Below are 57,671 nucleotides of genomic sequence, written 5' to 3' on the forward strand. Positions count from 1 at the left end.
CGGTGGTATTGCGTGACAGCACATCCACTTCGCCGGACTGCAGCGCCATAAAGCGTTGTGCGGTAGAGAGCGGGGTAAAACGCACTTTCGACGCGTCGCCCAGCACCGCAGTTGCCAGCGCACGGCAGAAATCCACATCAAGACCTTCCCACTGGCCTTTGCTGTTTATCGCGGCAAAACCGTGACGGGCAGGATGAACGCCACACACCAGTTCGCCACGCGCTTTGATTTTTTTCACGGTATCGCCATTAACCGCAGGCGCATTTTCCGCCTGGGCAGGCGCCAGGAAGCTGCCGAGCGCCAGCAGCAAGGCTGAGGCCGCAAGGTGAGATTTTTTGAGCATGACCGATCCTTTTTAAAAGTTGCTATCCGATTAATTAACTGTATTTATTACCGATTTCACTAACAGTTCCGTTTGTATACATATGTTCCTCATCCATGACCTCTTTAGCAAAGAACGAATTCAGTAAAGCATATCCAGAAACCGACGAAGGAATTATTGCAGCCATCCCCGCACACCCTGCCACAGCAACTGCGCGCTGAGCAGGATCATGGTAATGCGAAACAGTATACGGAACAGCCGCTCCGGTACATTATCCAGCACCCGCGTTCCCAGCCAGGTGCCCAGCGCGCCGCTGATAATCATGGCCGCCAGCACCGGTAACCAGCTGGCCCAGGCAAAGCCCATCAGCCCGAAGGCGAGGATCTTTAACCCGTGTTGCAACACCATACAGGTTGCATGCGTGGCAATCAGCGGCTGACGTTTTAGCCCCTGCGAACTGATAAGCCCGGCGACCATCGGCCCGGTTGCGCCAACAATCATCGTCCCAAGACTACTCACGGCGCCACCAATAATAAACAACGGTCGGCTCAGTGGCTTCTGTTCCCCGCGTTTACGCAGCACCGACCAGAGAATAAACAACCCCAGCGCGATGCGGGCGATGCTGTCCGGGATCACCGCCGCAACCGGTGCGCCAACGGCGATACCGACGGTGCTGCCCAGTAAAAACCACAGCACCAGCGGCCACACAACATGGACACGCTGAATCAGCGTCCGGCTGAAGTTGGAGCCAAGCTGCACCATGCCGTGTACCGGCATCAGGCTGCTCACCGGCATCCCTAGCCCCATGATCGCCAGCAGCGCCGTGCCGCCGCCGAGGCCCATGGCGGCCGTCAGCGCCGAGGTCAGAAAACTGCAAAACACCATCACCCCGGCAAATAACGGGGAGATCTCCGGCGGAATCAACGTCAGTGTCATACTCACATCCGTTTAACGAAAATCATCCTGCAGCAGGCGATGATACAGCGCCTGAGCCTCTGCCGCTGGCAGTACGCGGCGGGCGCAATCGAGAAATTTCTGTTCGATCAAATTGTCCGGCAGCGGGATTGCCGGGCTGGAACCCCGCGCCCCGGCGACCCGCAGGGTAAACTGCCGCCCGTCCACAGTGGTCAGCGTGACGAAGGCGCTGTGTGTAATCTCTTCGTCATGACGTTCCAGCGTCACTTTCCGCATTAACGTCTGTGTCGCCGGATCCTGAAAACGCGCGTCGTCGATAAAATCATCCAGCGTCAGTGTGCCGGTGACAAACGCACGCGCCACGCAATAATGCAGGCTGAATTTACCCGCCAGCGGATTTTCCGGCTGCGGAATGTTGATATGCGGGAAGCGGATCGGGTGAACTTTCACCTCAATATGTTCAATCTCATGCGGCTGCAACCCGGTTTCCTCACGCAGCGCCAGCACACCATCCAGCGGCGACAAAATAGCGTAACAGCATGGGAAGTATTTGTAATTGTTACTCTTCACGGTATCGAGAATAAACGGCGTCGCATCCCAGTTTTCGGTTAACGGTAGCGGGTCGACATTCGCCTGACCGTTATAGACGTGGAAATAACCCTGATGATGCTCAAACGCGGTGGGGCCTGCGCTGAAATCCGCTTTTGCCAGTTTGCAGGCCATCACTGCGCTACGCGCCGCCTGGCCGACCGCCAGTGCTTTGGTTTCTGTGCCGAAATTCGATTTAATACCGCTGGCGAGTGAAGCGGTCATCGCCAGCGCCGTGGCGGTTTGTTCTTCATTAAGATTGAGTGCTACCGCGCAGGCCGCCACACCGGCGAACACGCCGACCGTGGTGGTCGGATGCCAGCCATGGCGATACTGAAACGGGCTTACTGCTTTACCCATGCGCACGGCGGTTTCATAGCCGGTAATGTAAGCGCGCAGCACCGCGTCACCATTGATGTCCAGCTCATCCGCCAGCGCCAGCAGCGCGGGCAACACGGCGACAGAAATATGGCCGTGCAGCCAGGAGTTGGAATCATCAAAATCAAGCAGGTGCGAAGAGACGCCATTTAACAGGGCGGCATCCAGCGCGTTCAGCTTCAGGTCGGTGCCGAATACGCGGCTGTTGCCGGTCGCGGCAGAAGGGACAATCACCGCACGCAGTTTGTGCGCGCCATCCTGCACACCGCCGGCCAGCGTCACGCCTAACGTATCAATTATCGCGGTACGCGCCTGGGCGTATGCGGCCTGCGGGAAAGCCTGCCGGGAGAACGCCAGTAAATTACCGGCAAGTTGTCGGGCAATGGTCATGAACAGATTTCCTGTACAAAAAAAGAATTAGTGGTCGCCGGCAAGTAATCCGGTGATGCGCGCCAGTGAACCCGGGCGCTCAAAGTGCAGGGCGGCGTCATATAATTGTGCGCTTCGCGCCGCGCCGAGGACGGGAACGGTGAGGGCGTCAAATTTCGCGCGTAACTCGTCATCGCTCAGTGGATTTTGCGCGTGGCCGCGATAGACATCCGTATGCGCATGCAACACGCTGCCATCATCCAGCCAGACATCAATAAAGGCGGAACTGGCGGACTGCCCGTCAACCGCTTCCACATCCAGCAGCGGCAGCAGCGCGCGTGGGCGCGGATCGTCAACCGTCGCCTGCGTGAAATCGGTATCTGTCAGAGCGTAGCCGCTTAATGCAAGGGTGATACAGTGAGGAATGCTGAATTTACTCTCCAGCGGCGTACGCGGATGCATAATTCCGGCATTCACCATGCCCATCGGATGCACTTTTGCCGAAATTCGGGTGATAGTGCGCCCCTGCAATTGTGGATAAAGTTTACGTGCGGTTTCAATGGAAGCGTGCGTACCGCGGCAACTGGCATACAGCTTGTAACCGTTGGTGAGCAGTTCCCAGCTCTCGCCGAAATCAAGCGGGGGAATTTCCGCACTGCCGTCCTGGATAAAGATTTTTACCCAGCCGTCAGCTTCATAAAAATGGTGGGCACCGACAAAATTTTCTGCTGCCAGCTCGGCGGCCAGAATACCGTCCATTGCCGCTTTCCCGGCGTGGAACGGTTTGCCGTGGGTGCCGGAAGATTTCTGCAAACCGCCCATCATGGTTGCCGCCGCGCCTAACGCGTTGCGAACCTGTTCTTCGGAAAGCTGCAAAATCGCCGACGCAACGGCCGCCGCGCCGGCGCGACCGACAACAGAAGTAGGGTGAAAACCACGACGTTGCAGGTTACGTCCAACGCCCGGCACCCAGCCGCCGCCCAGTTTCGCCATCACTTCGAAACCGGTGATGAAGGCCCGCAGGATCTGTTCCTCATCAACCGGATGCGCCTGCGCCATTGCCAGCGCCGTTGACCAGCACGGGCCGCCGGGGTGGCCTGCGCCTGCGGGATGGGTATCGTCGTAATCAGCCGCGTGCGCCATGGTGGCGTTGACTAATGCGGCAAGTGCAGGGGTGGTGGTCGTAGAAAGGAAAATTTGCGCATCACCGGCGGCGTTCCATTTTTTCGCCACCTGACGAACCGCGTTAACGGCATCGTCATTTACGGCACCGAGCGCCACGCCGAGAAAATCAATTAATGCGCGTTTGGCCTCGTGCCGCACGGCAGGCGGCACAACGAGTTGATTAGCATGGCTGATGAAATGGCTTAGCTGTTCTCCACGGATTAATGCAGTTTCTGCTTTCGTTGTCATGGTAAAACACAGTTTCCCTGGTGTTGACTTGCAAATACGGTGTTGGCTTACAAAATAAAAAGCAAATATTCGTTTTGTGTATAGTTGAATTCATTTGTATACAATGAATTTAAAATAAACATAGCAGCGATTTCGTAAACGTCAAAAGATGTTTTTTAAATAAGCAAAGAATAAAAAATGCAAAAGCGTCCCCGTTACTGTGGCAAGATGAGCGACGGCAGGGTGCAGACTTTGCAAAGCCATCATCAGTACATACGAAAGGAGCTAAAACGTGAAATCGACGGGTCGCGATGCGGGCTTAACGCCTTTTGAAATTCTTATTTCCGCCATTGAAGCGGGAGAGTTGCAGCCGGGAGAGCGTTTACAGGAGACGCGGCTGGCAGAGCAGTTTGGCCTTAGCCGAACGCCGATACGTGAAGCGCTTCACCGCCTGGAAACGCTCGGGCTTGCCGAACCGGGGCCGCAACGCGGGCTGATCATCGCCCATATCAGTTACGAGCGTCTGCGTCAGTTGTTCGATGTGCGCGAGGGGCTTGAGCGACTGGCGATGGCACTGGCAGTGAATGCCGCTTCTGACGCCGAGATCGCCCTGCTACAGGAGATGGTTCACGCCGAAGCCTCACTTACCGACAGTAAAGCACTTCACGACCACAACCGCATGTTCCACCGCCAAATCTATCGCGCCACACATAACCCCTATCTCAATGAAATGCTGGATAATTTACGCATCCATTTGTCGTTATTGCGCAGCACCACCTATGAACTGAAAGAGCGTACCGAAGAGTCCAAACGCGAACACCAGGCCATTGTTGACGCGCTGGCGCGACGTGACAGTGCCGCAGCGCAGGAGATCGCCTGTGAGCATATTCGCCACGGCTATCGCGCACGTTTGACAATTTTAAGCCAACGAGAACGCTAACAGATTGCCCCTTATTTGACGGACGGAAATGCTCAACCGCTGATAGACTCCGGAATGGCGTAATTTTATTCGGGCTTTCTGTGGGCATTCTGAGGGTAGCATTTCGTGTTAGCGACTTTGATTTACCGTAGCCGACTGAATCGAACATTAGATCCCTCACAACTGGCAGGCCTTGTCGAGCGAGCAAGCCTGCGCAACGCGCAATTGCATGTAACGGGAATTTTACTGTTCGACGGCGATCATTTTTTACAGGTCCTTGAGGGACCGCAGGCATCGGTTAACGCGGTGTATGAGCGGATCGGCAAAGATCCCCGTCACGGTAATGTGGTTGAGTTGCTGCGTGATTTCGCGCCGCGCCGCCGATTTGTTGACAGAGGAATGGTGTTGTTCGACTTGCGGGTGATGAAACCCCACGTCGTGCTACGCGCGATCCTCCGCTTTGGTACGCTGAAATATAAGCTGGCCAGCAATGATCGGGTCTACAAATTTATCCGTACTTTTATCGCCTCGCCCAGCACCAACGGCGGGGTGGTGCGTAACACCTCGCCCGAACAGTGGCGTTTCGCCATAAAAACATCGCCTTTCGCCAGCGATGCCCCGTTATTTCACGAGCAGCCATGCCAGTTTGCCTTCCAGCCCATTATCGAACCGTTACGCGGCAATATTTCATCACTGGAAGCCCTGATCCGTGGGCCGAACGGCGGCAGCCCGCAGGAGTATTTCTCAACGATTGCGCCAAACAAGCTGCACGAAGCGGATCTGGCATCGAAAGGCTGGGCGCTGGCAATGGCGCGCCGCCTCGGCATTGGTAACCACAAAGTCGCCATTAATTTGCTGCCAATGTCGCTGGTCAAAATCCCCGGCGCGGTGGACATTCTGCTTAATCACATCACCCGTAACCAGCTTAACCCGGGGCAGATCATCGTCGAAGTGACAGAAGATGAAGTGATTTCCGGTTACGAAGAGTTTACCTGGGCCATCCGCCAGTTGCGTGCCGCCGGTATTGGTCTGGCGATTGACGATTTTGGTTCCGGTTTTGCCGGGCTGTCTCTGCTAGCGAAATTCCAGCCCGACAAGCTCAAAATCGACCGCACCATCGTCACCGATATTCATCTGCATGGCCCGAAACAGGCGATTGTGAAAGCGATTATCGATTGCTGCGCCGAACTGCAAATTACCGTCGTCGCCGAAGGGGTGGAGAAAGTGGAAGAGTGGTGCTGGCTGGAAGCCGTTGGTATTCAGCGTTTCCAGGGGTTCTTGTTTGCCCGCCCGGTGCTTAATGGTGTCTCGGCAATTAACTGGCCACAGCGGATCCTTCACAAAATCTAATCTTTTTCGGCTAATTTCCCTGATAAGGAGGATCCACACGGTATTCTCCTTTTTCATATCTGCGCCATGCGCATTACGCGGGAAATAGCGCAAACTCCTGCGTTATTTGGCTTATAAATCATCGTTCTTCTATGCTTAACTGAATAACAGTGGATGTAGTTGCGGGGGAATGATGAAATTCAAAAGACGTGTTGCGCGGGCGCTGGCGCTCCATTCCTCCCTCGGGCGCAGTATCACTTTTTTTATGGTTGGTCTGTTACTGGCGGGCAGCGCGACCAGCGCATGGACGTTATCGCGGGCATGGGAACGTGTCGTCGAAGACAGCGAACGGGATGCGATTAACCTTTCCGTTTCGCAGGCGCGCCAGGCGGAAGATACCTTTTTGCAAACGGAACTGGTGCTGCGGGACATTCGCCGCAGCCTGCCAGCAGACAGCATCGAAGGCCTTGATGTTCACCAGTTCGGCCTCTATCTCGCCGAGCTGGCAGAGCGGTTGCCGCAGTTGCATGGGCTGATGGTTTACGACACCCAGGGCAATATGAAAGCCACCTCGTTTGGCAAAATTCCGGTGATGTCGAACAACAGCGATCGCGAATATTTTAATTACCACCGTCGTAACGGCCACGGCAGTATTCACATCGGGCATGTTATTCGCAGCCGTTCTACCGGCGATCTGGTGATCCCGGTGTCGCTGCGCATCAGCGACAGTTCCGGCGGTTTTGCCGGTGTGCTGCTGGCGACGGTAAAAATCGACTATTTCCGCCATTTCTACGGCTATTTCGAGCTGCAAAGCCGCGACATGCTGGCGCTGGTAAACACCGACGGCACTGCCGTCTATGTGCGCCCCTATGGCGATGAAATTATCAACCGCAATCTCTCTGCCAGCCCGTTATTTACCCGCGAGCTGGCGAAAAAAGACCGGGGGAATGGCACCTGGGTCTCCGCGCTGGATCACATTGAGCGTATTTATGGGTTTGCCCGGCTGGAACGCTATCCGCTGGTGGTGGCTGCGGGGTATGACAAACCCGCGTTGTGGAAAAGCTGGCTTAAAGATAGCCTGCCGGATCTGGTGCTTAACGGCTTGCTGCTGCTGGGTACGTTGCTGATGGGGGCGATTATTTTCCGCCAGGTCAGGCTTAATGTGCGCAACCAGACGGAACTTGCCGTTCTGCGGGATGAATTAACCAGTATCAATCACACCCTGCAACTGATGGCGCTGGCCGACGGATTGACCGGGCTTGCCAACCGTCGCCAGTTCGATCTGTTTCTGGCAAAAAGCCTGAAAGCCTCTGCGGTGACGCAAAAACCCGTCTCGCTTATCATGCTCGATATCGACTTTTTCAAGCGTTATAACGATTTTTACGGTCACGTTGCCGGTGATAACTGCCTGCGAATGGTCGGCGAAATTCTGGCGAAACTGAAAGTACGCAGTCACGATTTGATTGCCCGTTACGGCGGGGAAGAGTTTGCCATTATCCTGCCCGATACCGGCCAGGAAGGCGCGCTGTTTGTCGCACGCCAGGCGGTCGCGATGGTGCGCAGCGCCAAAATTCCGCACACCAAAACCAGTGGACAAAACAATGTTGTCACCATCAGCGCCGGGTGTTACAGCCTGATCGCCGATGCGAATTTTGATGATGCCATCCGGCTGAAAGAGGGCGCGGATAAAGCGCTTTACCAGGCCAAAGTAGAAGGGCGCGATCGCGCGGTTGCCGCAACAGAAGCGTTGTTACGGCAAGCGGATTGAATGTCAGAACAAGGATTTCGTTAGATAGTGGCGCTGCATCCCGGTGTGCGGATAATCCGGCAGCGACATGCGCACTGCATAACCGAGTTTTTGATAGAACGGCAGCGCCTGGAAACTGAAGGTATCCACCAGCGCATGGCGGCAACCCAGCATCCCTGCTTCCTGCTCTGCACGCTGCATCAGCTCTTTGCCCAGCCCGCTACCACGCCGATCCTCATGCACCCATAAATAGTGGATATTCAGCCATCCCCCTTCCTGGCGGGCAATCAAACCGCCCTGCATGACACCCTGCTCGTCACGAAAATAGACGCCCAGATGCGCCCATTCGCTCAGATTAACAAACTGCTGATTGTAGCGGCGCAAACCGGTAAAGAGTTCCTGCTGATCCTGTTCGGTCACCTCGTGTTTCACTATCAGCGCCATTTTTCTCTTCTCCTCGTTGTATTTATCAGAATGATAACAGGTCGGTCAGCGGCGAGCGTCGTCTACCCTTAAAGACTGTTACCAATTCGCAAGGAGAAAGTACAGTGAGCATGAAAACCAGTGATTTCTTTGTTCAGCGTCTGAAAGAATGGGGCGTGACTCGCATTTACGGTTATCCAGGCGATGGCATCAACGGTGTGCTGGGCGCCATCCAGCGCGCGAATAAAGCGGGCGACGGGATTGAATTTATCCAGGTTCGCCATGAAGAGATGGCCGCTTTTATGGCGGTCGGCCATGCGAAGTTCACCGGTGAACTGGGGGTCTGCTTATCGACAGGCGGCCCTGGCGCCACGCATCTCCTCACCGGCTTGTATGACGCCAAAATGGATCACGCGCCGGTACTGGCGATCGCCGGGCAAGCGGAAACCACCGCGCGCGGTGCCAGCTATCAGCAGGAGATGAACCTGGATCGCGTTTTCGCCGATGTCGCCAACTTCGTACAGGAAGCGGCTTCGCCCGCGCAAGTCCGGCATCTGGTCGATCGCGGCGTTCGTGTGGCCATGGCGCAAAACGGTGTCGGCGTGGTGATCATCCCCAAAGATGTGCAGGATGAAGCCTGGCAACCGCCCCAGCATGCGCACGGATTTACCCATTCGGGATCGGGGTATCAGCGGCCGCGCGTCATCCCGCATGACGCCGATCTGCAACGGGCGGCAGCGGTGCTCAACGCCGGGAAAAAAGTGGCGATATTGATTGGCGCGGGTGCCCGCAATGCGGCGGTGGAAGTTGTACAAACGGCAAATTTACTCGGCGCAGGCGTGGCGAAAGCCCTGCTCGGCAAAGATGTGCTGCCTGATGATGCGCCATTCGTCACCGGCTCCATTGGCCTGCTGGGCACGGAACCGTCGTGGAAGCTGATGCAGGAGTGCGACACGTTATTGATGATCGGGAGCGGTTTTCCGTGGACGGAATTCCTGCCGCCGGAGGGTAAAGCGCGCGCGGTACAAATCGATATCGACCCGGCGATGCTTGGTCTGCGCTACCCCTGCGACGTCAATTTACACGGTGACGCAGCCGAAACCCTGCGCGCGCTGCTGCCGTTGCTGACGCATAAAAGCGACCGTAGCTGGCAGGAGGAGATTGCCCGCCAGGTGCGTGACTGGTGGCAACTGATGGAGCAGCGCGCGATGGCACCCGCCAAACCGGTCAATCCACAGCGCGTGGTGTGGGAGATGTCTCCGCTGCTGCCGGACAACGCGATTGTCACCTCTGATTCCGGTTCCTGCGCGAACTGGTTCGCGCGCGACTATCGCGTAAAACAGGGGCAGCGCGCCTCGCTTTCCGGCGGGCTGGCCTGTATGGGCGCGGCGGTGCCGTACGCCATTGCCGCGAAATTTGCCGCGCCGGAAAAACCGGTGGTGGCGCTGGTGGGCGACGGCGCGATGCAGATGAACAACATGGCCGAACTGATCACCATTCAGAAATACTGGCAACAGTGGCAGGATCCCCGCTTAATCATCTGCGTGTTCAATAACCAGGATTTAAATCAGGTCACCTGGGAGCAGCGGGTGATGGAGGGCGATCCGCGCTTTGACGCGACGCAGCAACTGCCGGACGTGAGGTATGCTGAGTTTGCCAAATCGCTGGGGTTACAGGGCATTTTTGTTGATACGCCAGAAGCGCTATCTGGTGCATGGCAGCAAGCCCTGCAGGCCGATCGTCCGGTCGTGCTGGAGGTGAAAACCGACCCGGAAGTCGCGCCGCTGCCGCCGCATATTACGTTTAAACAGGCGAAAGCGTTTATGGCGTCAATGGTGAAGGGAGATCGCGGCGCGGTTCAGGTGCTGAGCGATACCGCCAGCCAGTTGTTCCATAAGAAGTGATAAAAAAGCCCGGTGCGCATGGCGTACCGGGCTTTTGCAAAGCAGGGCGGATTACAGTTTGTTCAGGAACGCCAGCAGATCGTCATTTAACTGATCCTGATGGGTAACCGCAAAGCCATGTGGGCCGTTTTCGTACACTTTCAGCTCCGCGCCTTTAATCAGTTCAGCCGATAATTTACCGGTCGCTTCAAATGGCACGACCTGGTCGTTACTGCCGTGAATCACAAGCGTGGGCACATCTACTTTCGCCACATCCGGGCGGAAATCTGTTTCCGCAAACGCGGTAACGCAATCAAGCGTACCTTTCAGCGACGCCAGCAGGGCGATATTCAGCGTTTGCGTCAGCACGCCGTCAGAGACTTTCTGCCCGGCGTTCAGGCCATAAAACGGCGTGGCGAAATCGCTGATAAACTGCGCGCGATCTTTCAGCAGACCCGCTTTAATGCCGTCGAACACGCTTTTATCAACACCCTGCGGATGATCGTCGGTTTTGCCAAAAATCGGCGTCACCGCGCCGAGCAGCACCAGACCGGCGACGCGCGCGCTGCCGTAACGGCCGATATAACGGGTGACGTCGCCGCCGCCCATCGAGAAGCCAACCAGCGTCACATCATGCAGATCCAGCGCGGTGATGAGATCGTTAATATCGGACGCAAAGGTATCGTAGTTGTAGCCATTCCACGGTTGATCGGAGCGACCAAAACCGCGGCGGTCAAACGCAATTACACGGTAGCCGCGCTCAGCAAGAAAATTCAGTTGGCTGTCCCACATATCGCCATCTAACGGCCAGCCATGGCTGAAGAGAACCGGCTTACCCGCGCCCCAGTCTTTGTAATAGATCTGCGTACCATCCTGTGTCTTGATTGTGCTCATCAGTCTTACCTCATTGTTGTGTTGTGGTTTTTAACTGCATAACGCTTATCGTTGCGCGGGCGCGACCAGATGCCGGACAACCGGCGGTTCATCACCCTGATGAAAGGCCAGCACGCGCTCCCGAATCAGTTTGTCATTAACCGTGTGGCGTTCATGCTGGCGCAAATGCTCGATCCACGATCCCATCACCCAGGTTTCAACAAACACGCCCGGATGATGTGCGTCTTCATACACCGCCCAGCCCATCGCGCCTGTACGCCTGCGCACGCGGCGCATCTCCTGCATCGCACAGACAAAATCATGCGCATCTTGCGGTGACACCCGATATTCGCAGCTGACCATTACCGGCCCGCGCTCATGGGGAATAGCGATTTCGGTAGCGAAACCCGCCGGGTCAATCATGTCGAGATCCAGCGCGGCGTCTTTTTCCAGCCGCCAACGTAAAACTGTAGCAGTTCCCAGCACCATCCCCAGCGTGGCGGCACAAAGTGCCCAGGTCACGCCAAATTCCGACGCCAGCTTGCCCCAGATGGCGCTACCGACCGTCATTGAGCCGAAAAACACCGTCAGGTAGACCGCCAGCGCGCGCGCTTTCACCCAGCGGGCCGCACTGCGCTGCGCGCCGACGTTAAGCGTCGAAAGCACGGCAATCCACGCGAAGCCGGTAAAAAACTCAAACGCGTTGAGCAGCCAGACATGGCGAATAAACGCCAGCGCCACCATGGTGACGGCAAACAGCAAGCTGGCGGCGACCATCATCTGGTCGGCATTCAGCCGCTTACGCAATTTAGGCAGCAGCATCGCGCCACAAATCGCGCCGAAGCCGATACAAGCCAGCATGATGCCGTAACCGCCGGGGCCGAGACCCAGTTCGCGTCGCGCCACCAGCGGCAACATCGCCCATCCGGCGCTGCCAAACAGGAAAAACGCCACCGTACGCGCCAGCACGTTGCGCAGCACTGGCGCGGCGTGAACATAGCGCAGACCACCGCGAATGGCGGTAAAGAAATGCTCCGGCGGCAGACGCTGAATGGTCACCTGCGGCTGCCAGCGATAGAGCACCAACGCCACGCCCAGCACCGACAGGGCGTTCAGCAAGAACACCATCCACGGCCCGGCGAAAGAGAGCAGTAGCCCGCCCAGCGCCGGACCAATCGCGCGACTGATATTGATGCCCAGCGAATTGAGGGCAATTGCCGGGCTCAGTTCGCGCTTTTCAACCAGATCCGGCACCACCGCCTGGAAGGCAGGGGAGCTAAGTGCCGCGCCGGTGCTGAGTAAAAACGTCGCCGCCAGCAGCACTTCCGGCGTGACATTCCCGGTAAACGATAACAGCGCCAGACCGGCTGCCGCGCAGAACGTCCAGGCTTGCGAAAAGAGCAGGATTTTGCGCCGTTCAACGATATCCGCCAGTACCCCCGCAGGCAGTACAAACAGGAACATCGGCAGGCTGCTGGCCGCCTGTACCAGCGCGACCGCCAGCGGATCGGCGCTCAGCGAGAGCATAGTCCAGTTCACGCCGATGTCGCTCATCCATGAGCCGACATTGGACACCACCGTCGCTATCCATAGCATGCGGAAAACGCGCTGGCGCAGCGGCTGCCAGGCAGAAGCGGCTGGAGCAGCATCAATATCAGGTGACACTGTCACCGCTGCGTGCAGTTCGTTTTGTTGCGTCATGCCAGTGCTCCTTTCGCCGCCACGCGCAGCCGCCAGCTTCCCGGCCCGGTTAACAGCAAGGTGGTAAAGATAATCAGCAACAGCCAGCCAAATTGCCCCTCGACCAGCGACCAGTCCGCATGCACCACCAGCATCGCGACCAGCAGCACCACGATGATCGGGAGACAGGCCAGCCGTGTGGCGACCCCGGCGATGATCAGCAGCGGGCAAACCACTTCGGCGAAAATCGCCGGTAGCAGGCTCATCCACGGCCCGAGGCCGAACGGATCTTCGATATGCGCCAGTTCGTTACTGAAATGCAGCACCTTTGGCAGACCATGCACATACAGCAACAACAGGCTGCCGGTCAGGCGCAGGAAGAACAGCCCCGCATCAACGCGGGGCGCAACAGTTGAGAAAGTGGATGTTTTCATGATGTCAGAACGCAAAGCAGCTGCAACCGAGCGCGCCCCAGAAGGCGTTCTCATCGGAAACCGGCATGGCGGCACCGCGTGCAACATCGTGCTGATGAATATGCACACCACACGGCCCTGAGCAGTGGTGTACCCCTGATGCCTGGCCAACTCGAGCGGCGTGCGGCGGCGCGCTGCGGTAATGACCCGGCACTTTCACTACCGGCGACCACTCCGGCAATACCGGGATTGCCGGCGGTGCCAGCGGGCCAAAGGTGCCAGCGGCATAAACAATCTCGCCGCCCACCACCGTCAGTACCGACTCAATCCCTTTGATCTCCTCTTCCGGCACACGGAAGTAGTCCTTGCTGAGGATGGCGAGATCGGCCAGTTGACCGACTTTAATCTGCCCTTTTTTCCCCTGTTCGCTGGAGAACCAGGCGCTGCCTTGCGTCCAGAGCAGCAGGGCGGTATCGCGATCGAGGCGCGCGCTGTGGTCGTACATTTGCATGCCGCCAACCGTTCGCCCGGAAACCAGCCAGTAAAGCGCCGTCCACGGATTGTAGCTGGCAACGCGCGTGGCGTCGGTGCCCAGACCAACCGGCAAACCGGCTTCCAGCATTTTCGCCACCGGCGGTGTCTGTCTGGTGGCCTGCTGGCCATAGCGCTCGGCGAAATATTCGCCCTGGAAGGCCATGCGGTGTTGAACCGCAATCCCGCCGCCAAGCGCTTTTACGCGCTCAATATTGGCTTCGGTGATGGTTTCCGCGTGATCGAAGAACCAGTGCAGACCGTTAAACGGAATATCGCGGTTCACTTTTTCGAACACATCCAGCATGCGGCTGATCGATTCGTTATAGGTGGCGTGCAGGCGGAACGGCCAGCGGTGCTCAACCAGATGGCGCACCACGCGCTCCAGCTCATCTTCCATACCGGGCGCCAGATCCGGGCGCGGCTCAAGGAAATCTTCGAAGTCAGCGGCGGAAAAGACCAGCATTTCACCGGCACCGTTGTGGCGGAAAAAGTCGCTGCCCTGGCCCGGCGTTAACATATCGGTCCATTTTTCGAAATCTTCCAGCTCATGACCCGGACGCTGGGTGAACAGGTTATAGGCGATGCGAATGGTCATCTGCTGTTTGCTGTGCAGTTCGGCGATCACTTCGTAATCTTCCGGGTAGTTCTGGAAACCGCCGCCCGCGTCAATGGCGCTGGTCAGGCCCAGGCGGTTGAGTTCGCGCATAAACTGGCGCGTGGAGTTGACCTGCTGCTCCAGCGGTAGTTTTGGCCCTTTCGCCAGCGTCGCGTAGAGGATCATCGCGTTTGGCCGCGCAATCAGCATCCCCGTCGGGTTGCCGTTGCTGTCGCGCTGAATTTCGCCGCCCGGCGGGTTAGGCGTCTCTTTGGTGTAGCCGACCACTTTCAGCGCCGCGCGGTTGAGCAGGGCGCGATCGTACAGATGCAGGATAAACACCGGCGTGTCCGGCGCGGCCTCGTTAATTTCGTCCAGCGTCGGCATACGGCGTTCGGCGAACTGGAATTCAGTCCAGCCGCCCACCACGCGAACCCACTGCGGAGACGGCGTGCGCAGCGCCTGTTCTTTCAGCATTCGCAGGGCATCCGCCAGCGACGGCACCCCTTCCCAGCGCAGTTCCAGGTTGTAATTAAGGCCCCCACGGATCAGGTGCAGGTGCGAGTCATTCAGGCCCGGGATCGCCGTATGGCCTTTCAGATCGACCACCTTTGTGCGTTCACCACGGTACGCCATCACCTCGGCTTCGGTCCCCACCTGGACAAATTTTCCGTCGCGGATAGCCACCGCATCGGCGAGCGGGTTTTCCCGATCAACCGTATGAAACTGACCATTAAGCAATATCAGTTCTGCATGTACGAGCGAATCCATACTTCCTCCTGTCTGGCGGCTTAATGTGCCGCATGAGCATCTCGGCGGATTATGCAAAGCGTCGGGAAAGAATGAACAGTTATACGAACGTATAGGTATACGAAAGGATAGTTATACCTTCAGATAATAGTTATGCCGGGGAGGGATACCTAACATACAGCCCACGATAGCGATGGCGCGTGAGTTGCTGTCTGAACGTAACACTCCTCACTTTAAACTCTAAGGATGCTTGTATGACTACCGCGAAACTTGAAGTTCTGACCCCGGCAAACTGTCAGTTAATCTTTATCGATCACCAGCCGCAGATGGCGTTTGGCGTGCAGTCTATTGACCGCCAGGTGCTGAAAAACAACACCGTCGCGCTGGCGAAAGCCGCCAAAGTGTTCAATATTCCGACCATCTTCACTACCGTCGAGACCGAAAGTTTCTCCGGCAACACCTATCCTGAACTGCTGGATGTGTTCCCGGAGAAAGATATTCTGGAACGTACCTCAATGAACTCCTGGGATGACCAGAAAGTGCGTGATGCGCTGGCGGACAACGGCAAACGTAAAGTCGTGGTGTCCGGCTTGTGGACCGAGGTGTGCAACAACACCTTCGCGCTGTGCGCCATGCTGGAAGGTGACTACGAAATCTATATGGTGGCAGACGCCTCCGGCGGCACCTCGAAAGAGGCGCATGATTACGCCATGCAGCGCATGATCCAGGCGGGTGTGATCCCGGTGACCTGGCAGCAGGTGATGCTGGAGTGGCAGCGTGACTGGGCGCATCGCGAAACGTATGACGCGGTGATGAATATTGTCAAAGAGCATTCCGGTGCATACGGCATGGGCGTTGATTATGCCTACACCATGGTGCACAAAGCGCCTTCACGCGCGAAAGCGGGTCATCGCACGCTGGCACCGGTTCCGGCGAAATAAGCCTTTTGCTGGCCGGTTAACGCCGGTCAGCTTGTCTCTTTCACGGCAGGAGAATGCCATGAGTATCGGACTTATCTCTTTCGCCGCAGGCGCGTTGATTGGCGTGATGTACGCCTTGCTGAAGGTGCGATCGCCCGCGCCACCGGCGATTGCGCTGGTGGGGCTACTTGGCATGTTGATGGGCGAACAGCTCGTCAGCACACTTATCACACAAGCTTTCGCGGGGTAAGCCTATGAAATCCTGGATCCTTTCCCTCCTGGTCGGTCTGCTGGCAGGGGGGATTTATGCTTTACTGGGGACACGTTCTCCCGCGCCGCCGGTGATGGCCTTGCTGGGATTATTCGGCATGCTGGTGGGAGAGCAACTGGTTCCGATTACCCGTCGGTTACTTGCCCGGCAACCGTTAACCATGGCATGGTTTCGCCATGAGTGTGTGCCAAAAATTAGCGGTACGCCGCAACCTGAACCGCCGGACGCACCGCCGCGCCGGGATTAATGCCCCGAGGATTACCATGACGCACACCCTGCGTATTGCCATTGTTGATGATGAACCGTCCGTGCGTAGCGGGTTAAGCAATTTGCTGCAATCGGCGGGATACGCCACGCTGACCTTCGCGTCCGCCGAGGCCTTCCTGAACGATGGTTCCGCACAGCGGCAAACCGCACTGGTGATTGCGGACATTAAACTGAAAGGCATGAGCGGGGCGGCGCTGTACGAGAAACTGCAACGCAGCCCGTGCCCGCCGCCGCTGATATTCATTTCCGGTCATGACGATGAAACCTGGCAACGGTTCGCGGGGCAACCCGGTGCCGTTGCTTTTTTGCATAAACCGATCGATATCGACATGTTGCTTGATCATATTTCGCGCACGCTGGCGGGAGGTGAAGAGACGCCATGACCGGAAACGCAAAATCACCGCCGTGGCCGCAGAGGGTGGCCGAAAACCAACCGTTTACGCTGCAGGATGATGCTATCTACACGCCGCTGGCGCAGGAGGGTTGCATTGTCTGGATGAATGCGCACTACCCGTGGGCGAGCGATGCCTTTATTCTCGCCACCGCGGTAAGCGACGACGCCGAGCCGCGTGCCAGCCAGTTGCTGAATAACGAATTGGCGCTCTGCCCGCAGCTTGATAGCCGCTGGGCGGTAAAACCCGTTGCCAGCACGCAGTATCACGGCCGCATCGCGCTGGTTTACCCCACTTTCACCTTTCAACCGCTCACCCGTCTAACCGGCCAGCCGATGGCGTGTATCGCCAGCTGGCTTGAATTGACCCTGCGCATCTGCACGCCGCTGCGCCAGATGCACCAGAGCAACCTGATCCATGGCGATATTAAACCCGGCAATATTTTTCTCACCGATGAAGGCTGCCGGTTAGGCGGCTTTGGCCTGACGACCAGTACCGTCCTGGAACCGGCGCAGCACTGGCAACCGTTCTCCGGCGGTACGCTGGCTTACATGTCACCTGAACACACCACGCGCACCCACCATGCCGTGGACAACCGCAGCGATCTCTACAGCCTGGGCATTGTCTTTTATGAGCTGTTGACCGGCACGTTGCCGTTCGATCTCAGCGAAGGCGGACAGGCGGAATGGGTGTTGCACCACATTGCGTCTGAACCTTCGCCGCCGCATAGCCTGCGCGACGGGGTGCCGGAGATGCTCTCCACCATTGTGCTGAAGCTGCTGGCAAAATCGCCGGAAAAACGTTACCAGACGGTCGATGGCCTGATGGCGGATTTGCGCCGCTGCCAGGCGACGTTAACGACCGATGGCGAGATAGCCCACTTTACGCCGGGTCTGCAGGATCGCTCACCGGCACTGCATTTTGCTAACACGTTGTATCGCGCCCATCCGCAGGCAAAATCACTGGCAGACGCGCTGGATGCGGTTGTGCAAAGCGGTACGCAAACGCTGGTTACCATCAGCGGCCCCATCGGAATGGGAAAATCTTCGCTGATGGCCTCATCGTTGAAGGCCTTTCAGAGTCGCCCGTCGCTTATTGCGCTAGGTAAGGTGGAACAAAACTCTGCGATTCTGCCGCTGGGTGTGCTGACGGCAGCGTTCCGCTCGCTGGCGCTGCATTTACTGGGTTTGCCCGCAGAAGAAGTGGCGCGCTGGAAGGCGCGGCTCAGCAGCGCGCTCACAGGTTATGAAGCGCTGGCGGTGAGCCTCGCGCCGGAGCTGGGGCTGCTGATTAACAGTAAACCCGTGCTGTTTGTCGACACCTTGTCACTCGATTCACGCGCGCGGTTCAACCACATGGTGCTGCGCCTGGTAAATGTCTTCGCCACACCGGGTTGCCCACTGATTATCCTTATCGATAACTTGCACTGGATCGATGACGCCAGCCTGCATTTACTGGAATACCTGTTACAGCACAGCCATGCATTGCCGCTATTGATGGTGGTTTCACACCGCGACTTAGCCTCGTTAGACGATCCGGTGTTTGCCACCGCGCTGACCCGCTTGCGTAGCGCCGCCAGTCGCGTAATTGAGTGTGTGCCGCAGCCGCGCTCGGCAAAAGCCATATCCCGCTGGCTGGCGACCGTTTTTCAGACGCGCCCGGCATCGACCCTTGAACTGGCGAAACTGATCCATGAAAAAACCGGTGGCAACCCGCTGTTCGTCCATGAGTTCTTTAAGCGTATTACCGAAGATGGGCTGGTGAGCCATAACAGCTACCAGGGAAAATGGCAGTATGATCTGACGGCGATTAGCACCCGCTACCACCGCGAAAACGTCCCCGACTTGCTGCTCCAGCAGCTGGCGCAAATGCCGCCTGAAACCCGCATCCTGCTCGGGAGCATGGCCTGTCTTGGCAGCGCGGGCGATATCACATTAATAAGCCGTGTGCTGAATCTTTCTGCTGGCGAGGTGCATTACCGCCTGCATCCTGCGCTCACGGTACAACTGGTCACGCTTAACGCCGCCGAATACACATTTACCCATGAACGGATCCACGAGGCTGCCTGCGCACTGCTGGAACCTGCATATTGCCGCCAGTTGCATCTGGCCACAGCCACGCTGCTGGCGCAAACGGCGGCCGAAGCCCCGGGTAATGAGCTGCTGTTTCGCGCGATTCATCACATCAATGCCGCTGCCAACGACATTTTGCCGCCGCAACGCCAGCGCTTCAGCGAACTGAGCCTGCTTGCAGCCAGGCGGGCAAAACACACCGGCGACTACAGCTCGGCCTTGAGCTATTTACATCTTGCACAGCGGCTTCGTACTGAGACAGGGCATGATTTTACGCTGTCGCTGGAGGAGACCGCCTGTGAGTTTTTGCTCGGTAATCTCTCAACCGCGCGCGGGCTGTGCGAACGGTTACTGGCCTCGCCCGGCGGGCTCACGGAAAAGGCGCAGGCCGCGACGCTGCTGGCAGAAGTGCATATTCGCCAGTCCGGTTATCAGCTTGCGCTGGAGACAACGCTTTGCTGGTTGACCGTGTTTGGTATTCATCTGCGCCGTTATCCTGACGATGCGGCCTGTGATCACGCATGGCAGGAGATGCACGCGCGTGTTGGCGACAATCCTGCGCAGCTGTTCACCGCGCTGCCGCGTATGAACCATCAGGAAACCGACGCGCTGATGAACCTGCTGGCGAGCGCCAGTTTGTATGCCAGCTTTAATTGCCCGCGCCTGCATTTCCTGTTGCTGTGCCAGATGCTGCAACTGACGCTCGAACGCGGGCTGACCGGGGCATCCACCTCCGCACTGGCGTGGTTTGGTGTGCTGCTCGGCGAACGCTACGAAGAGTATGAACTGGGCTACCGCTACAGCGTCCTGGCGCAGGAGCTGGTGACGCGCCACGGTTTACATGAGTTTGCCGCGAAAGCGCTGGTGCCGCTGGGACGTAGCTGTGTCTGGACACAACCGCTATCGCGCAGCGTGGAGTGCGCTAATGCCTGTTTTACCGCAGCCGTTGCGCATGGCGATCTGACCATTGCCTGTTTTGCTGCGTTTCGTCAGGTGATCAACGCCATGAGTCGCGGCGATCACCTCGACACGGTATTAAGTCATATCGATCGTGGTCTGGCTTTTATTCGTGAAACCCAGTATTCGGATATGGATCATCTGCTTCTGTTACAGCGTCACTTTGTCGAGTATCTGCGACAGCCGGATGGCATGTTAAGCGGCAAAGCAATCCTGCCCCGATCGCTGCTGCCGCCGACACCGCCTGCGACCATGCTGTTCTGGTTCTGGCTCTATCGCGGGATGGCGCACTTTTTCACCGGGGCTTATTCCCGCGCGGAATCCTGTCTGAAAGAGGCGGGCGAACATGCCTGGTCTGCGCCCGGGCATATCAGTCTGCTGGATTACCATCTCTACAGCGCGCTCGCATTATCGATGCAGCTTACGCCAGAGACCTTTTCTGCCGGGCATCGTCTGCGGCTGAACCAGCACTACAACAAAATCGCCCGCTGGGCACGCGTTAATCCGGGAACCTTCAGCGATAAAGAAGCGCTGGTGTATGCGGAAATCGTGCGCCTCGATGGAATGAACAGCATCGCGCTCGGGCAGTATGAGAAGGCGATTACGCTCTCGCGCGAAGCCGGTTTTAACCCCAGCAATGCGCTGGCGCACGAACTGGCCGGGCGTTTTGCGCTCTCCTGTGGATACCAGACCGCAGCAGACGCTTATTTTCGCGGTGCGATGGCCGCCTGGGGACGTGCGGGGGCGCAGGCTAAAGTCCGTCATTTGCAGCAGGAGCATCCCCATCTTTTCACGCCCGTGGAAAGCACCCCCTATGACACCATCTCTTTTGCGCAGAACGATGAAATCCGCGATCTGCAAAGCATTATCAAAGCCTCCCGCGCCTTATCAGAGGAGATCAATCTTGAACGGCTGATTCAGATCCTGATGACCATGCTGCTGGAGCGTGCCGGTGCGCAGCGCGGTTTACTGATTCGCGTGCTTGACGACAACATTCCGGAAATCGAAGCCAGCGCGCATACCAGTAAAGAGGGCGTGCTGGTGCGGGTGATTAAAGAGATGCCGCTGGCGACAGATATGCCGTTATCGGTGCTGGCGGCCGTGATCCGCACCGGACAGGAGATCCGCACTGGCCGACCGGAAGAGTACAGCCCGTTTAGCCAGGATCCCTATCTTGTCTCTTCCGGGGCGGCGGTGATGTGTGTGCCGATGTTCAAACAGGCGCGGCTGGTGGGGGTGTTATATCTGGAAAACCGCCTGATGCCGGAGATGTTTACTGCCGGCCAGTCGCGAGTTGTGAACCTGCTTGGTGCCCATGCGGCGGTGTCGCTGGAAACCGCGCGGCTGTACGCCAAGCTGGTGGAAGAGAACATGCAGCGTCGGCGTGTTGAAAAAGAGCTGCGCGCCAGCCAGACCTCGCTGATGCTGGGCGAACAAATCAGCCACACCGGAACCTGGCGCTGGGAACTGGAGCAGGATTTGATGCATATGTCGGATGAGTATGCGCGCATTCTCGGGCTGGACGAGAAGCGCAAACTGATCTCGATGGCTGAGTTTTTAACCTTTGTTCACCCGGACGATCATCCGCATATCAGTGCGCTGGTCACCCGCAGCGTCGCGCAGGGGCTCACCATGCAGGCGGAGTTTCGTATTATCCGCACCGATGGCGAGTGCCGTTATATCCTCGGCATCGGCGATCCGGTCTCTTCCGGTGATGAGGTGCATGAATATTTTGGCACCATCACCGATATCACCGCCCAGCGGCAGAGCGAAGATGCGGCGCGCGTCGCCCAGGCCGAGCTGGCGCGGGTGTCGCGCGCCACGACTGTCGGGCAGCTAACCTCGTCGATTGCCCATGAAATTAACCAGCCGCTGATGTCGATTGTCTCCAATGCAGGCGCCAGCCTGCGCTGGCTTAATCGCTCTCCGATCCCGGTCGATAATGTGCGCGTCGGGCTGGAGGAGATTATCAGCGAAGGGCAGCGTGCCGGAGAGGTGATCCGTAGCCTGCAATCGCTGACGCGCAGGCAGGAGCCGGTGTTCGAGCGCATCGATCTGCATTTCTTGCTGCGCCATATCATGACGCTTTCCCGCAGCGAGCTGGCGCGGCGGCAGATAGCCGTTGACTATGCACTGGAGGCGCACAACAGCTTTATTTATGGCGATAGCGTGCAGATCCAGCAGGTGCTGCTTAACCTGGTGATGAATGCCGTTGAAGCGATGGCGGATATCGACTCGCGCCCGCGCGTGTTAACGCTCGCAACGCTGACCCAAAATCCGCACGAGGTGATTTGCCAGATTGCCGATACCGGTAGCGGAATGAGTGCCGATGTGCAGGCGAGGCTGTTTGAGTCGTTCTATACCACCAAAGCGCAGGGCATGGGTATGGGATTGACCATCAGTTATGCCATTATCGAGCGGCATAAAGGCAAGCTAACGGCGAAATCCAGGCAGCCATTCGGCAGCGTGTTTGCCTTTACCTTGCCGGTGGCAGCGGATTAGCGGCTGCGGGATTTGGCGATATGCAGGTGGCTTGCGGCATGCACCAGATCCGCCAGCGAGCGGGCCTGCATTTTTTCCATCACCCGGCGGCGATGGACTTTTACGGTGATTTCGCTGACGCCCAGTTCCGCCGCAATCTGCTTGTTGAGCAACCCACTGATGGCTAACTCAAAAACTTCCTGCTCACGCGGCGTCAGGGATAAGTGGCGTTGCCTGAGCGCAAAATTTTCCTGCTGTTGCTCGAAATCCTGCGCCGCGACCGTCAGCGCGTCCGCCACCGCCGACAACAGGCGTTCGGACTCGACAGGCTTCGTTAAAAACTCACGCGCCCCGGCTTTCATGGCCCGCACGGTCAGCGGAATGGTGCCGTAGCCGGTCAGAAAGATAATCGGCAGTTCGCGTCCACGATCTTTTAACGCACTGGCGACATCGAAACCGTCCGCGACGGGCATATTCAGATCCAGAATCAAACAAGCGGGAACGGAAACCAGCGGGTGAGTGAGAAAAGATTCCGCAGAGGCGAAATCAATGGCGCGGTAACCTTCTGCTGCCAGTAGCCGGACAATTGATCGTCTGACGGCATCATCATCATCGACAACATATACGAGAGGTTCCATTATCTTTCAGCCTCGGTAGGGGCGCATGCCAGAAAGCAGGCCGTAAGCTATGCAGGCAGATACTGATAACATAAAAATTAACTGGATGAAATGACTGATATTTTCCTTATATCCAGTAGGCTTTTTGTGCCAGTGTCTGAAGAATATACACCCGCTAAAACGGGGAACTGTGGCCGCATAACTTTCGAATGAAATTTGTGATAAATCACTGAATGTTGCACGTATTTTAACCGCTTGTTAATTTACATATCGCACCGTTAACGCTTAACAACAGCGGTTCGTTGACGGTGCTTGAGAGCAAAAATAAGAATAATCTTAGGTAAAATATGGGCATTCATGGGAGGCAATATGACGATCAGACGGGCACGCCCTGACGAAGCTGAAGTGATTTGGCAGATTCGTAATCAGGCTATTCGCCACGGTTGCAAAAGCGTTTATGAGGACAAGGTTATCGCGGCCTGGACGCCGGATAGCATGCCAGAAAGCCAGCGCGTGATGATTGCCAACAATCCGTTTTATGTTGCAACCACGGCAAATGACCAGCCGGTTGCCACGGGTTTTCTCGATGTAACACATGCCAGCGTGGAGGCCATTTTCACCTTGCCGATGTGGGAAGGAAAGGGGCTGGCGACGCAGATAATTGATGCCATTAAACAGGAAGCGGCAAAACGCGGTATGCGGCGGATCACGCTGGCATCCACACCTAACGCCTGTACGTTTTATCAAAAACAGGGGTTTGTCATATTGCGGGAAAGTGTTTATCCCTCTGCGCTGGCGCGCGCGGATTTACGCTGTATTGAAATGGAATATAATTTCGCCGTTGATAAATAAAGAGCGCTTATTCACCGCATGGATTAATGAGAAGAAAATTCCTATTAAAATAAACAGGTTAGTTAACATTTCGTCATAAAACATCCTCCTATAATAATAACGCTGCGCTATCGCGTGGCTTTATTTTATTCTTCAACACAGAAAGGAACTTTTTATGAAAATCCGTGCCTTACTTTCCATTTTATTATTTGGTTTATCAATGAATGTCTTTGCCGCCAGCCAGACTGAGTGTGAAGTGAATGGCGAAATAGACTGGAACTGCATGTGCCAGATCCTGTGCCAGATAGGCGAGGGCGGCTCAGCCTGTAATTGCGATGGCGTGCCATAAGCCGACGTCGCCAGGGGGATGTTAATTTTAATATCCCCTGTCTCTCACGCCGATTCCTCTGAAACCTATTCCCGCGCCAAATAGATTCACCCCTTTAATCGCTTCACATGTTACGCTTCACGCCTGAGGCCAAACCGGGAGAGCTGTGATGTCAGCGATTAAAACGCTTGCCACAACCGAAGTGTACCGCAATAAGTGGATGCGTCTGCGTGAAGACAAAATCCTGCGGGCAGATGGTAACGAAGGTATTTACTCCGTTGTCGAGAAAGCCGATTTTGTCGTGGTTATCGCCCGGGAAGGCGACAGCCTGTATGTCGTCGAGCAGTTTCGCTATCCGCTGGGTAAGCACACCATTGAGTTGCCGCAAGGGGCATGGGAATGCGCGCCGCAGGCGGATCCACTGCGTGTGGCGGCCGGTGAACTGCGTGAGGAAACCGGGCTGGTGGCGGGCAAAATACGCCATGTGGGGTATCAAAAACTGGCACAAGGCTACTCCAGCCAGGGTTACCATATCTTCCTCGCTGAAGAGTTGGTACATCAGCAACAGGAACTCGACCCTGAAGAGTTTGGTCTGACGACGCGCAAAATTACCCTGCGCGAATTCGAAACGTTGATATGTGAAGGAAAGATCAGCGATGCGACCTCAGTCACCGCCTATTTGCTGGCAAAGCTCAAAGGTATGCTGGATATGCTGGAATAGCACTGGTATTTTATTTTGCCTCTCATCAGAGCCATATGCGCCGAATCTCTGGATTAACGCGAGATAAACATGAACAACGCCGCACAACATATTCTTGCGATCTATCAACGCCACGCTCAAACCTTTGCTGAGCAGCGCTCGCAGACGCTCGTTGAACAACGCTGGCTGGAAAAATTCGCCAGCCTGCTTCCTGATGCCGGCAACATTGTTGATGTCGGGTGCGGAAACGGGCAGCCGATTGCGGGCTGGTTTATCCGTCAGGGGTTTCAACTCACCGGTGTTGATGGTGCAAGCGCAATGCTGGATCGCGCGCGCCAGCAGTTTCCCGCTCAGCGCTGGATCCAGCAGGATATGCGCAAGCTGTCGCTCGGCGAAACCTTCGATGGGCTTCTTGCCTGGGACAGCTTTTTTCACCTGACGCATGAGGATCAACGCAGTATGTTCTATCGCTTTGCCGAACATAGCCATGCGGGTAGCGCGTTAATGTTCACCAGCGGAACCGATCACGGGATCGCGATGGGGCAGTTCGCCGGTGAACCGTTGTTTCATGCCAGCCTCGCCCCCGACGAGTATCGCGCGTTATTAGCAACTCACGGTTTCACGGTTATCGATATGGTTCAGGAAGACCCACACTGTGCCGGGCATACCGTATGGCTAGCGCAACGCGTTCGCTAAAGCGGCGGTGAAGATATTTGCCGGATGCGGCTCAGGCTAAAGAGGATCGCGAGCAGCGTCGCTCCAGCGGCCAGCCCTAAACCAAGCCGGACAGCATAAGCCTCCTGCTCTACATTGCCGGAAGGGGCATAGAGCGAAAGTATCCCGCCAAGCAGCGCGGCGCCAAGACACTGGCCGAACGTGCGCATAATAGCCAGCACGCCGGACGCGTAACCACTGTGCTCCCTTGAAGCATTCGCCATCATCTCTTTGTTGTTCGGGCTCTGGAAACAACCGAAGCCAATACCGCAGATCAGGCTGCGCAGGCTTATATCCCACACCGGCGGATCATGCGGTAATCGCGCCAGCAACATTAATCCCACGGCGAAAAGAGACAAACCGATAGTGGCAATCAACGACGGTGCGTAGCGGTCAGCAAGCCGCCCGGCATGGGGCGCAACCAGCATGATACCAACAGGCCAGGCGGTAAACAGCAGCGCCGACGTCAGCGCGCTGTAACCATATACGCTCTGAAACAGAAACGGCAGCGCGACAAATGTCATCCCCTGGCTGATAAACGAGGCCAGCGATGTCAGTGCCGCCAGCGAAAAGCGCGGCGAGGCAAAAAGCGTCAGCGGCATCAGTGGCTGCAATGCCTGGCGCTGGCGAAAAACAAACAATACCCCGGCAGCAAGCCCAACAAGACCATAACTCAGCGCGGTTAGCCCTGATCCGGAACGGGAAATGGCGCTTGATGCCATTACCATCGCGCCCAGCATGAGCGCCGAAAGCAGCGCCCCCGGCGTATCAAATGGCCCGCGCAGCGCAGTGGTTGCAGCAGGGATCACCCGTAAAGTGAAGAGCAGGGCAAGGATACCCAGCGGAAGGTTAATGGCGAATAACCATTGCCAGCTTAGCGTTGCCAGCAGCGTTCCGCCCAGTAGCGGTGCGATAGCGGTACTGGAGGCGATTAACAGCGCGTTCATTCCAAGGATGCGCCCCAGTAACCGATTCGGAAAGACAGAACGCAAAATCGCCGGGGCAATGCTGAGTGTTGCCGCCCCGCCAATTCCCTGCAGGATACGCATCGCAACCAGCGTCTCCAGCGATTGCGCCAGCGCACAGCCCAGTGACGTCAGCGTAAAGAGACCCAGCCCGGCAGCGAATAACCGGCGAAAACCAACATGCGCTGCTAACGCGGCGAAGATTGCCAGCGTCATGGCGGCGGAGAGCAGATATCCATTTGCCACCCAAACCGCTTGTGCGGCGGTGACATCTAATGCCTGCGCAATTTGCGGCAAGGCGATATTCACCATCGAGCCATCAAACACCGCCATTGTGCTGGTTGTCATCACCGCAACCATAGCCAACAGCCGCTCGCGCCCAGGCAATCCTTCATCACCGGGTTTGTCCAAAAAAAGTGTCATAAACAACCTCTGCTGATTTTGTGCTTGCGGTAACTATAATTTCGCGGGATATATGGCGGAAGGCGCAGCATTTGCATTAATACGTTGCAGCAAACGCCATATCTGATCCTTATGTTACGGATGCCAACCGATGAGTGAACCCGATCTGAATTTGTTAATTGCTCTGGATGTGCTGATCGCCGAACGCAGTGTGGCAGCGGCAGCGCGGCGGCTTGGTCTGAGCGCCTCGGCGATGAGTCGAACACTTAGTCGTTTGCGGGAAACCACCGGCGACCCGCTATTAGTGCGCGCCGGGCGAAATATGGTGCTGACGCCTTATGCAGAAACGCTTTTGGCACGCACGCAGAACGCCGTTTTCGAGGCGCGGGCGTTGCTGCGACCCGCGCAGCCCGAGCTCAATATTGCCTCGCTGGAGCAGATATTTACCCTGCGTGCCAACGATGGTTTTGTTGAAGGATTCGGCCCAATGCTGATTGCAGAAATGGCGGCTGTCGCGCCAGGCGTGATGCTACGGTTTATGCCAAAGCCGGAGAAAAGCGCCAGTGCCTTGCGGGAAGGACGAGTTGATCTGGAAATTGGCGTGCTGAGCGAGATGGGACCAGAAATCCGCGTACAGGCGTTGTTCAGAGACCGCTTTGTGGGCGTCGTCAGAGATACGCATCCGCTGGCGCAACGTAATGAAGTGACGGTCAATGAGTATGTCGCCTGGAAGCATGTCGTGGCGTCGCGTCGTGGGTTAACAAGTGGTCCGGTTGATGAAGGGCTGACAGAGCAGGGCGTGAGCAGGAAAATTGCCGCCGTGGTGCCAGGTTTCCCTGCGGCGTTAGCCGTGGCGCGGGCGTCCGATCTTATCGCGCTTATCCCGGCTTCTTTTCTTCTTAATCCTGCGGCCAGGCAGGGAGTGGCAATGTTCGAATTGCCGGTAAAAACGCGCACCATTACCGTTTCTCAACTTTGGCATCCGCGTTCAGAAGTCGATCCCGCGCATCGCTGGCTGCGTCAGTTTATGCTGGGAGTGTGTCGGCGTTTAGTGCCGGATGAGAAGGGGAAGTGAAAGCCTTTCCCCAGGAAGATATTCTTAGCGTTTGAGCATTTGCGCTTGCCGCGCCTCTATTTTTAACTGTTTTCGCCAGACTCGGTTATGTAAGGACAGCGCAATTGACCGATAAAACAACGAGGAATTTATCCATTTAACATTCAGTAAAAAGAAGATTAACCCGAGGACTGATGTTATCTGCGGCGTGTAATTATCCGCCGCGCCAAATAATAGTGAGAAAAAAGAGGAGACAAAATACAAAATAGCTCCTGCGCCCGTCAGTCCAATGATAAGCAAGTGCGCTTTAAATCCCGCAAGTGAGCCACGTGCGGTAAGTAACATGGTGGCCATAATCAGCACACAATAAACAGCCGCCGCAAAGAAAACGCCGATAAGCACTTTATATTCAGGTATGGATAACCAGTTAAAAATAATCATCCACAGAGAAACTTGCGGCATGGCGTAGCAGAAAATAGCGAGTATCATACTGATACCTAAAGGAATACCGGTCATATGCATTCCGACAGGTACGCCGAAGCGGCTTTTTAGCCGATCCTTAATCAACTCAAGCTGTTGTGGATCATTAGTGGCTATTTTTTTGCGATAACGCGACTGAGCGCGAGACTTCTTGTTATATATTTCATCATTGCCGGGTCAATTACTTCCTGTAAATGAAAAAGACTGAATTAAACCACAAATATATTTACCGGATTGCGTTATATTCTGTGGGTTTCGAATGGTGCCAGAAATCGCACTGCCGATAAATGCAGAAGAGTTTGTAACGGCATTCATCAACTCGCGTTGCAAAACTAATTGCAATGCCTCAGAAGGATAACGCTTAGGATAAACGCCTGCTTTCATTGCCGCTTTAATACCCGAATTAGAAATACCGGGGTTTCGGATACGAATAATTTCCTCCGTCAATCGAGTCCGGTCAGCGCGGCTCATTTTCTGCAGCAAAGAAAGAAGGCTCTCTGATGTTGAACGATTTAGTAGCCGGTAGGTTAATACCGCGCTTTTTAAGCCTGCAGCAGCCCCGGCAAGTGAAATGATATCCAATGCAGTGTTGGTTGCCGTGTACCACTCCTGGGAATCCAGCCAGCCGACATAATCATCATGATTCATTGCGATTAAAGAGAGCCGCCCAAGTCCATTAGCGCACTGTAGCCCAGTCGCAACACCGCCGGCAATAATCACCGCGGCAACAGCCATGGAGGAACCGGCGGTAAGGGGAATTGCCATACCCGCGCCAGCAGCCAGCACAACGGTAAGGATCGCTGCGCCGCAAGAAATTGCCGTCGAACCAATTTCAGTGGCTAACGAGGGAGACTGGATCGTATTAGTTGTTGCCTGAACCGGATTATTGGACGACGCGTTGACTTTTGTCACCACGACATGGCTTACCGAACTTTCGTTCGGTGTCGCAATCCGCCTGGAGGGTCTGACTAACCACTGGCGCGAACCGTCTGAATAAATTATCCCAACCTGGCTGAAACTTCGGCTACAGTCCAGTTGATTAGCGAGTGCTGTGAAGTCAATATCACTTCCGGAGGCAAGGCCAAGACTGCGAGCTAAACCGTAATCGGGGAGGTCGTTTGAGAGCTGTCCAGGGAATGTCATTCAATCTTTCCATGTACGAATGTTCTTATGTCGTTGATATCTTAAGAGTAAAGGGCTCAACTTTGTAAGCAATTAAGAATAATCTGAATAAAATTTGTGCATAGTGATGCATTTAAAAATGTGTGATGCAAACAAGCCGGAAGGAAGACAATGAACAAAGAAGATGAGTTACTGGCGATGTTGGTGACATATGAACAGCAGCTTCATCATCCTGAAATTCGCTGCCAGCCCGAAATTGTCGAGAGACTTTTACATCATGATTTTTTTGAGATTGGGCGATCCGGCAGACGATACAGCAGAGAACAAGTCATTACTGCGCTGGCAAATGAGCCCACTGAAACGATCGCGTCAGATGATTTTGCATTGTCGATGCACAACAACGGTTATGCGCTGCTGACATATCGAAGTTTTATCCTCGACGAACACGGCCAGATGATAAAGCAAACATTGCGGTCATCATTGTGGGAGGCGTCAAGAACAACGCCAGGTCGATGGCGGATGCGTTTTCATCAGGGAACCCCCATGGCGGAATGATGGTGTAACGGCTGTGAGCATTAAGGCAGCGGAGATAAATGACCACGGCAATCATGATGTCAAATCGCTGGATTCTATCCAATATCATGTTGGTGCGCATAATGTATATTATGTTAAATCACCTACTGTGGTAAATAAGTTCATATGACACTCCCACTAACTGATAAATCAATACGTTAGGATTTCTGATCTCCCTCTCGTTTCTTGCATTAGGTACAGAGTACATTCTCTTCATATCCATGATAATTTTGAGGTAAATATTGTGTATTCACTAAAGCAGTTGGTTATCTCAGGCCGTAAAAGGCGATGGATCCTTTTTCCGAGCTTAAAGACGGTGTTTCTGAGCAAATTGCACAATGGCTGGAAGCGATGGGAGCTTTGCTTACAGAACATGAGTTTGGTTACCGGGAACGCACGGCCTACACCATGAAACGGATGCTTTTCTTATCCGAAAAGGGAGACCTTAGTGAAGTGCAAACGCTGGCTGAAGATGCCCGCCCCAGCCTTCCGGATGAGGAGCATGCGCGTATTTTTGACTATAACCATGCTATCGCGCTCTGGAGACTGAAAAGATACAAACAAGCAGAAACACTGTGTCTGAGCGTAGTGAATCGCTACTACGCGTTATTTGATATTACCCCACAGGATGTCATGGGTAAAAACTCGGATGTGCTGTGGGCAATCATCAACCAGCCTGAAAATGTTCACGAGCACATCAAACATCTGGCCGATGCCCTAGAGTTGCTCGCCAGAATTAATGATGCGCAGGGAAAGGTGTCACCGTTTCTGCGCATTCACGCGATGAAATTTTATAACATGACCGCAGCCCCCGAATCTCTGGTCCGGGTAGGACAGGATCTAGCTGATGAGTTTGTCGCAATAAAGGACTATGTCGGTGCCAGAGAGGTGATGGAGCAATACGTCCTGCCAGTCGTCAATGAAGCCGGTCTAGTACAGCGACTGGTTCAGGTCCGAAGCCAGTACGCCGTTATACTGGCACTTGCAGGCGAACATGAGCAGGCAGAAGCGGAGATGTGTCGGCTAGCCCCCTTTTTTGAAGGGTTAACAGGTGAGCAGCGACTAGAGGTTGAAAATCAGTCGAACTACATCGCGCAGCTTGCTTACAAGGCGGCTAAATCCGAAGTAACGCGATTGTTCGGGGCGGTAGGCAGAAATGAACCTTGTCCCTGCGGGTCGGGAGTAAAGTATAAAAAATGTCATGGAGCCTGAGTGCTGGCTTCGCTATGTTGGACGCGGCCGGGGGCTAAGTTCACGGGAGCCATATCAGGATGCTGTCCACATCGTGCAACCGAGCGCTTTTTATTGGTATTGCCGTTGACTCTCTTAAAGCACATCGTCGTGCGTGGGGCAGTATATGGCCTGCGAAAGTAGGCCAAATTCACCCAAGAGGGAGAAAATACGCGAGTGCGCACTAAAACACGCTATCGTAGCGCTGACCTTTAGTTGCAACGTCAAAAATGAACAACTCCCAGGCAGGGTTACTGGCTTCGGCTCAACGCATATGGTTAAAAACCCACCAGGAAAATTGTCTCTCTACTTCCATTCTTAGTTCTGGGTCAGTTTTCATCGATGCTGTATCAGGCATACCATCCGGACAAAAATCAGCAAGCTGACTTTGAATAAACTTTAGCTTTTCTTCTTTTTCCCCTGCGTTCTCAAACACCATGAATGGCAGCTCGATAATCGGCGGTTTGGTCTGGGTGGTTAACGGCATGGTTATGCCTGAATTACGGCCAGGCAGTGAGTGTAATTCTCTGATATGACTCAACAGATTGTAGGGTAAGGTGTTTTTTACGAAGTAAAAAACGTCTGCATAATAATCAGTTACGAATCCATCCCTTTTTCCTGGATAAGCCAGCGTATCCATCTCTGGAAAGGGAAACTGTAAACCCTCATTTCTGTAATGTACGATTGGCACTCGTTCAAGTACAAGCCCACGGTATTTGAGGATGTATTCATAGTGACAAGGTTGCTCAATGCTAATCGTTGACCACCAGTGTTGTCCTCCTATATCTTTTTCTGTGTAGCCAATATGAATGGCATAATCCGGGTCCAACCGATAATAGGCCTCGCTGATACCGTCATATTCCCAATTGTCGTAATCCAGAAGCAGTCTGACTATGCGGTCAGCGGGTGCCAGGTCCAGGTTAAAGCGCTCTCTCCACATTGCCATGACATCTCCAGGGCTGGCACAGCTAGTTACGGGCGTATTGGCATCTTGTTGCCGGGTGTAAACGACACCGGCTCTGACAGTTTTTCCCTCTTTTATATAGTCCTGGGTCAGATAGTAGGGTTTCATTCTGACGTTACGAATTTGTAGAATAGCCAGCACCTTATGCTGGAGTGTGATGTGGTGCAGCTGAATATCCGGACAATGGTGCTCTGCAAAACTGACTTTTCTTAACAGATCGATTAAATTTGCCTGGTTAAGTTGCTTACCATCTTCCGGCACGCCGGTAATCACCCCTTCATCATTCACGCCAAAAATCAGATACCGGTCACCGTCATGCAGGACGTTTGCCATGCAGAGGATATCGTGAACAAGGGCTGCATTGTTTTGGTGGTAGGTTTGTTTAAAGTCCCACCATGGCCCTTCCTTTCCACTGGCAATCAGTTTTTCGATGGTTTCGTTCATAGTCCCCTCTATCCGATATGGCGTGCGTTTGCTTGTACCAAGTATTCCTTCAGTCTACTTAAATTGGTAGTGTGAAATGGCTCTTCTGGCATTCGATGCCAGAAGAGCCAGTTGATTACTTAATAAGTATCGTTGTCAGCAGTTAAACGGCAGTTCCTCTTCTCGTAAAACTACTGGCGCCTTGTCTGCCCGGTACTGGATCCAAGTTTTCAGGTCTATTTGCGAGCCGTTACGGCCAGCTAAATCAAAATATCCCCTGTTAGCAAAACGGCGATATATAAGTTCTTCACCTGTTATGGACAGGTAGGCGTTCAACGCCGAACGATGAATGAAAAGTCCGCTTTGTCTTACACCTTTATGATGGAAGGCGATAAGTTTGCCAGAACGATCAACCCAACCGCTTTGACAATCCCATAAAAGTTCGAGTTTTTGAATGATTCCCTGGCATGGCGCAATGAGGCTATCCTGGCGCTCGGGCGTGGTATATGAGTAGTCATATTCCCATTCGCTTCCGCGTAGTAAACTGACTTCTGTAAAATTAAATGCTTCACTATCTTCCTCATTATTAAGAAGTTGTTTGTACACTGGGCTGTCAGGATATTCAGCAAGATAACCGCAATAACAGCTATTTCCCTGATTATATTGGAAAATATCGCGCGCACTTTTCTGTTTAAAGTTCTGGATGCTTTCATTTATGAGTGCGCTTGAATAATAAGCACGAACTGCCAGGTAAGGTGAATTCCAGCTATTTTCATTCGGCGCTTTATCCTCGTCCCAATAGCTGTGTGAAAGCGCTACCCACTGTTCCCCTTCCTTGTCAGTTCGAATCAGACAAGCTTCATAAGGTGACAAATCATCGGTCCGAACCCAACCTTTGATATCTGAATTGCGGTCAGGGAATGCATAATTTGTTTCTTCCATCAGTACTGGATAGACACTTTCTGCGGTGATGTCGCGTACATCGGTCAGGTCGACTTTACGGACGTCGACTGACCATAGATGATCACTTGTAGGTTCGTAGTCGGAATATGGGTCTTCCAGTGCGGGAACATTACTGGCCAGAATGCCCAGTAGTCGATGTAAGGCGATCCAGTAATATTTTTTACCGAGTCGGTCAGCATACCCTTTTCTACCCCGTCCCGAGCCATACTGACTCCCGATATGGCGATCATAATTGAGCGCGCAGTGGTTATAACCGGGATATCCTAAATTAAGTGCTTCTCGCATTAACCAACAGGCAATGTTTTCATGGCTGATATTGGCGCTCTCCAAGTCAAAGCCGGAAATCTTCGATTCCACCTGATAACGCCAGAAATCCGGGGCCATGGACTCTCCCCAGAGCACCATGTTTGATGGTAAATGTTCCAGATCTAGGAGGGGTTTGACATCCGCCATTACAGGCCATCGTGATGGTAATGATACGTTTGTCTGGTAATGCTGTAATTGGCTTGTTACGGCTGTGGGAAATTCTCCTGTTTTCAACAAGTTTACTAATAGCTGAACCGTATCCCGGAGCAGAATATTCTTGCTATCTGACGCAATGCTTAATAGACCAGGGAGCGCTGGCATAAACGCATTTCTGCGTTGGTGTGACAATAAGCATGCACTGTAGATAGCAAGGCTAATACGCTCTAATACGTAATCATCATCACAATATGCAAATTCACTGATTACTGTTTGGCAGTTCTCCGGGTAGTTTGCCAGGATTCTGCTTAGCCCTTTTGAGGATAAATCCCTGATTCGGCGGTCAGCACACGAAGTGAGCCAGGCAAGTGTTAGACTGGCCAGCCTCCGGCTTTCAGCAGGCCAATGGGTTATGTCAGCAAATAGTGCTGCATGGATGAGTGAATAGACAGCAGTCTTGTTATCAAATGATCCCAGCGCAGCTAATGACAAGTAGGTGTCACGTTCAGCTAAGGATGACTGCCGTAAAAATGGCCCCAGCCAGTTAGTTGCGTTTAGACGATGGTCAGGAACCAGACTAAGTGAAAACAGCGCTTCATAAACCGACTCCCATAATCCAGGTGTATGCAGTGCTGCATGGATGTGTTCATCAATTTCTTCCACTACACTTTGTCGGGAGCGCCAAACCAATGACTGGATGAACAGCTTATGGGCTTTTTCGGATGGTAATCCTACTTCTTCAGCAGTAATTTCAAGAGCAGTTTTCTCTGGCAGCACGGCGGCAAGAGCTTCCAGCAATCCAGCATCTTCTTCTGTTAACGCTGCAATTTTCTCCGCGAGTTTTGCTGTATCCGAATCAAGAGCTTCCACAAGGCTGATAGCACGGAGTATGTCACCGTAGCGTTGATAACCCAGACGGATCAGGAAGGTATCCTCATCTACAACAGAAAGAATAATGAGGCCTTCATGTGCCAATGCATTTAAAAAGGATTCAGGTGTGGTCTCAGTTCCCACTATTTTGCTCAGTGCTTCGCAACAGGTTTCCCAGGTTCGGTTCTGCGGCAACTCATGTGTCAGGGTATTCGCGAGTGCCATCATTGCAGCCCTTACCAGATTGCGAGGGTTTGCGTAGTGGAGGTGTTCTCGAATTAAAACATCGCAATGTTTGAGATGTCCTTGAAACAGAGAGGTAAAACCCGGCAAAGAAATATCCAGATTGTCACGGCCTTCGCCCTTTAGCGTTTTACAGGCCAAGTGTAAAAATAAAGGATTACTGAGTTCGGGTGAAAAAAGTGGTGTAATCTCTGCATCCAGCCCATAGTAGGCTGCGAAAGCTTGTACCGCTTCGAATTGATGTCCTGAAAAACCGATATGTTCGAAAGCAAACCCTGGAAAGCGTGAATCGACCACAAGATTGCGATAGGTATCTCGGGTTGAAACGCAGATTTTGATGTCTGGATAAGACTTGCATTGAGCGAGCAATTCGGGAAGCTTGTCCTTCCAGCGCACTTCTCGCGGGCTTTCGTTCAAGGCATCGATATAAATGACAAAAGGTAAGCCAGTATGTTCGGCGCAGGCCTGTATGCATTCAAATAATGTCGAACGATCGATGGCGGCACCCAGCCCTATTTTACTGCGCAGCACTTCCCAAGGCTCTGCTTTGCCAAAGTCGTCTCCAAAGACGACCAAGGAAAAACCACCATGTTCCAGTCGACGCAATGCAGCGCTGACAATTGCGTGGGTTTTGCCGATACCCGCTGGGCCAACCAGCAGTAAGGAATGTGCTGTTGCAGCACCAATGACCTGAGAAGTCAACAAATTTTGCAGTTGCTGCGCCTGCTCTTCCCATTTTCTCGCCGCATCCATATCTCCGGCAGGAAATGCACACATATACTCTGCGTGGAACTGTCGGAACGATTCTGTATCACTATGCTTGCCATGCTTTTTATAAAATTTATCTTCTTGAGCATGGCGGGCATCAGCGATAAGTGTCAATAGGGATGACAGAGCAACGCAAAGATCTGTAACCGATGTGGCCGTGACATCGTTATCTCTCATGCTCTCACAGTAGGCGATTATTTCTTCAATCAATGCCGTCGCAGATGTAGCACAGGTTTCGCCGAGTATATCCAGCGATTTGCGTCCGTATCCATTCAGTGAATGGAACTCTCGAACGATTGGTGTTAATGATGTTTCATACCACTCGCGAAAGTCACCGGTCCCACCAAAAAAATCCAGACCAACATGAGCATTCGTCACAACATCCAGCATTGAAGTATATCTTGGCCCTGCAAAAGCAATGGCGTCATCCAGACATTGTTGAATTTGAGCTGCTGTCAGCAACGTGTCATCAAACCAATACCTGCGCATCCCTCCGTAAGGGTCTATCTCAAGTAATTGATTGCAGATAACAGCCGCGGTACAAAGGACAATAGAAAGTGACTTCCCTTTCGCTGACGCTTCCGATTCGACTTTACTTTTCCATTCTTCAAAGCGTTCCGCCTGGCTTTTTCCTCGCTTTCCCGCAGCAACACGCCCGGTCAGGTCAAACGGTATATAAATCCAGTATTCGGTTAGTGTGGGATGGTTGCTTAGCGCGGCTTTAAGGGAACTATCAATCTGTGTAAGCTCTGCGGAAGCAAGCTGGAAAAAGTATTTTGCCTGAACACCGAATACGGCACCGTCCGGTGAGCGGAAATATGCCTCAACGCCACCGTCTCCACCATCTCCACGCAGACTAATAAATGTTGAATTTGTCGGTACTCGACAGGTTTTCCTAAATAACTGTACGGCGAGTGCTTCAAAGCTATCGTTACGGCTTTTGGGGGCGCTGCGAATTAAACTGAAATCAATATTCATCACCAGTCCTTGTTCCTGTCAATAATGCGGCAAAAGCAGTCACATATTATACCCATTAAAAATGTATTGGTATTGAGGCGAGGTAAGATGTTCGCTGTTATCAGGCTTGATAGCCCGTAGCCACTTGTAGAGGCTGTGCGCAGAAACGCCCAGACGGTCTGATACTTAGGCAACAGAATAACCGCGCTCGGTTATCTGGCGGACAGCCTCTTCCTTAAATTCAGGGGTAAAACGTGGTGTGCCCATAGACTCGTCCTATGCTCAAACTATAGGGCAGATTTGTCTACGGGCTCGGGGTCACTCCAAACTATAGGGCAGGATCGTCTACCGGGGCGGGGTCAGTCCATAAATGACTCTGAGGTGTCTGTTACACCCGTGGCGATTTAGGTCAATGAAAAATATGGCTAACTTACTATTATCTATAAATCATTTATCAATATTTTGACATTTAACAGGTATAGAATAACGCCTAACCATCAGTGCTGTAATTAAGGTGCCAGCGTTTGACCTGATAACTAACTAAGTGGTTGAATATGGGCTATGGGCAGATTCATTATCGAGTTGATGATTATGTTCCAAGCAAGTGCGTCGTGCTCTGCATGCCGCGGGCGTCACCGGACAGTTAAGTAAAGGCTTCTCAGGTACCTGCGACCTTCACTAGCCTGAAGTTAAGTCGTAGCGTAACGTACCAACTCACTTGAAACCGTTCGGAGGCCATATCGTGAGGACAAGGACTGTAGCGACCCTACATAATAGTATTTCTGAAGAATTAATTTACTTTTATCCACCCATGAAAGGTGAAGTTTACAAATGTTAGAAATAACCTAACTCAGGTTGGTTGCATATTCTGGTAAACGGCAGACTTCTCAGTGAGTTCAGATGTAGTCATCTAAGCCAGTACAGAAAGAGGACGCCTCTAGTAAATGATCCTTAAAATTTTAATGCTTGGTTATGCATTTGCGATCAGGGTGAAACCAAATAGGTTGTTTAAGTTGTATTAGTCGCGACTTGATCTGACATATGGCCTTGAAAGGCTGAGAGTTACCGGTTTTGATATGGGTGTCGAATCCTTATACAAAACACGAGGTAACTCTCATGCTTCATACTACCAATCCCGTCATCAAACACAAAACGGGTTTGCTCAATCTGGCTGAAGAACTCAGCAACGTATCTAAAGCCTGTAAAATCATGGGCGTCTCCCGTGATACGTTTTACCGCTATCGTGAACTGGCTGATGAAGGCGGTGTGGACGCGCTGATTAACCGCAGCCGACGCGCTCCCAATCTCAAAAATCGTACTGACGATGCAACTGAACAGGCCGTTGCTGATTATGCTATTGCGTTCCCTGCTCATGGCCAACACCGGACCAGCAATGAGCTGCGTAAACAGGGCGTTTTTATCTCAGGAAGTGGTGTCCGTTCTGTCTGGCTGCGCCACAACCTTGAGAATTTCAGAAAGCGCCTTAAAGCTCTGGAAGAAAAAGTGGCTCGTGAGGGTATCGAACTGACTGACAGCCAGATCGCCGCACTGGAACGTAAAGCCAGTGATGACGAGGCCTGTGGCGAAATTGAAACCGCTCATCCGGGTTATCTGGGATCTCAGGACACGTTCTACGTGGGCAACCTGAAAGGTGTTGGACGTATTTATCAACAGACATTCGTGGATACCTACTCGAAGGTCGCTCACTGCAAGCTGTATATCACCAAAACGCCGATTACAGCGGCAGATCTGCTGAATGACCGTGTGCTACCGTTCTACGCGTCTCAGGGACTGCCAGTGCTGAGAATACTGACTGACAGAGGCACAGAGTACTGTGGCAAAGTAGAACAGCATGATTATCAGCTTTATCTGGCAATAAATGATATCGACCACACGAAGACCAAAGCGATGTCGCCGCAGACGAACGGCATCTGCGAACGGTTCCACAGGACGATCTTGCAGGAGTTTTATCAGGTAGCATTCCGCAAAAAACTGTATGGCGAACTCGATACATTACAGTCGGATCTTGATGAATGGCTGGTTCACTATAATAATGAGCGAACCCATCAGGGGAAAATGTGCTGTGGGCGGACACCAATGGAAACATTACTTGATGGAAAACACATCTGGGCTGAGAAAAATTTAAGCCAGATGTAATCTGACAGACACCTGTATAAATAACCGGTAACTGTCAGATCAGGTCTGAGCTAATACATTTAAGTTTATACGAGCAACGGTGTAGTCCGCTGAAGCCAGACTAACGACGTTAATCAGTCCCTGTATCAGCGCCGTCTCTGCCTCAACAATACGCCGGTTACGACTCCCCACTGTTGCTGATTAAATTCCGCCTGTATCGCCTCGCTTTTAATGTAATCGTCAATGGTTATAACATCATCCGTTGTCTTACCCTCCTTAGTAAGCTCTTGTTTCGCCGCATCGCGTTCAGCCTCAGAGGCGTTGTCCAGCCATTATTGACCTTCCTTTCTTGTGCCTGGAGTACAAATCTTGCTTTATCATTAAGGGGAACGACCGGAAATTTATCTCTTCCAACTGGAATGAGTGGCACACCTTTGTGGAATACAAGATATACTGAGATTACCAATGCCGGCGGTATATGGACCCCTTGTGATTCTCGCATTACAGGGATAGTCTGGAAACATTCAGCAAAAATGACTCGACTCTTTGCCACGCTAGTAGAGTTATTTAAATATTTACTTTTTAAGTAAGGGAATTTTTTATCGAAATTGGTTTATCGAGTGGCAAATCAATAACACAGTCTGGAGCATACAAAATAGCCCTTTTCAGGGCTTATTTTGACTAGCAGTCCTGCGTGTTTCCTGCCCTTAGCTCTTCGATTACGCTGAATCATCGTTCCGCCACGAGACATGACCGAGATAAACTGTATGGATATCGTTGAAATTATTATTTCACTATTAATTAACTATGGCTTGTGTATTTACCCGTAAAATTTTTCTGTTTGGACAATGAATTTGTTGGTATTACGGTCTAGTTTGGAAATTTTATTTTTTGTGAAGGTGAAAATTTCGCATGCGGGGAAATGACTACATACTTCATGAAGATCGATCTGCACATCATCTTCAATAAATCCTTCATAATCAGGTATTTCCACCATTGCTCTTATAATGATATGATCAGGATGAAAAATAAAAATGCCTTTTATGCCATACGGTTTTACGATCCATTCATTATAAGTAATCCGACTGGACAAAGAGTCTTCTAGGTCATTTATTGTAATGGCTTTTTCTGGTACGTGGCGATTACCATCGTCATCAACATAACTACCAGCATCGCGATGACCTACAGCGGATAAGTTTGAATCTTCAACATTTAAGATTACCCCGATAGTCCCTGTTGCATGTCCTTTGTCAGGTTCTGGTGAATAGAAGTCACCGGGTATAACTACTGAGCATGATAATGCCCCAGTGATTTTCCCGGATAAAATATCTTTAAGGTCATCAGGAAATAATTCTTTCCCGGGACCAATACCTTTCGGGCATCCTGAAAAATGAACTACTAACCCTTTTTTGTCATTTAAAAAACTGTGAAGTTCCTTAGTTGATGGCTTTATCAATTTTGTCACCTGTTAACTCGAATTTGAAGCGTGCCTAGGTAACCTAGCCCGCAGTAAGAACTCTACCCCATCAGAGACTTCAGTCCTGATTGGGTATTGATGTATCTATATCTTTCAAAAACTTATATATTTAGTACCGACTTCTGTTTGAAAAACCTGCAACTATCAGTCCCATTGTAAAAGCCCCCAATAATGCTTCAGAACCTGCTAACAATTTCAAAATTTCGGTCTTTGGTGTTATGTCACCATAACCAAGAGTGGTGAATGTAACAACCGAAAAATATGAACTATCCAGTAGACTTAGATGATATGGATTTCCTTTTTCATCCAGCCAATCAAAATAGCTATAAATTCCAGAGTAGAAAGTGACAGTGGCTAGAGCAACCAAGATGATTCTTGATGGTCTTTCACCATACCCCCAAAGAATAGATTCAAACAAAGAGACAAACCACTTAAATCTTGATTTCATTAAAGGAAACAAGTACTTCGGAATAACATGCATCTTGACTTTTGAAACAAGAACCTTACGAATCTCTTTGGGCAAATCTTTTTTTTCGAAAAACCCTCGATCATATAAATCTTTCAATATGGAAATTTGACCGCCGTGATCAAGTCCCTGAAATATCTTTCTATCTATTAACTGAGGGTGAAAATATGACTTCCTTTCATATACTCTTTCCTTGTAGTAAAAATTCGATGCCTCCTGCCTGAGTCCGCTGCTTTGGAAAGCGGCTCTTAGTAACCTATAGGTCGTTGATGTCTCCAAATGTGAGGCACCCACTTTGGGGAGGTAACTCAATTCTCTAATTTCACAATTTTGAATAAATGGGGTTACACTAGAATCTTTAATCCCAACCTTAAACAGAAATGAGTTCAACAACCTTAGCTCTTGAACATCCGTTCTCTCAAAATACAAATCCTGAAACTTTGTATTTGTGATTGTAAATTTAGTGGCAGCACAACTATAGAACTCATAAAAAGCCACTTCAGTTTCTACAAACGAAATTTCTCTGCAAGAGCTATAGTTGATTGTCTTCCAGCTTGAGCCATATCCATGCCAACCAGCCTTAATTGTTAGAAAATCCAAATCACAAAAATCTAGATTTTTGTGTCCAATTACTGCTCCACGCTCAAGCTCTACTTGACCTAGCTTTAGAACGGTAAAATCACCAAAGAGATTTGCTTTGGTAACACATCCGCCTTCATTCAATCCTACCCAAGAGCCATAAAGCAATCTATCGGAATAGGGTCTATTCTTTTTTTTCCACATGGAAAAACGTTTCCGCCCTAGCACCCTTTCCGCCCATTTGAAGTACGGCTCTATTTCACCAAGAATCGAAATATCAGCATACCTTATCTTCCACCATTCGGTAGCTTCTTCTGCTGTCCCTTCTCTACACTCATATACAAACGTCCCTGGAAATTCACCATCTCTTTTTATAACGACTCTCTTTTTATCGCCTTTGAAAATATCGCCAGTCGGCACAATTCTTAGCGCCACGTCCATATCAAAAGGAAGCCCATTCAACCAGTCGTTAAATCCTGGCAGAGTATCCCTCAAGAATTCAAAGAGTTGCGGTAGATCATTGTTTGCACGCCACTCATTAAAAAGGTGTGGTTGCATTGCCCAAAGCTGTATAGGGCTAGGATAGGGTTGAGACATATCTACCTCTTGTCTATTTATTCTTTCTTGCGAACCATTAGTAATTACACCCGAATAATCGCCGATTTCAACCATCTCTCTGCATTTCTGAATCTGTTCTTCAATGAGCACTTCACTCAACGCATCTGAATCTGCAAAGTGGTGTTCAACCTCGATCACTGCTCCAGCAAGTTCACGAACTTTGTAGAAGTTGCCATCTCTGACAACTTCGTAACCGTCATATCGTAAGATTTCATTGTTCTGGGCAGCACACTCTTCAACCGTGCCATTGGTTACTTCCAGCCAGAGGCGCGGCTCGAGCATTCACCGGTTTTTCAGGTAGATTACCTTGCATTCTCGGATTTTTCGTTTTCTCCAATACTCAACTCACAAGGTAAGCAGGCTTTCAGAAAATACCCATAAGAAGCGGACTCTATGTTGGTTCATGAAGTTATCTGAAAGTGAGTTGATATTTATATTAAAAATATTCATTTAAAGCAATGATATAAGGCGTGTTTTTCTTATGAACTGAATTATCACACAACATAAGTTAAATTAAGTGTGGTCAAGCCTTGGCCTGCCTGAACTACCTTTCCAGCGCCCAGGCCGCTCGCCTCTTTTACAGCGCACTTTCGATTCACAGCCATTGCTCATGCACAGTCTGGTTTTGCCCGCCACTCAGTCGTAATCCGTTTGTGGTTTGAAAACGACATAGTTGCCAGCAGCGGCATCCCCTTGCACAGAGTTGCTGCGCTTGCACGCGGTTTCTCGCCGCGTGCAGATGCGATTAGCGGTTTGACGTTTTTGGTTCCACCGACTGCCAGATTTCAAGATCCCAGTTGCCATCACGACCATCGCAGAGGTAGTTTTCGAAACAAACGCCGCGTGCAAGTTCGTAATCGCTGTTTTCTATCGCAGCGTACAAATCGCTCCATGCTTTTGCGTAAGCGCCGTCCCGCACAAGCGTGTGCCATACCGCATATAGCCCTCCAGGCACTTTTTCTTCTCTGAATACTGTACCGGTAATGTTCACTGACGTTTGCGCATCAACCGTTAGCGCGACATCGGCACGCAAGTCGGCAACATCCGTGTGCGCAGGATCATCCCAGTAAAACACCAGCGCTTCCCGGTAAGCCACGCCCTGCTCCTGCGCCCAGCCAATAATTTGTTGAAAACCCACCGGCACCGTCTCATTCCATGGACCACCCACGCGCACACAAACGATGTTCCGGGGAAGCGCATTTTCAAACCGTAAACTCATAAATCCTCCGCACAATAGTTAAGAAAACGTTTATAAACGCAGCAACCCGCCATCAACCACGTACTGGCTGCCCGTGACATAACTGGCATCATCAGAGAGCAAAAATAACGCGACGGCGGCTGCCTCCTCCGGCGTTCCTTGCCGCTTCATCGGCACAATAGAGCGGATCTGCGCCTCATACTGACCACGAAATTGTGCCGGGATCGCCTCAAGCAAACCGGTTTCTATCGCGCCTGGTACCAGCGCATTCACCCGGATCCCTTGTGCTGCAAAAGCCGTTGCCCAGCAGCGAACCAGCGCCAGCTGCGCCCCTTTACTGGCAGCATAAATCGAAGCAAGCGGTGTCCCTTCATATGCGGCGGTCGACGCGGTCAGCACCACCGACGCGCCCGCTTTTAAAAAGCGGGCAAGACAGGATATTTGCAGTACCGCGGAGCGGACATTGTTCTTCATCATGTTATCGAACAGCGCGGCACTACCCTTTTCGGCAGGTGCAAAAGCCAGCTGCCCGGCATTCAGCCATAAGCCATCCAGCATGCCGAAGGAGGCTACCGCGTCAGCCAACGCTTGTGCCGCTGCCGGATCGGCACCATCGTTTTGCAGCAATCGGGCGTCAGGTGGCAGCGCCTGGTGAAGGCGCGCCAGTTTGTGCGCATCACGCCCGGTGATCATCACTTCCCCCTCTTCCGCAATAATGCGTTTTGCCCCCGCCAGGCCAATGCCACTGCTGGCTCCCGTAATAACAATTTTCTTACCAGTGAATCGGGCCATTCTGCCTCCCTGAAGCCGTTTTTCTGCCAAACGACGCTTTTTACCTTCAATGACAATTAAAATAAAACAATAAAAACTTATTGTAAAACGATAAACACCAGGCTAGCCTGCACCCAATTCAACCACCTATGCCAGGAGAGGCATCGAATGAAAAGAAGTCTGCAACAGGGTGTTTTGTTCTCAGGATTACTTATCTGTGCGTCGACACACAGCGCTGAGTTGTCCGGTTTTGCCGGGCTGGGCGTCAGCATTCGCCCCATTTACTCCGGTTCGAACCACACGGCGGTGGGACCACTGCTAAAAGCGGGCGTGGATCTTCATAGCGAAAACTGGGGGCTGTTCGGTCTGTCTACCGACGGGCTGATCTGGGGACTGACACCGGACTCACCCTTCAACGTGAGCCTGCTGTTAACGCAGGATGAGGCGCGAAAAGAGGTGTTTAATTACCCATTTTCCGGCAGAAAAAACCGCGATCTACAAGGGATGGGTAACCTGTCTGCAGCGCTGATGGCGGGTACAGATCTGCGCTACCAACAAGAAAGCTGGACGTTGTGGCTGCGCCTGTTAACTGCCACTGAAAAGCAGCGATATGGCGGCGAAGCACCGGGCAGAAGCCTGATCGTCACGAGCGGCGCGCAAGCCGAACTCTGGCGCTGGCAGCATGCTGCCATTTCGGTCGGCGGCGACATAAGCTGGGCGAACAGTGGTTACCAGCAGCGCCACTACGGCGTGACGGCGCATCAGGCACACCGCACCGACTTTGCAATTTATTCCCCTTCATCAGGCTTCCAGCAAGGTGGTTTGTATGCCGAACTGATGTGGCATTTCGATAAAAATCTGGCGGCAGGATTGACCAGCCGCGCGCAGTACCTGTTCGATGAAGCGGGGAGCAGCCCGCTGGTCAACAGCCGGATGCAGTACAGCCTGTCGTCACTGATCCAGTACACATTCTGAGGTGGCGCCATGAGCAAATGTCACTTTCGCAGCCGCGCGCGGCTGCTCGCTGCGGGCACGGTATTTATCGCACTGATTGCCGCAGGTATTTACCTGCAACCCGGTTTCAGCACCCCCTCTCCTCGCCAGACGGGAGATGCCGGTATGGTGTCATTTTTAACACCATTATTGAAAGGATCGCGAGGCAGCGTCGCCGCCGCGCTCATCACACCGCGCGGTGTGCAATATGCACTCTGGGACAGTGATTACAACCGACAATATGAAATCGCCAGCCTGACCAAAACCATGACCAGCAGTTTGCTGATGGAGGCATTTCGCCGGGGTGAAGCGACAGCGCAAACCCGCGTTGGCGATCTCATTCCGGAAATCAGCGCCCCGGCACGAGACATAACCCTTGAACAATTAGCATCGCATCGCTCTGGCCTGCCGCCGCTGGCCTCATCGCTGCGCCAGAAGATCCGGATGATCAGCCAGATAATCCTGCGTGAAAACTTCTGGGAGTATGACGAAAAATCAGTCATCGAAATGGTGAACAATACCCGCTTAGCCGCGCCCGCCAGCTTTGCTTACTCCAATACCGGCTACGCCTTGCTGGGCCTGGCACTGTCGCGAGCAGCACATCAGCCTTTTAATGCGTTATTGCAAACGCGGGTTTTTGCGCAGGCGAAAATGGCAAACACCGTTGTTGCCGAAGCATTAACCCCTGACACGCCCAAGTTTCACCACGGTTGGGCGGTGTCCGGGTTTGCCGAAGCGCCCTGGATACAACGCGCGTTCACGCCGGCTGCCGGTGTGCGTTCGACCATCGTCGATATGGCGCATTATGCGCAGGCCTTACTGGCGGGCAATCTTGCCGGTAGCGCGGCAATGCCGCCACACTTTGCCACTGACGATGCGGATTCACGCGTGGGTTACGCCTGGTTTACCACCCGTATTCGCGGGCGGGACATCACCTGGCACGACGGGGAATCTTCCGGTTTTGCCTCCGCCATTGCGTTCGATCCCCAGCAACAATCCGCCGTGGTGATCCTCTCAGATACGGCATGGCCCGTTATTGGCCCGGCCATACGCCTGTTGTTAACGCAGACATCAGCTAAAACGGAAACTCATCATGAACTGGATTGATATGTTGTGGGCCATATTAACCTTTATTTCGGTCATGCTGTTTATTTGCGGCTCCTGGTTCGCGCATTACAAAATACGGTTGTTGAATTACATCATGCTGGCGTTGATGGTCATTTATTGTGCCGAAATGATGCAGACCATCACGCATCTGACCAAGATCGGTTATCTGTTCAGAATGCTGACATGGACCGTTCAGGCGTCGTTTATTGCCATCAGCGTTTATCGCGCGTGGCCAGCGCCCTGGTTAACGCGCAGCCCGCCTGTGCTGGCGGCTGGCAAGATTGCCATTGCGCTGATGCTTATGTCATGCTTGAGCGTGCTGGTTTTAAAATAAAATCCTTAATTCAGGAAGGTACAAAGTGAAAGGTGTACGAAATAAACTCAGTCTGGTGTTTATCTCAGGGATATTACCGCTCTTTTTCATCCTCGCCTTAATTACACCCCTGTGGTTATATTTTTCCGGTGAGTCTTTTTTTATTTCGAGCATGCTTAAATTTGCCGACATGCAAGCGGAAAGCCAGCCAGTGACTGCCGTACCGCCGTTTCACCAGTTGCTGTTACTGGTGCTCCTCTATTTACCCGTTGGGTTATTTGCTTTCGCTATCTGGCAGGGAATGCACGTGATGCGGCTGGTCGGTAAACGGCAAATTCTCAACCTGGCGCTGGCACGTTGTGTACGCAATATTGCCTTGATGATGCTAAGCCTTGGCATCGTATTGCCGGTGTGCCGCTTTTTAATACCGCTTGTCGTCTGGTGGCCGGAAAAATATTACCAGGTCAGCGTGCTGATTGGCGATGTGATCCTGTTGCTCACCGGCGGCTTGTTATTTGTCACGTTTCACGCCATGCTCGCGGGGATCAAAGCGGACGAAGAAACCAGGGAGTTTATCTGACTATGGCTGTGGTGGTTCATCTGGACAAACTGTTGGTAGAGAAAAAAATGACGTCCAGAGCGCTGGCGGCCTTTATCGGTATCACCGAGCAAAACCTGTCGCTGCTCAAGTCCGGCAAAGTAAAGGGTATTCGATTCGATACGCTGGCGAAAATTTGCGAAGCCATGGAGTGCCAGCCCGGTGACATTATCTCCTGGGAGCCCGACCCCGCTGCGCCAGACGAAGAGTGACGCCCAGACAGGCGTTTCGTAGACAATAAAAAAGCCGACAACATCGCTGCTGCCGGCTTTTTTTATTAACGACGTGAATCAGGCGTTCTGTAACTGCTGGCCACAGGCCACCACGCTTGACAGCAGAACTTTAACGTCCTCCAGGCAAACGGTCGGGTTCAGCAGCGTCAACTTCAGGCATGTCACCCCGTCAGCTTCCGTTACGCCAACGTTGGCGCTCCCGGAGGCCAGCAGCGCATCGCCGATACGCTGGTTCAGCAGCGCAACACCTGCGGTATCGCCGTTTTCCGGGCGGAAACGGAACAACACGCTGGCCAGCTGCGGCTGCATCACCAGTTCCAGCTGTGGCTGTTCGGCAACAAATTGCGCCACCTGCTGCGCCAGCGTCACGCCATTATCAATAATTTCGGCGTACTGCTTTTTACCCAGCGCTTCAAGCCCCATCCACAGCTTCAGCGCATCGAAACGGCGCGTCGTCTGCAATGATTTCGACACCAGGTTTGGTACGCCCTGCTCTTCGTCGAAGTCAGAGTTCAGGTAGGCCGCCTGGTAACGCATCAACTGATAATGGCGCGCATCTTTCAGCAGGAACGCGCCACAGCTGATGGTCTGGAAGAATTGCTTATGGAAATCCAGCGTTACGGAATCCGCCAGCTCAAGGCCATTCAGGAAATGACGATACTTCTCAGAAAGCAGCAACGCGCCGCCCCAGGCCGCATCAACATGAACCCAAATCTGCTGTTCAGCGGCCAGCGCGGCGATTTCCGCTAACGGATCAATAGCACCCGCGTCGGTGGTGCCGGCGGTAGCAACAATGGCCATCACCTGCTCACCGTTGGCTTTCGCCTCGGCCAGTTTCTGCGCCAGATCGTTGAGATCCATGCGCGAGAATTCATCCGTTTTCACCAGCGTCACGGACTGGTAACCCAGTCCCATCAGCGCCATGTTCTTCTGCACCGAAAAGTGTGCATTTTCAGAACATAACACTTTAATTTTGCTGAGATTACCGGTTAAGCCGTGCAGCTGAACAGAGTGGCCCTGACGCGCGAAAAACGCGTCACGAGCCAGCATCAGCCCCATCAGGTTACTCTGCGTACCACCGCTGGTGAACACGCCAGCGTCACCGGCCGGGTACCCCACCTGCGCGCGCAGCCATTCGATGAGTTTCATCTCAATGATGGTCGCCGACGGGCTCTGATCCCACGAATCCATGCTCTGGTTCGTGGCGTTGATCAGCACTTCCGCCGCCTGGCTAATCACCAGGCTCGGACAGTGCAGATGCGCCACACACTGCGGATGATGCACGGACAGGCTGTCTTTAAGGAAATACTCAACGGCGCGCTCAATGGCGGCCTGGTTACCCAGGCCCTGAGACGTGAATTCTAAATTGATGCGCTCACGTAATTCCGCGACAGTTTTGCCCTGATACATTTCAGGTTGCTTGAGCCACTGCACAACGGCTTGCGTGCTCTGCTCAATCGCTTCCTGATAGGCCGCAATACTCTGCGCGGAACCCGAGAGAATCGGATTTAAATCAGACATTCGCTCACTTACTCCGATTAAACAGGCTTCACGCCAGCGCTCAGCAGCGCGTTTTCAAATTTATCGAGGAAAACTTCCAGTTCTGCATTGCTGATAAGCAGCGACGGCAGCAGACGCAGTACACAACCGCCACGGCCGCCGCGCTCCAGGATCAGACCCGATTCGAAGCATTTTTTCTGCAACAGCGCAGAAAGTTCGCCGTCCGCCGGGTAGCAACCCATGTGATCCTGCGCTTCCTGCGGCTTAACGATCTCAATACCGATCATCAGGCCCAGGCCGCGTACATGGCCAATCACCGGGAAACGTTTTTGCATTTCAGCCAGCTTGCCTTTCAGCCATTCACCCTGCTCTGCCACTTTATCGGCGATGCGATCTTCTTTGAGGATCTTTAGCGTAGTGAGGCCGGTTGCCATCGCCAGCTGGTTGCCACGGAAAGTACCGGTATGGTGGCCCGGCGCCCAGGCGTCGAACTGTTTTTTGATACCGAGTACCGCCAGCGGTAAACCGCCACCGACCGCTTTGGACATCACAATGATGTCCGGCTCAATACCGGCGTGTTCGAAGGCGAACAGTTTGCCAGTACGCGCGAAACCAGCCTGCACTTCGTCGAGGATCAGCAGAATGCCGTGTTCCTGGGTCACTTTACGGATGCGCTGCAGCCACTCGATCGGCGCCGGGTTCACGCCGCCTTCGCCCTGCACCGCTTCCAGAATCACGGCAGCCGGTTTACGTACGCCGCTTTCAACGTCGTTGATCAGGTTTTCAAAGTAGTAGGTCAGCGCTTTGACACCGGCTTCGCCACCGATGCCCAGCGGGCAACGGTACTGGTGCGGGTAAGGCATAAACTGCACTTCCGGCATCATGCCGTTTACCGCTTCTTTCGGCGACAGGTTGCCCGTCACGGAAAGCGCGCCGTGCGTCATGCCGTGGTAACCGCCAGAGAAACTGATAATACCGGAACGACCGGTCACTTTTTTCGCCAGCTTCAGCGCCGCTTCAACGGCGTCTGCGCCGGAAGGCCCGGTGAATTGCAGGCAATATTCTTTGCCCTGACCCGGCAGCAAAGAGAGCAGATATTCTGAAAACTCATCTTTTAACGGCGTGGTCAGGTCGAGCGTATGTAACGGTAAGCCACTGGTAATGACACTTTGGATGCTCTGAATCACATCAGGATGATTATGGCCCAGCGCCAGAGTACCGGCGCCTGCAAGGCAGTCAAGGTATTGATTATTCTCAACATCAGTGATCCAGACGCCCTGCGCTTTGGCAATCGCTAACGGCAATTTACGCGGATAGCTTCTGACATTGGATTCAAACTCAGCCTGTCTTGCTAAAAAGGTCTCATTGCTTTGCGGGAATGAATTAGCACTCAAAGAATCAATACGGACTTTATCCGTCATCATATCTCTCCTACAACCTGGGTTGGTTTAACACCGGGTTGAATAAGGGTTTAAGGGGGCTTGTAAAAAACGCGGCTAATATATGTGTTTTCAGCAACGGACTCAATCTTTTATTTTGTCAGGCTATTTATGTCATTTTCTTTAAAAATCAATGACAAAAAATATTTATGCGTGGGGATTGTTCAGCGTGAATTGTAACCAATTCTGTTACAAGAATATTCCAGCAAGCATCGCGAACAACGCCATGATAAGACTCGCTTTTTAATATTTGTGCTCTTTTTATGTTATTAGAACGTTATTTAAGCCAAACTCCGCCAGCAACCACTGAATAAATCATGAGATTTTCCATTGGGTTATTGCAAATGTTGAGGAAATTATCGATTCAGCGAGTTAAATCACTTACTATGCCCGCGATAAAAATCCCCAGGCCAAAAAAAGGAAGCATCTATTTAACCATTAATGCGCATCACACCCGGTAACTCGTGAGAGGCAATACAGGTTATCGACAACGGGAGCAGAATCCTGGGTTGTAAAAAGAGATGTTCGCGGGCGGACATTTCGTAAGGTGAAGCACGCTTCCCTTATGCCGAGAATGAAAATTTTCATGCCATTAAAATTATGGCGCCCTGATATGAGATTGTTATGACTCGCATTTATCCACACACCATCGTTGCCAAATTTGGCGGAACCAGTGTCGCCGATTTTGACGCGATGAGCCGCAGCGCCACCATTGTCCTTGCTGATAAAGATGTTCGTCTGGTTGTTTTGTCTGCCTCCGCTGGCGTCACCAACCTGTTAGTTGAACTCTCTGGCGGTCTGGAAAGCAGCGTTCGACAAGATAAGATCGATACCCTGCGCACCCTGCAATACAACATTATTTCTCGCCTGAAACAGCCAGAAGCCATCGGCCAGGAGATCGACCGCCTGCTCGATAATATCAGCCATCTTGCGGCCATGGCCGTTGATTCCCGGTCAGACGCGCTGTGCGATGAACTGGTGAGCCACGGGGAATTGATGTCTTCCCTGCTGTTTGTGGAGGTTCTGCGCGAACGCGACGTGGAAACGCAGTGGTTTGACGCGCGCAAAGTGATCCGCACGAACGACACGTTCGGCTGCGCGGTTCCCGTTATAAGTGAGATTGCAGAACGGGTGGAAAAGCATTTACTCCCGCGCATTGCGCAGTCGCTGGTGGTCACACAAGGCTTTATTGGCAGCGACGCGGCGGGGCAAACCACCACGCTTGGCCGTGGCGGTAGCGATTACACCGCCTCATTGCTGGCAGAAGCGTTGCAGGCTGCGCGAGTGGATATCTGGACCGATGTCGCCGGGATTTATACGACCGATCCCCGAATCGTCGCCCAGGCAAAACGCATCGATACACTCTCATTCTCTGAAGCCAGTGAAATGGCGGCCTTTGGCGCGAAAGTGCTGCATCCGGCAACCCTGCTACCGGCGATGCGTAAAAATATCCCGGTCTTTGTCGGTTCAAGCGCCCAGCCGCGCGCGGGCGGAACGCTGGTCTGCCGTGACACGCACGAACCGCCGCGTTACCGTGCACTGGCCGTTCGTCGCCAGCAAACGCTGTTAAAGTTATCCAGCGTCGATACGCAGCCGGCACACCGCTTTTTGGCACAGATGTTTGGTATTTTGTCGCGTCATGACGTCGCCATGGATCTGGTGACCACCTCGGAAACCAGCATCGCGATCATCCTTAACTCCACCGGTTCTACGTCCGGTGAAGCGGACACGCTCACTACCGCACTGCTTACCGAACTGTCGTCGCACTGCCATGTCGAAATCGAAACCGGGCTGGCATTAGTTTCGCTGATTGGTAACTCGCTTTCGCAGGCTCCGGCAGTGTGCAAAGAAGTATTCGCCGACCTGGAAAACCATTCCGTGCGGATGATTTGCCACGGCGCGTCCAGCCATAATCTTTGCTTCCTGCTCCCTGCGGAATGCGCGGACAGCGCCGTCAAAACGTTACACCGTAACCTGTTAGAATAACGGCGGTAACGTGCCCTGTACGCGGGCACAAGTTAGTGCTGGCAGCGCGTTTGCCAGCACTTAACCCTTGAGCCATCGCCCACCGCTTCCTCTCTTTACCCCTGGCTGAACGTCCGCTTTGCTGAAGGTGGCCGCAACCGCCGCGATCCGAGAACTTCGCCCTTGCCTGTGCGGGCAGTAACGTTCAGCGGCGCAAAGCCCGTGACGCTCAGCGGGCTTTCTTGTAACCTTCCGCGAAACTTTTCCCGAAAACCGGATTTCACATGGCCGCTCATATTTCAAAAGATCCTTTGCACGGCGTGACGCTAGAAATGCAAGTTAACGCGCTGGTCGACCGCTACGGTTGGTCCGAACTCGGCAAGCGCATCAATATCAATTGCTTTAAAAACGATCCAAGCGTTAAATCCAGTTTGAAATTTTTACGACGCACGCCCTGGGCGCGCGCGGAAGTTGAGGCGCTGTATCTTGAATCGCTGGAAGAGCGCGCCCCGGCCAAATCAGACGAACCTGCGTTTAACCCGTGGACAAGCGGTCGAACGCCTAAGAGCTAATTTTCAGATGTCACTACAAAAGTCAGGCGTGCTTATTGCCACTGCGCTTTTACTCGCCAGTTGCGCCTCAAAAGCGCCGAAATCACTCGTCACGCCGTTGCCGCCGGTGGCAAAACAACCGCTCGCAACGACGCCTGCAAAAAATACACAACCGGTGCGCGGTATCTGGCTGGCGACCGTGTCGCGTCTCGACTGGCCGCCGGTAAATTCGGTCAACATGAGTGCTTCGTTGCGCGTCAGCCAGCAACAAGCGGCGCTGAGAAACAAGCTGGATAAGCTAAAAAGCCTCGGCATTAACACCGTCTTTTTCCAGGTCAAACCCGACGGCACCGCGCTATGGCCGTCAAAGATTTTACCCTGGTCAGATATGCTGACCGGCACCATTGGGCAGGATCCCGGTTACGATCCGCTGCAGTTTATTCTTGATGAAGCGCACAAACGCGGCATGAAAGTGCATGCGTGGTTTAACCCCTACCGCGTTTCAGTTAATACCAAACCGTCAACCACGGCGGATCTCAACCGCACATTATCTCTGCACCCGGCGAGCATTTTTGTGCTGCATCGTGACTGGATCCGCACCGCGGGCGACCGTTTTGTGCTCGATCCCGGCATTCCGGAAGTGCGCGACTGGATAACCAGCATCGTTGCGGAAGTGGTGGCACGCTACCCGGTCGATGGTGTGCAGTTTGACGACTATTTCTACGCTGAAACCCCAGGTTCTGCGCTGAATGACAACCAGACCTATCGGCAATATGGCCAGGCGTTCAGTTCAAAAGCGGACTGGCGGCGCAACAATACGCAGCAATTGATTGAACAGGTTTCGCGCACCATCCGGCAACTCAACCCCAATGTAGAGTTCGGCGTGAGCCCGGCGGGAGTCTGGCGTAACCGCTCATTTGACGCCGCCGGGTCCGACACGCGTGGTGCCGCGGCGTATGACGAATCGTTCGCCGACACACGCCGCTGGGTACAACAAGGGCTACTGGATTACATTGCCCCGCAAATCTACTGGCCATTCGCCCGCGATGCGGCGCGTTACGATGTGCTGGCAAAATGGTGGGCGAATGTCGTGAAACCGACTAAAACGCGGCTCTACATCGGCGTGGCGCTGTATAAGGTGGGGGAATATTCGAAGAATGAGCCCGACTGGACCGTCAACGGTGGCGTGCCCGAACTGAAAAAACAGCTCGATTTAAACGAATCGCTACCGCAAATTAACGGCACAATTTTGTTCCGCGAAAGTTATCTGGAACAGCCGCAAACTCAGCAGGCGGTGAATTATTTGAAAAGCCGCTGGGGTGGTTAAGCAGGACAAACTTCGGGTGATAAAGGCATTCAGTGCCACCGCATCCGTTTATGAAACGCAGCGATTATGGGAGACTTAATGATGCCAGGCATTTACACATGGGATGTGAAGTATGATTTTCATGCGGTTGGTCAAGGTCTTTTCAGCACTGGATTGCTCGCATGTGAACATGTTGAATTTCGTTGGGTGTATGATTGTGGCACCGTTTCTGCCCAGCATCTTCTCACCACGCAAATTGATTACTATCACCGACAGCTTCCTCGTCCACCCGAAGCTCTGCCCTTTATCGATTTGTTAGTTATTTCGCACTTCGATAAGGATCATATCAGCGGTGTGGTTGAATTATTACAACACTGCAATGTTCGCAATATTGTTCTGCCGTATATGCCTTTGTGGCAACGGTTGGTGATTGCGTTTGAAGAGCGCAGCGGCCCAAGATCTCCGCTCACGCAGTTCCTGCTTGATCCGGTGGGATTTTTGCGCAATGCCAGTCGCGGCACGATTGAGCGGATAATCCTGGTGATGCCAGTCAACGCGCGCCCTGACGAACCTAATCCGGAGCAAGAACCTTTACTCCCGGACGCGCCGCCTGATGCTGAACTCGATGAAATTTCATCAGCGCTCGTGTTTGATGAACTCCCTGAACATGAACTACAGGGGGACGAAGAATTGACCTCGATGATCAGCGGTAACATCACGCATGCTGCAGGCATACCTCAGGTGGTTGCCGTGCGCTCCGGCTCGGCGTTATCCATCCATAAAATATGGGAATTTGTTCCTTATAATGACGCATCGATGGTACGTTTTAAAAACAGCAAGTTCGAAAAAGCCGTGCGCATCCATACGAATAATTTAAAAACTTCCACTAAGCGCCAAATTAAAGAAGCGGCGTTAGCCGATCTGAAAAAAACCTATACCAACACATTTGGCAACTCTTCCCGGCATTGTAATGTGATTTCGCTCTTTCTTTATTCAGGTCCGGTATTCGGGGCTATTGCTACCGTGTTTATGCCAGAGGATGAAAAATATTATTCTGACTTAAATCCAAAATATCACCTGCTTGACAGAGTCAGTATTCTTTATACTGGCGACGGTTATCTCAACTCTCTAAAAAGTATTGATGATTTGATGACAGTGCTTGGCGCTTACCGATGCAATCAGTTGGCTGTCTTCCAGGTCATGCATCACGGTGCCAGAGGAAACTGGAAAGCCGGGATCGCCGATACTCTGATGCCTGATTACAGTATTTTCAGTTCAGATCCCGAGGCGACCCGCACAGGTCATCCGCACGCAGAAGTGTTACGGGATTTCTGGAACTATCATCCCATTCAAGTCGATAAAAACTACTCTGCACATTTTATTGCACGGGGCTGGTATATTTTCCCTCCTGTGGCCGGCAAGAGAAGAATTTTTAAAAGAATATAAAAGTGTTGCCCAAAAATAACGCAGCTATGGTGTTTGTTGTGCTTTGCAGGGTAATAACATCTTTTTTACTGACGCAGTTAAACACCCTTTTCCCATTTGAACGGAGCTAGTCTTACTTTTTTAATCGAGCGTGATGGCATCATAAACACTGCGCAGCCTGCTGCGCAGATAAAGCACCGCTTTGTGCTTACGGGACAACAGCGCCTGCATGCTGACACCCGTCTCCTCCACCAGCGCCTTATAACTCACACCTTCAAGCTCGGTCTTTTCGAACACCTCGCGCTGGGCGGGCGGAAGTTCCGCCAGCGCGCTTTCCAGCTCTTGCCATAACAGCTCGCACAGATACGCCTCTTCCGGCGTTTGCGGCACGCCAAACAGCGTTTCGGCCAGCTCATCTTCCGCAAAATCGCTTTCATCGTCACCACCGTTGAAAAAACCGGACAACGGCAGTTCACGTTTTTTACGCGCACGATCCGTCATTTCATTGCGCGCGGCGCGGAACAACCAGGCGGCAACATTCTCCACCGGTTGTTCCACATTCATCAGCTGATAAGTCACTTCCTGCAAAATGTCGTCGGCATCATCGCGCACTGCCGTGCGCCCACGAATAAAGGCTTTCAGGCGTGAGCGACAGGCATTCAGCGCGTTGACCAGCAAAGACTCGCCGTCCATGGTTTTCACCGTGCTCACTCAGCGTCCGGTTTTTTTGCGCTGCTATCGTCAGGCTGATGACGGTCATCCGCCCTTTCATCCCAGCGCCCACGCCAGCCGCAGCGATCGCGGCGACCAAAACCTTCGCGACGCTGCTGGATAAAGGCTTCACGCTGCTCCGGCGTCATTTGCATCCAGCGTTCGTGCATACGCCGACGCGCCAGACCAAACATTCCCCCGTGGAACCCCAGCCCGCCAAAGAGAATGCGGCTCAGCACTAACAGCCCCAGCGCCTGCCAGAACCCAATGCTTTTCACGCCAAGAATGGCCGGTAGCAGCGCATTCCATAAAGACATCACCAGCAGCCCTAACGCGATAAATACCACCACGCCAATGATCAACGGTTTCATCATCCGGTGCCGACCAAAGCCGTGACCGTGTCTGTGCCCATGCATATCAAAATCTCTCATCTTTTTTCTACTCCATCAGCTTAATGAATAATTGCTTGTGATGAAGTAGACGGATGAGCGGTAAAAATATTGCCAGCAAAATGCAAAAAAATGCCTTCAGGAATAAAATATAACTCATTGAAATTAAATAATTAATTTCTCTCAACCGCAACTCAATGGGGATTCCTGAAGTCATGTCCTCCGTTTTCCGCCTCTATAGGTCTGCCAGGCAGAAACGCCGGTGGAATGGCAAACGCCACTTGTCTACAAGCAGGAGTGCCGCAGCACTCCTGCTAGCGTTGCGCAGGTATATTTACGCTGCGCACCATTCTATTTAGTTAAAAAGACACGTTAATTTAAAACCTAACTATTATGAGCTTCGATATATTTAGACCAGGCTCCTTCGCAAATAAAAAACCTCCCGTATGGGGAGGCTTTATTATTTTATTTTTTCTTGTAAACATCGGCCGTGGCGTGAATTTTTTTCCTGGTTTGATCGGAGGTGACGACATACACATCACCGCCCTTTTCATCCGCCAGTTTGCTCAGCGCATGGCGCGCATCCATGGGTGACATTTCGTCGGAAGTGGCAATTTCACCAACCTTTTCATATTGCGAAGAAACTTTATCAAATTCTGCTTTTTCCATTAATTTGGCGGCCCAGGCATTACTCGCAAGTAATGTTAACGCGCTAATAATCACTAACCTTTTTTTGTTCATCAGGCATTCTCCGGATTGA

Annotated in this window: 50 protein-coding genes and 1 pseudogene (1 of these 51 only partly in view); 26 read left to right on the top strand and 25 right to left on the bottom strand. The window is 52.8% G+C overall.

Translation table 11 applies throughout. The features are described 5' to 3' along the window. The 4 genes from BN2591_RS03370 to BN2591_RS03385 all read right to left on the bottom strand — a co-directional run. Positions 1-343: the 5' portion of an amino acid ABC transporter substrate-binding protein gene (locus BN2591_RS03370; RefSeq protein ID WP_017456806.1), read on the bottom strand. The gene continues 704 nt to the left of window position 1, outside the view; only the first 343 of its 1,047 coding nucleotides appear in the window; it begins with the start codon at positions 341-343; its stop codon lies beyond the left edge, outside the window. Between the two features lie 153 nt (positions 344-496). Further along, the gene (locus tag BN2591_RS03375) at positions 497-1,258 is read right to left on the bottom strand and encodes a sulfite exporter TauE/SafE family protein (RefSeq protein ID WP_086869017.1); all 762 of its coding nucleotides are present in this window, start codon (positions 1,256-1,258) and stop codon (positions 497-499) included. Between the two features lie 12 nt (positions 1,259-1,270). Beyond that, positions 1,271-2,593: an MmgE/PrpD family protein gene (locus tag BN2591_RS03380; protein ID WP_086869020.1), complete on the bottom strand. Its 1,323-nt coding sequence runs from the start codon at positions 2,591-2,593 to the stop codon at positions 1,271-1,273. Between the two features lie 27 nt (positions 2,594-2,620). Then, the gene (locus BN2591_RS03385) at positions 2,621-3,985 is read right to left on the bottom strand and encodes an MmgE/PrpD family protein (protein WP_086869022.1); all 1,365 of its coding nucleotides are present in this window, start codon (positions 3,983-3,985) and stop codon (positions 2,621-2,623) included. A gap of 271 nt (positions 3,986-4,256) precedes the next feature. Between BN2591_RS03385 and BN2591_RS03390 the strand changes: the two genes are divergently transcribed. The 3 genes from BN2591_RS03390 (at position 4,257) to BN2591_RS03400 (ending at position 7,980) form a co-directional block, all read left to right on the top strand. Beyond that, on the top strand, positions 4,257-4,904 hold the full coding sequence (locus BN2591_RS03390) for a GntR family transcriptional regulator (protein WP_017456802.1): 648 nt from the start codon (positions 4,257-4,259) through the stop codon (positions 4,902-4,904). A 105-nt stretch (positions 4,905-5,009) separates the two neighbouring features. Continuing rightward, positions 5,010-6,233, top strand: a complete 1,224-nt coding sequence (locus BN2591_RS03395) for a diguanylate phosphodiesterase (RefSeq protein WP_086869024.1) — start codon at positions 5,010-5,012, stop codon at positions 6,231-6,233. 172 nt (positions 6,234-6,405) lie between these two features. Further along, entirely contained in the window at positions 6,406-7,980 is a 1,575-nt protein-coding gene (locus BN2591_RS03400) for a sensor domain-containing diguanylate cyclase (RefSeq protein WP_086869026.1), read from the top strand. 3 nt (positions 7,981-7,983) lie between these two features. On the opposite strand, the gene BN2591_RS03405 is transcribed toward BN2591_RS03400, so the two are convergent. After that, entirely contained in the window at positions 7,984-8,403 is a 420-nt protein-coding gene (locus BN2591_RS03405; RefSeq protein ID WP_086869028.1) for a GNAT family N-acetyltransferase, read from the bottom strand. A 104-nt stretch (positions 8,404-8,507) separates the two neighbouring features. Here BN2591_RS03405 and BN2591_RS03410 point away from each other — a divergent pair, with 104 nt between their 5' ends. Next, complete coding sequence (locus BN2591_RS03410) at positions 8,508-10,286, top strand: thiamine pyrophosphate-requiring protein (protein WP_208616130.1); 1,779 nt, start codon at positions 8,508-8,510, stop codon at positions 10,284-10,286. 51 nt (positions 10,287-10,337) lie between these two features. Here the strand turns inward: BN2591_RS03410 and BN2591_RS03415 are convergent, their stop codons facing one another. Genes BN2591_RS03415 through BN2591_RS03430 form a run of 4 tightly spaced genes read right to left on the bottom strand, consistent with a single transcriptional unit; the run spans position 10,338 to position 15,131 of the window. Further along, positions 10,338-11,159, bottom strand: coding sequence for an alpha/beta fold hydrolase (locus tag BN2591_RS03415; protein ID WP_086869031.1), 822 nt, complete (start codon positions 11,157-11,159; stop codon positions 10,338-10,340). A gap of 45 nt (positions 11,160-11,204) precedes the next feature. Continuing rightward, positions 11,205-12,839, bottom strand: a complete 1,635-nt coding sequence (locus BN2591_RS03420) for an MFS transporter (protein WP_086869033.1) — start codon at positions 12,837-12,839, stop codon at positions 11,205-11,207. Next, the gene (locus BN2591_RS03425; protein ID WP_086869036.1) at positions 12,836-13,252 is read right to left on the bottom strand and encodes a DoxX family protein; all 417 of its coding nucleotides are present in this window, start codon (positions 13,250-13,252) and stop codon (positions 12,836-12,838) included. Before BN2591_RS03425 ends, BN2591_RS03420 begins: the two co-directional genes overlap by 4 nt. Positions 13,253-13,256: 4 nt before the next feature. Next, positions 13,257-15,131 (bottom strand): amidohydrolase, encoded by a 1,875-nt coding sequence (locus BN2591_RS03430; protein WP_086869038.1) that lies wholly within the window; start codon positions 15,129-15,131, stop codon positions 13,257-13,259. A 233-nt stretch (positions 15,132-15,364) separates the two neighbouring features. Between BN2591_RS03430 and BN2591_RS03435 the strand changes: the two genes are divergently transcribed. The 5 genes from BN2591_RS03435 to BN2591_RS03455 are packed head-to-tail and all read left to right on the top strand — an operon-like array spanning position 15,365 to position 22,491. Continuing rightward, the gene (locus BN2591_RS03435; RefSeq protein WP_017456793.1) at positions 15,365-16,051 is read left to right on the top strand and encodes a hydrolase; all 687 of its coding nucleotides are present in this window, start codon (positions 15,365-15,367) and stop codon (positions 16,049-16,051) included. Positions 16,052-16,109: 58 nt separating this feature from the next. Continuing rightward, complete coding sequence (locus BN2591_RS03440; protein WP_086869040.1) at positions 16,110-16,280, top strand: DUF1427 family protein; 171 nt, start codon at positions 16,110-16,112, stop codon at positions 16,278-16,280. A gap of 4 nt (positions 16,281-16,284) precedes the next feature. Beyond that, positions 16,285-16,548 (top strand): XapX domain-containing protein, encoded by a 264-nt coding sequence (locus BN2591_RS03445; RefSeq protein WP_017456791.1) that lies wholly within the window; start codon positions 16,285-16,287, stop codon positions 16,546-16,548. Between the two features lie 16 nt (positions 16,549-16,564). Continuing rightward, positions 16,565-16,951, top strand: coding sequence for a response regulator transcription factor (locus BN2591_RS03450; RefSeq protein ID WP_017456790.1), 387 nt, complete (start codon positions 16,565-16,567; stop codon positions 16,949-16,951). After that, positions 16,948-22,491 (top strand): trifunctional serine/threonine-protein kinase/ATP-binding protein/sensor histidine kinase, encoded by a 5,544-nt coding sequence (locus BN2591_RS03455; RefSeq protein ID WP_086869042.1) that lies wholly within the window; start codon positions 16,948-16,950, stop codon positions 22,489-22,491. Before BN2591_RS03450 ends, BN2591_RS03455 begins: the two co-directional genes overlap by 4 nt. On the opposite strand, the gene BN2591_RS03460 is transcribed toward BN2591_RS03455, so the two are convergent. After that, entirely contained in the window at positions 22,488-23,108 is a 621-nt protein-coding gene (locus tag BN2591_RS03460; protein WP_086869045.1) for a response regulator transcription factor, read from the bottom strand. The two genes, BN2591_RS03455 and BN2591_RS03460, sit on opposite strands and share 4 nt — an antisense overlap. A gap of 348 nt (positions 23,109-23,456) precedes the next feature. Between BN2591_RS03460 and BN2591_RS03465 the strand changes: the two genes are divergently transcribed. From BN2591_RS03465 to BN2591_RS03475, 4 genes are all read left to right on the top strand, one after another. Next, positions 23,457-23,939 carry a GNAT family N-acetyltransferase gene (locus BN2591_RS03465; RefSeq protein WP_086869047.1) on the top strand — a complete coding sequence of 161 codons (483 nt, stop codon included), beginning with the start codon at positions 23,457-23,459 and terminating at the stop codon, positions 23,937-23,939. A 154-nt stretch (positions 23,940-24,093) separates the two neighbouring features. Then, complete coding sequence (locus BN2591_RS24565; protein ID WP_162842150.1) at positions 24,094-24,267, top strand: hypothetical protein; 174 nt, start codon at positions 24,094-24,096, stop codon at positions 24,265-24,267. Positions 24,268-24,415: 148 nt separating this feature from the next. Continuing rightward, positions 24,416-24,967, top strand: a complete 552-nt coding sequence (locus BN2591_RS03470; RefSeq protein WP_086869049.1) for an NUDIX domain-containing protein — start codon at positions 24,416-24,418, stop codon at positions 24,965-24,967. A 69-nt stretch (positions 24,968-25,036) separates the two neighbouring features. Beyond that, positions 25,037-25,642, top strand: a complete 606-nt coding sequence (locus tag BN2591_RS03475) for a class I SAM-dependent DNA methyltransferase (protein WP_086869051.1) — start codon at positions 25,037-25,039, stop codon at positions 25,640-25,642. On the opposite strand, the gene BN2591_RS03480 is transcribed toward BN2591_RS03475, so the two are convergent. Beyond that, positions 25,639-27,048 (bottom strand): MFS transporter, encoded by a 1,410-nt coding sequence (locus BN2591_RS03480; RefSeq protein WP_086869053.1) that lies wholly within the window; start codon positions 27,046-27,048, stop codon positions 25,639-25,641. The genes BN2591_RS03475 and BN2591_RS03480 overlap by 4 nt on opposite strands. Before the next feature lie 130 nt (positions 27,049-27,178). Between BN2591_RS03480 and BN2591_RS03485 the strand changes: the two genes are divergently transcribed. Next, on the top strand, positions 27,179-28,102 hold the full coding sequence (locus BN2591_RS03485) for a LysR family transcriptional regulator (RefSeq protein ID WP_086869055.1): 924 nt from the start codon (positions 27,179-27,181) through the stop codon (positions 28,100-28,102). 24 nt (positions 28,103-28,126) lie between these two features. Here the strand turns inward: BN2591_RS03485 and BN2591_RS03490 are convergent, their stop codons facing one another. Further along, positions 28,127-28,597: a hypothetical protein gene (locus BN2591_RS03490; protein ID WP_244172971.1), complete on the bottom strand. Its 471-nt coding sequence runs from the start codon at positions 28,595-28,597 to the stop codon at positions 28,127-28,129. 141 nt (positions 28,598-28,738) lie between these two features. Then, positions 28,739-29,704, bottom strand: coding sequence for an Ssp4 family T6SS effector (gene ssp4 / locus BN2591_RS03495; protein WP_086869057.1), 966 nt, complete (start codon positions 29,702-29,704; stop codon positions 28,739-28,741). Between the two features lie 150 nt (positions 29,705-29,854). Here ssp4 and BN2591_RS03500 point away from each other — a divergent pair, with 150 nt between their 5' ends. Together BN2591_RS03500 and BN2591_RS03505 are read left to right on the top strand one after the other, a co-directional pair. Next, entirely contained in the window at positions 29,855-30,238 is a 384-nt protein-coding gene (locus tag BN2591_RS03500) for a nuclear transport factor 2 family protein (RefSeq protein ID WP_086869059.1), read from the top strand. A 306-nt stretch (positions 30,239-30,544) separates the two neighbouring features. Then, positions 30,545-31,468: a YecA family protein gene (locus BN2591_RS03505; protein WP_244172972.1), complete on the top strand. Its 924-nt coding sequence runs from the start codon at positions 30,545-30,547 to the stop codon at positions 31,466-31,468. A gap of 283 nt (positions 31,469-31,751) precedes the next feature. On the opposite strand, the gene BN2591_RS03515 is transcribed toward BN2591_RS03505, so the two are convergent. The 3 genes and pseudogenes from BN2591_RS03515 to BN2591_RS24620 all read right to left on the bottom strand — a co-directional run. Beyond that, positions 31,752-32,894, bottom strand: a complete 1,143-nt coding sequence (locus tag BN2591_RS03515) for an AlbA family DNA-binding domain-containing protein (RefSeq protein WP_001459743.1) — start codon at positions 32,892-32,894, stop codon at positions 31,752-31,754. Positions 32,895-33,029: 135 nt separating this feature from the next. Continuing rightward, positions 33,030-37,157 (bottom strand): NACHT domain-containing protein, encoded by a 4,128-nt coding sequence (locus BN2591_RS03520; protein WP_086869063.1) that lies wholly within the window; start codon positions 37,155-37,157, stop codon positions 33,030-33,032. Positions 37,158-37,247: 90 nt separating this feature from the next. Then, positions 37,248-37,403, bottom strand: a pseudogene (locus tag BN2591_RS24620) (transposase); the annotation flags it as partial. A gap of 849 nt (positions 37,404-38,252) precedes the next feature. On the opposite strand from BN2591_RS24620, the gene BN2591_RS03535 reads away from it, so the two are divergent. After that, complete coding sequence (locus BN2591_RS03535; protein WP_086869065.1) at positions 38,253-39,293, top strand: IS481 family transposase; 1,041 nt, start codon at positions 38,253-38,255, stop codon at positions 39,291-39,293. A 799-nt stretch (positions 39,294-40,092) separates the two neighbouring features. Here the strand turns inward: BN2591_RS03535 and BN2591_RS03540 are convergent. The 4 genes from BN2591_RS03540 to BN2591_RS03555 form a co-directional block, all read right to left on the bottom strand. Then, the gene (locus tag BN2591_RS03540; protein ID WP_086869067.1) at positions 40,093-40,728 is read right to left on the bottom strand and encodes a hypothetical protein; all 636 of its coding nucleotides are present in this window, start codon (positions 40,726-40,728) and stop codon (positions 40,093-40,095) included. A gap of 130 nt (positions 40,729-40,858) precedes the next feature. Beyond that, positions 40,859-42,694, bottom strand: coding sequence for a potassium channel family protein (locus BN2591_RS03545; protein WP_207626203.1), 1,836 nt, complete (start codon positions 42,692-42,694; stop codon positions 40,859-40,861). Positions 42,695-43,157: 463 nt separating this feature from the next. Then, on the bottom strand, positions 43,158-43,631 hold the full coding sequence (locus BN2591_RS03550; RefSeq protein ID WP_086869069.1) for a GyrI-like domain-containing protein: 474 nt from the start codon (positions 43,629-43,631) through the stop codon (positions 43,158-43,160). Positions 43,632-43,661: 30 nt separating this feature from the next. Further along, on the bottom strand, positions 43,662-44,402 hold the full coding sequence (locus BN2591_RS03555; protein WP_086869071.1) for an SDR family oxidoreductase: 741 nt from the start codon (positions 44,400-44,402) through the stop codon (positions 43,662-43,664). A gap of 147 nt (positions 44,403-44,549) precedes the next feature. Between BN2591_RS03555 and BN2591_RS03560 the strand changes: the two genes are divergently transcribed. From BN2591_RS03560 to BN2591_RS03580, 5 genes are read left to right on the top strand one after another with little or no spacing between them, the layout of a single operon-like run. Then, positions 44,550-45,356, top strand: coding sequence for a MipA/OmpV family protein (locus tag BN2591_RS03560; protein ID WP_086869073.1), 807 nt, complete (start codon positions 44,550-44,552; stop codon positions 45,354-45,356). 9 nt (positions 45,357-45,365) lie between these two features. Continuing rightward, positions 45,366-46,481, top strand: coding sequence for a serine hydrolase domain-containing protein (locus BN2591_RS03565; protein ID WP_086869074.1), 1,116 nt, complete (start codon positions 45,366-45,368; stop codon positions 46,479-46,481). Further along, entirely contained in the window at positions 46,468-46,815 is a 348-nt protein-coding gene (locus BN2591_RS03570) for a hypothetical protein (RefSeq protein ID WP_086869076.1), read from the top strand. Before BN2591_RS03565 ends, BN2591_RS03570 begins: the two co-directional genes overlap by 14 nt. Positions 46,816-46,840: 25 nt before the next feature. Further along, on the top strand, positions 46,841-47,374 hold the full coding sequence (locus BN2591_RS03575) for a DUF2975 domain-containing protein (RefSeq protein WP_086869078.1): 534 nt from the start codon (positions 46,841-46,843) through the stop codon (positions 47,372-47,374). Between the two features lie 2 nt (positions 47,375-47,376). Next, positions 47,377-47,604, top strand: coding sequence for a helix-turn-helix domain-containing protein (locus BN2591_RS03580; protein WP_086869080.1), 228 nt, complete (start codon positions 47,377-47,379; stop codon positions 47,602-47,604). Between the two features lie 78 nt (positions 47,605-47,682). Here the strand turns inward: BN2591_RS03580 and BN2591_RS03585 are convergent, their stop codons facing one another. After that, complete coding sequence (locus tag BN2591_RS03585; protein WP_086869082.1) at positions 47,683-49,146, bottom strand: pyridoxal phosphate-dependent decarboxylase family protein; 1,464 nt, start codon at positions 49,144-49,146, stop codon at positions 47,683-47,685. A gap of 17 nt (positions 49,147-49,163) precedes the next feature. Further along, positions 49,164-50,549: a diaminobutyrate--2-oxoglutarate transaminase gene (locus BN2591_RS03590; RefSeq protein ID WP_086869084.1), complete on the bottom strand. Its 1,386-nt coding sequence runs from the start codon at positions 50,547-50,549 to the stop codon at positions 49,164-49,166. A 639-nt stretch (positions 50,550-51,188) separates the two neighbouring features. On the opposite strand from BN2591_RS03590, the gene lysC reads away from it, so the two are divergent. The 4 genes from lysC (at position 51,189) to BN2591_RS03610 (ending at position 55,832) form a co-directional block, all read left to right on the top strand. Beyond that, entirely contained in the window at positions 51,189-52,550 is a 1,362-nt protein-coding gene (lysC, locus tag BN2591_RS03595; protein ID WP_086869085.1) for a lysine-sensitive aspartokinase 3, read from the top strand. A gap of 263 nt (positions 52,551-52,813) precedes the next feature. Next, the gene (locus BN2591_RS03600) at positions 52,814-53,101 is read left to right on the top strand and encodes a VF530 family protein (RefSeq protein WP_086869087.1); all 288 of its coding nucleotides are present in this window, start codon (positions 52,814-52,816) and stop codon (positions 53,099-53,101) included. Positions 53,102-53,108: 7 nt separating this feature from the next. Then, positions 53,109-54,407 carry a glycoside hydrolase family 10-like protein gene (locus BN2591_RS03605; protein ID WP_086869089.1) on the top strand — a complete coding sequence of 433 codons (1,299 nt, stop codon included), beginning with the start codon at positions 53,109-53,111 and terminating at the stop codon, positions 54,405-54,407. A gap of 78 nt (positions 54,408-54,485) precedes the next feature. Continuing rightward, positions 54,486-55,832 carry a ComEC/Rec2 family competence protein gene (locus BN2591_RS03610; RefSeq protein ID WP_086869091.1) on the top strand — a complete coding sequence of 449 codons (1,347 nt, stop codon included), beginning with the start codon at positions 54,486-54,488 and terminating at the stop codon, positions 55,830-55,832. A gap of 120 nt (positions 55,833-55,952) precedes the next feature. On the opposite strand, the gene BN2591_RS03615 is transcribed toward BN2591_RS03610, so the two are convergent. The 3 genes from BN2591_RS03615 to yahO form a co-directional block, all read right to left on the bottom strand. Continuing rightward, positions 55,953-56,504 carry an RNA polymerase sigma factor gene (locus tag BN2591_RS03615; protein WP_086869932.1) on the bottom strand — a complete coding sequence of 184 codons (552 nt, stop codon included), beginning with the start codon at positions 56,502-56,504 and terminating at the stop codon, positions 55,953-55,955. A 14-nt stretch (positions 56,505-56,518) separates the two neighbouring features. Then, entirely contained in the window at positions 56,519-56,953 is a 435-nt protein-coding gene (locus tag BN2591_RS03620; RefSeq protein WP_086869093.1) for a hypothetical protein, read from the bottom strand. 423 nt (positions 56,954-57,376) lie between these two features. Beyond that, on the bottom strand, positions 57,377-57,652 hold the full coding sequence (yahO, locus tag BN2591_RS03625; protein WP_086869095.1) for a DUF1471 family periplasmic protein YahO: 276 nt from the start codon (positions 57,650-57,652) through the stop codon (positions 57,377-57,379). Positions 57,653-57,671 lie beyond the last annotated feature (19 nt).

Origin of the sequence: Kosakonia pseudosacchari, assembly GCF_900184035.1 — a bacterium.
GTDB classification, from domain to species: domain Bacteria; phylum Pseudomonadota; class Gammaproteobacteria; order Enterobacterales; family Enterobacteriaceae; genus Kosakonia; species Kosakonia pseudosacchari.

Coding starts and splice junctions, on each gene's coding strand:
- BN2591_RS03375 (WP_086869017.1), bottom strand. CDS start 1,258: ATGACACTGACGTTGATTCCGCCGGAGATCTCCCCGTTATTTGCCGGG.
- BN2591_RS03380 (WP_086869020.1), bottom strand. CDS start 2,593: ATGACCATTGCCCGACAACTTGCCGGTAATTTACTGGCGTTCTCCCGG.
- BN2591_RS03385 (WP_086869022.1), bottom strand. CDS start 3,985: ATGACAACGAAAGCAGAAACTGCATTAATCCGTGGAGAACAGCTAAGC.
- BN2591_RS03400 (WP_086869026.1), top strand. CDS start 6,406: ATGAAATTCAAAAGACGTGTTGCGCGGGCGCTGGCGCTCCATTCCTCC.
- BN2591_RS03405 (WP_086869028.1), bottom strand. CDS start 8,403: ATGGCGCTGATAGTGAAACACGAGGTGACCGAACAGGATCAGCAGGAA.
- BN2591_RS03415 (WP_086869031.1), bottom strand. CDS start 11,159: ATGAGCACAATCAAGACACAGGATGGTACGCAGATCTATTACAAAGAC.
- BN2591_RS03420 (WP_086869033.1), bottom strand. CDS start 12,839: ATGACGCAACAAAACGAACTGCACGCAGCGGTGACAGTGTCACCTGAT.
- BN2591_RS03425 (WP_086869036.1), bottom strand. CDS start 13,252: ATGAAAACATCCACTTTCTCAACTGTTGCGCCCCGCGTTGATGCGGGG.
- BN2591_RS03430 (WP_086869038.1), bottom strand. CDS start 15,131: ATGGATTCGCTCGTACATGCAGAACTGATATTGCTTAATGGTCAGTTT.
- BN2591_RS03435 (WP_017456793.1), top strand. CDS start 15,365: ATGACTACCGCGAAACTTGAAGTTCTGACCCCGGCAAACTGTCAGTTA.
- BN2591_RS03440 (WP_086869040.1), top strand. CDS start 16,110: ATGAGTATCGGACTTATCTCTTTCGCCGCAGGCGCGTTGATTGGCGTG.
- BN2591_RS03445 (WP_017456791.1), top strand. CDS start 16,285: ATGAAATCCTGGATCCTTTCCCTCCTGGTCGGTCTGCTGGCAGGGGGG.
- BN2591_RS03450 (WP_017456790.1), top strand. CDS start 16,565: ATGACGCACACCCTGCGTATTGCCATTGTTGATGATGAACCGTCCGTG.
- BN2591_RS03455 (WP_086869042.1), top strand. CDS start 16,948: ATGACCGGAAACGCAAAATCACCGCCGTGGCCGCAGAGGGTGGCCGAA.
- BN2591_RS03460 (WP_086869045.1), bottom strand. CDS start 23,108: ATGGAACCTCTCGTATATGTTGTCGATGATGATGATGCCGTCAGACGA.
- BN2591_RS03465 (WP_086869047.1), top strand. CDS start 23,457: ATGACGATCAGACGGGCACGCCCTGACGAAGCTGAAGTGATTTGGCAG.
- BN2591_RS24565 (WP_162842150.1), top strand. CDS start 24,094: ATGAAAATCCGTGCCTTACTTTCCATTTTATTATTTGGTTTATCAATG.
- BN2591_RS03470 (WP_086869049.1), top strand. CDS start 24,416: ATGTCAGCGATTAAAACGCTTGCCACAACCGAAGTGTACCGCAATAAG.
- BN2591_RS03475 (WP_086869051.1), top strand. CDS start 25,037: ATGAACAACGCCGCACAACATATTCTTGCGATCTATCAACGCCACGCT.
- BN2591_RS03480 (WP_086869053.1), bottom strand. CDS start 27,048: ATGACACTTTTTTTGGACAAACCCGGTGATGAAGGATTGCCTGGGCGC.
- BN2591_RS03485 (WP_086869055.1), top strand. CDS start 27,179: ATGAGTGAACCCGATCTGAATTTGTTAATTGCTCTGGATGTGCTGATC.
- BN2591_RS03490 (WP_244172971.1), bottom strand. CDS start 28,597: ATGACCGGTATTCCTTTAGGTATCAGTATGATACTCGCTATTTTCTGC.
- ssp4 (WP_086869057.1), bottom strand. CDS start 29,704: ATGACATTCCCTGGACAGCTCTCAAACGACCTCCCCGATTACGGTTTA.
- BN2591_RS03500 (WP_086869059.1), top strand. CDS start 29,855: ATGAACAAAGAAGATGAGTTACTGGCGATGTTGGTGACATATGAACAG.
- BN2591_RS03505 (WP_244172972.1), top strand. CDS start 30,545: ATGGATCCTTTTTCCGAGCTTAAAGACGGTGTTTCTGAGCAAATTGCA.
- BN2591_RS03515 (WP_001459743.1), bottom strand. CDS start 32,894: ATGAACGAAACCATCGAAAAACTGATTGCCAGTGGAAAGGAAGGGCCA.
- BN2591_RS03520 (WP_086869063.1), bottom strand. CDS start 37,157: ATGAATATTGATTTCAGTTTAATTCGCAGCGCCCCCAAAAGCCGTAAC.
- BN2591_RS03535 (WP_086869065.1), top strand. CDS start 38,253: ATGCTTCATACTACCAATCCCGTCATCAAACACAAAACGGGTTTGCTC.
- BN2591_RS03545 (WP_207626203.1), bottom strand. CDS start 42,694: ATGCTCGAGCCGCGCCTCTGGCTGGAAGTAACCAATGGCACGGTTGAA.
- BN2591_RS03550 (WP_086869069.1), bottom strand. CDS start 43,631: ATGAGTTTACGGTTTGAAAATGCGCTTCCCCGGAACATCGTTTGTGTG.
- BN2591_RS03555 (WP_086869071.1), bottom strand. CDS start 44,402: ATGGCCCGATTCACTGGTAAGAAAATTGTTATTACGGGAGCCAGCAGT.
- BN2591_RS03560 (WP_086869073.1), top strand. CDS start 44,550: ATGAAAAGAAGTCTGCAACAGGGTGTTTTGTTCTCAGGATTACTTATC.
- BN2591_RS03565 (WP_086869074.1), top strand. CDS start 45,366: ATGAGCAAATGTCACTTTCGCAGCCGCGCGCGGCTGCTCGCTGCGGGC.
- BN2591_RS03570 (WP_086869076.1), top strand. CDS start 46,468: ATGAACTGGATTGATATGTTGTGGGCCATATTAACCTTTATTTCGGTC.
- BN2591_RS03580 (WP_086869080.1), top strand. CDS start 47,377: ATGGCTGTGGTGGTTCATCTGGACAAACTGTTGGTAGAGAAAAAAATG.
- BN2591_RS03585 (WP_086869082.1), bottom strand. CDS start 49,146: ATGTCTGATTTAAATCCGATTCTCTCGGGTTCCGCGCAGAGTATTGCG.
- BN2591_RS03590 (WP_086869084.1), bottom strand. CDS start 50,549: ATGATGACGGATAAAGTCCGTATTGATTCTTTGAGTGCTAATTCATTC.
- lysC (WP_086869085.1), top strand. CDS start 51,189: ATGACTCGCATTTATCCACACACCATCGTTGCCAAATTTGGCGGAACC.
- BN2591_RS03600 (WP_086869087.1), top strand. CDS start 52,814: ATGGCCGCTCATATTTCAAAAGATCCTTTGCACGGCGTGACGCTAGAA.
- BN2591_RS03605 (WP_086869089.1), top strand. CDS start 53,109: ATGTCACTACAAAAGTCAGGCGTGCTTATTGCCACTGCGCTTTTACTC.
- BN2591_RS03610 (WP_086869091.1), top strand. CDS start 54,486: ATGATGCCAGGCATTTACACATGGGATGTGAAGTATGATTTTCATGCG.
- BN2591_RS03615 (WP_086869932.1), bottom strand. CDS start 56,504: ATGGACGGCGAGTCTTTGCTGGTCAACGCGCTGAATGCCTGTCGCTCA.
- BN2591_RS03620 (WP_086869093.1), bottom strand. CDS start 56,953: ATGAGAGATTTTGATATGCATGGGCACAGACACGGTCACGGCTTTGGT.
- yahO (WP_086869095.1), bottom strand. CDS start 57,652: ATGAACAAAAAAAGGTTAGTGATTATTAGCGCGTTAACATTACTTGCG.